This window comes from Echinicola sediminis (assembly GCF_054777495.1).
This window is the reverse complement of the sequence record NZ_BAAHAP010000005.1, coordinates 1-57,671: the sequence shown is the minus strand read 5'-3', so window position 1 is coordinate 57,671 and position 57,671 is coordinate 1. Positions and strand designations below refer to the sequence as shown.

The following is a 57,671-nucleotide window of genomic DNA, read 5'->3' as shown; positions in this document are numbered from 1 at the left end:
CTGAATTTTTATTTAACACATGCATTTAGTAGCTGTAAATAAGGCAATTACCTCTAAACAAAACCAATGAAGCAATCCCTTTTCATATTGCCCCTCATTTTTTTTGCCTTTATGCTCAGAATAAATGCGTTTTGCTTCCAAATCAGTTCTCCCCACTTTTCCTTGTCACAGGAAGGAAAAATTGACAGCTTGAACAATTGGTCTGCAAAGAACATTGAAAGTGACATCAACGATGCACTGTACAACTCCTTACGCGCCCTAGAACAATCCAAAAAGATCGATTATTCTTTAGGGGAAGCCGAAAGCATGATCAACTTGGGATGGATCTATTACCGGATGGACGATTATGTAAAAGCCATAGATTATGCTTTTAAAGGACATCAGAGTATTATCCACCTGAATAACCCCAGACTGACCGTCCGCTCCTTCTTTAATATAGGAGCCATCTACAGCCAGGGAGGAGGACAATTGGAGCTGGCCTTTGATTACTTTGAGGAAGCTTATAAAAAAAGCCTGGCCCTCGATGACAAATCCATGAGCGGAAGAGCCATCAATAACATGGCCTCCATATTATGTGAACTCCAAAATTATGACAAGGCCAAGGAATTGATCACTCCCTTTCTTTCCAACAACATGGACAATTTCCTCGAAGCTTTTGCCAGAAGGACTCTGGGAGACATCCATAAAGCTCAGGGAGACACTAGCTCTGCGATTTCCAATTACCTAAGGGCCTACAAAATACTGGAAAGGGACCGATCGTACTCCACACTGATCAGTTGCTCCATCAGGCTTGCCGATCTGTATCTCGCCCTGGGCGAAAACTATAAGGCCAAGCTATACCTTGACAAGTCTGCCGACATTACCAAAACCAATAATTATCGCGAACATCTTGTAGAAATAAATAAACTTTATTCTGAGTTTTATGAAAAGATGGACAATTGGAAAGAGGCGCTTTATTATCAAAAGCAATATGCTACTCTGAAGGACAGCCTCAATAACCAGATCAATTCCAAAAACATGGGCCGTCTGGAAGCGAAAATTGATTTTGACCAAAGGCTCAATGCCATCAATTCAGAGATGGAGCTCAATGAAAAATTGATCAATGAAAAGCTGGAACAGCAAATTTTTCGGCGCAATATTTTTCTGGCTGGCTTTATCATCATGTTGGTTCTCGTCACCATTGTACTCTTCAGTACTTACAGAATCCGAAAATCCAAACAGCAAGCAGAGGCCGCCAATAAAGCCAAATCAGACTTTATCTCCAGTATGAGTCATGAAATAAGAACCCCTTTAAACGGGGTGATTGGCTTCTCTGATCTGCTCAGTCAAACCCCTCTGGATGCAAGCCAAAAACAATACACCAAACTCATCAATCAATCTGCAAAATCCCTAATGGAGATTGTCAATGATATTTTGGACTTTTCAAAAATTGAAGCAGGTAAACTGGAAATCGAATTGTCTGAAACGGACATTTATAACTTGGGGATGGAAACCATTAACCTGGTAGCTTACCAAGCCCACAAAAAAAACCTGGAGCTGATATTGGACATTGATGAAAGCATCCCCAAGAAGGTGATGGCAGATCAGGTAAGGATAAAGCAAATCCTGATCAACCTGCTCAGCAATGCCGTCAAATTCACCTCCAAAGGGGAAATCACCTTAAAAATAGAATGTCTGAACAATGAACTTGACGGTTTTACAAAAATGAGGTTCAAGGTATCAGACACTGGAAACGGCATCAATCCCAAAAACCAGCAAAAAATATTCAGCGCCTTTACACAAGAAGACTCCTCCACCACCCGTAGATTTGGCGGAACCGGACTAGGCCTGACCATTTCCAAGAAACTGCTAAACATGATGGGAGGTGACATCTATGTGAAAAGTGAACCCGGTAAAGGAAGTGCCTTTTGGTTTGAGGTAAACTTTAAAACCCTCGAAGAACGAAAAGATCAAGAAGACAAACTACGATTTAATGATATCAAAATCCTGCTGATTGATAATAACCTCAGCCATGCATCGATTGTAGAGAAAAAACTGAACTACCTTGGAATAAAGTGCGACCATGCAACTGGAGAAAAACATGCCTATGAATTTCTTCTCACAGGAACCCAATATCAGTTTATTCTGGTCGATCAAGATTTAAAGGAAATTACAGGAAGCAAATTACTGCGTAAAATTTTGGTAAAAGACCGTTTGATAGACTCTTCTACCAAAATTATCTTGATGCACAATGCGGTCATACCGGAGTCCAAGACACCAAGCTTCATCAATGCCACATTAATCAAACCTTTTAAAAAGCCTGATTTCATCCAGGTAATGAATAAATTGATCAATGATCAGGAACCTTCCGCTACAATCGAGGAATACCTGAATCCTCAGGAAGACCTGGAAGAACTTAAGGCCATTTCACCAACCATTCTGGTGGCAGAGGACAATCAGGTCAACATGATCCTGACCAAAAAACTGTTGAAGTCCTTTATCCCTAATGCAAAAATCATAGAAGCGCATAATGGCAAACAGGCCATTGATGTCTACAAGGAACGCGCAATAGACCTCATTTTTATGGATATTCAGATGCCTGTATTAAACGGATACGAAGCCACCAAGTCTATCCGCAAAATGGAAAAGACTAGTGAAAGGCACACGCCTATCATAGCCCTTACCGCCGGAATTTTGAACAATGAAAGACAAAAATGTCTTAATGCAGGCCTGGATGATTACACCTCTAAACCCATGAACAAATCCACAATTGCCAAAATCCTGATTCACTGGCTCTCTCAAAAAGTAAGTCAATAGCACCCAACCTCCAGGATCAGGTGCCGCTGACCCCACATTATTTCACTTTTTCAATTATCAGGTTGTGGTTGGTGTAAATACATATATCCGCAGCGATGTTCAGGCTTTCTTTCACCATTTCCTCCGCCGATAACTGAGGCGCAAATTTCTTCAAAGCCCTGGCCGCAGATTGGGCATACATACTTCCGGAACCAATAGAGGCAATCTCCAGGTCAGGCTCGATCACATCCCCTGTCCCTGAGATGATCAACACATCCTCCGCGTCCGCAACGATCATCATGGCCTCCAGCTTACTCAACATCCGGTCAGTTCTCCATTCCTTGGCAAGCTCTACCGCTGCCCGCTTCATATTGTTGCCAAAGGCCCCCAATTTTTCTTCAAACTTTTCCAAAAGGGTAAAAGCGTCAGCGGTGGAGCCTGCAAAGCCAGTGACTATCCTTCCTCCTTGTAATTTCCTGATTTTATTGACGCTACTTTTGGCCACTGTATTTCCCAGTGTAGCCTGGCCATCGGCCCCGATGGCCACTTCCCCTTTATGCTTAATCGCCACGACCGTGGTTGATTTTAATTTCTCCATAATATTTCAAATGTTTAACAGCGAAGTTGACAAAAACCGTACAAAAAGAAAAAGTCCTGTCAGGAAAACACTGAACAGGACTTTTTGACATATGTTGACACCGTTTTATAAACTGGCTCTTATTTTCATTAAATAAGGATTCTTACCGGGTCTTCCAACAAACCTTTCAAGGTCTTCAGGAATGCGGAGCCCACGGCCCCATCCACTACTCTGTGGTCACAGGAAAGGGTTACTTTCATAACATTACCCACCTGCATTTGTCCGTTTTTCACCACCACAGTTTCTTTAATGCCTCCGACGGCAAGAATACAGGCATCCGGTGGATTTACAATAGCCGTAAATTCCTCGATACCGAACATTCCCAAATTGGAGATGGTAAACGTATTTCCTTCCCAGTCCTTAGGCTGCAATTCTTTGTTTTTGGCCTTGCCTCCCAGAGATTTTGCTTCCTGAGAGATCTGAGAAAGGCTCTTGCCATCAGCAAACCTGATCACCGGAACCAATAGCCCTTCTTCCACTGCCACTGCCATACCGATATGCACGTGGTCATTGTACCTGATCTTATCGCCCAACCAGCTTGAATTCACTTTGGGGTGCTGTCTCAGGGCGGCAGCAGTAGCCTTGATCACCATATCATTGAAGGAGATTTTTACTGGAGCAATCTCATTCATACTTTTTCTGGCCTCAATCGCTTTGTCCATGTTGATTTCCATGGTCAAGTAGAAATGAGGAGCAGAGAATTTACTTTCAGCCAATCGCTTAGCAATGGTCTTTCTCATCTGAGAGACTTTCTCCTCTCTATATGATTCCTGACCTATCGCAGCCGTAGCAGCTGGAGCAGAAGCCTGGGCTGCTGCTTGAACAGATGCAGGGTCAAAGCTTTCCACATCTCTTTTGATGATCCTTCCGCCTTCACCGGAACCTTTCACCAAGGCGATGTTTACCCCTTTTTCTTCTGCCAATTTTTTGGCCAAGGGAGAAGCTTTCACTCGTCCGTTGTCAGCAGTGCTGCTGGCAGCTGTCGAAGGTGCCGCATCTACCTTTTTGGGAGCTGGCTTTGATTCCGCCTTAGGAGCTTCAGCCTTTTTCTCTTCTTTTGCCTCTGTTTTTTCTGCAGGAGCTGACTTTTGCTTTTGGGCTTTTAGCAAAGTCTGGTAATCTGCGTCTTTCTCCCCTATCACAGCAATCACGCCATCCACAGGAACACTATCACCAGCCTGTACGCCAATATGCAATAATACACCGTCCTCGTAAGACTCCAGTTCCATGGTAGCCTTATCGGTTTCCACCTCTGCGATAATGTCACCGGACTTCACCTCGTCACCTTCTTTTTTCAACCAGGTAGCGATGGTTCCCTCCTGCATGGTATCACTCATCTTTGGCATGGTGATCACCGTTGCATTGATGTCTGAGGTATCAATTTTTTCAGCAGGCTCGCTGCTGCTTTCGGCTTTTTCTTCTTTCGCTTCTTCCTTTTCTTTCGCTTCTTCCTTTTCCGGTTCAGCAGAGGATGAATCTCCCCCATCGCTTACTTCCTTCAAGAGGTCGTCAATATTCTCTCCTTTTTCACCGATAATGGCAATAACTCCATTCACGGGCACAGCGTCTTTTTCTTCCACACCAATATGCAACAATATCCCCTCATCATAAGACTCCAGCTCCATGGTAGCTTTGTCGGTTTCTACTTCTGCCAGAATATCTCCGGCTTTTACTTCGTCTCCTACTTTCTTCAACCAAGCTGCGATCACCCCTTCTTCCATGGTGTCGCTCATTTTGGGCATTCTTATTACTTCGGCCATAAGTTTTCTATATCCTATTCAATTTTTAAGCATGTCAAAAATAGTTCTTAAAATATCTATATTCAAATTTAATAATGGTAATTTCAAAACTGGAAATCATGAATACGTTTCGAATTAACTCAAAATGCCTTTAATAAAAAACACAACTTACAGCGGACCAGCCATTTTATTCAATGGGCACCTTCAAACTATCATCCCGGCACTTTTCAGAAAAACCTTTTCATTACCCTTTGAGAGAGAACGTATTAACACACAGGATGGTGACTTTTTGGACCTGGATTTCCTGAAAGGCGACAATTCGAAAATAGTCATTATCTCCCATGGACTGGAAGGCGATAGCCGCCGACCCTATATGTGCGGGATGGCCAACCATTTTTTTTACCAAGGTTACGATGTCCTTGCCTGGAACTTTCGGGGATGCAGCGGGGAAATGAACAAAAAGCCTTTTTTCTACCACTCAGGAGCTACTTATGATTTGGACGATGTGGTCCGTCATGTAGAGAAAGATTACAGCGAGATTTACCTTATCGGCTTCAGCCTTGGTGGCAATATGACCCTGAAATATTTGGGTGAATCCATAGACCGCAGCAACAAGATCAAAAAAGCGGTGGCCATCTCGGTCCCCCTCCACCTAAAAAGCAGCTGCATTAAAATATCCACCGGGGAAAACATTATCTACTCTAGGCGGTTTTTAAGGACCCTGAAACAAAAAATCCGGCTTAAATCCCAGAGCTTTCCCGACCATATCTCCACCGATGGACTGGAAAAAATCAGCACTTTAAAAGAGTTCGACAATAGATACACCGGGCCCATGCACGGCTTCAACGATGCCAACCATTATTATGACAAGTGTTCCTCGCTCTATTTCCTGGAAGGTATCCAAATCCCTACCCTGGTCCTTAATGCCCAAAATGACCCTTTCCTCAGCCCCAAATGTTTTCCCCATGAACTGGGCCATTCGCTTGAAAACATCTATATGGAATTTCCTGAAATCGGGGGACATGTAGGTTTCAGTCCCAGAAAGAGCAAAGAAATCTATTGGTCTGAGAAAAGAGCATTTGAATTTATCGATTACGATGATTAATTTACATTAACCTATCAAAGTTTAATCATGTGTGAACGATACTCCTTAGGAAAGACCAAACAGGAACTGGAAAACCGGTTTGAAGCAGAGATGTTGGACGACTTCCATCCCAGGTACAATATAGCCCCTACACAGTTGCTGCCCATTATCACCTCCGATAGCCCGAAAGGCTTTTCCCTTTTTTACTGGGGGATCACACCTGATTTTGCCAAGAACAAACCCGTCTCACAAAAATTCATCAACGCAGCCGCCGAAACAGCTCATCTTAAAGCCTCTTCCAAATCCGCCTTTCAGAGAAGAAGATGCATTATCCCAGCCGACGGCTACTATGGATGGAAGAAAATAGGAAAAAAAACAAAAATTCCTTACCGATTCACCATGCGTGACAAGGGGATTTTTTCTTTCGCCGGAATCTGGGAGGAATACGAAAGTGATAATGGAGAAATCAACCATACTTTCTTGATCCTAACCACAGAATCAAATCCTATCAATAAAGAAATTGGAGAAAGAATGCCGGTCATGTTCAGCAAGGAACAGGAAAATATCTGGCTTAATAAGGTAAGTCCCATCAGCCAGCTGCAGGAAATTTTAATTCCTTTTGCCAGCGAAAAAATGACTTCCTACACCGTTTCCCCAATGGTCAACAAAACCAGTATCGACTCAGAATATATCATTCGGAGAACCAGTCCCATGGATCAGTTTGGAAACTATACCCTCTTTGGCTGAGCCCTATTCTTTTCAGATGAAATCGGACTTGACTGGCTTAGTTTGCCCAAATGGTGCATATTTGCATTTCTTTTCAACCTATCCGATTTAAAGAAGTCAGAATAAAAACCTGACAAAAAAAATACTCCCATGAAAACATCAAAAATAACCGGTGTCGGCCACTATGTCCCTGAAAACATCATTACCAATGAGGACCTCACTAAAATAATGGACACCAGCAACGAGTGGATTGTGGAGCGAACCGGAATAAGAGAAAGAAGATGGTTTACCCCCGGAGTGGACACTGTAGCCAACATGTCCACCAAAGCGACCAAAATGGCAGCAGAAAGAGCGGGGATCAACTTGAAAGACATTGATTTTATCATCTTCGCCACCAGCACTCCGGATTATTTTGCCCCTGGAAACGGTGTCCTTCTCCAAAGAGAATTAGGTCTTCAGGGAATTGGTGCACTCGACATCCGTAATGCCTGCTCAGGCTTTCTTTACGGACTTTCGGTAGCAGATCAATTCATCAAATCAGGAATGTATAACACCATCTTATTAGTGGGTGCTGAAATTCAATCCAGTGCCTTGGATAAGAGCACTGAAGGACGTTCCAATGCAGTGATTTTTGCTGATGGTGCCGGAGCCGCCATCATCCAGGCAAATGAAGATCCTGAATCGGGCATACTTTCCACCCACCTTCATGCCGACGGGGACTATGCTGAAGAACTCTACCTCAAAGACCCAGGCAGCAGCAGAGAGGTGAGGCTCTCTCAGGACATTATCGACAATCCCAGCTTTAGAATGCAGATGAACGGCAATGTCGTTTTCAAACATGCCGTGGTCAGGTTCCAGGAAGTGATCCAAGAAGCCCTGGAAGCAAATGGAAAAACCAAAGACGACCTGGACCTTTTGGTTCCACATCAAGCCAACCTTAGAATCAGCCAGTACATTCAGCAAAAGTTTGAACTGCCTGACGAAAAAGTTTTCAATAACATCATGCATTATGGCAACACCACCGCGGCGACCATTCCCTTGGCCCTGAGTGAAGCTTGGGAACAGGGAAAGATCAAAGAAGGAGACTTGATTTGCCTTGCCGCCTTTGGAAGTGGCTTTTCCTGGGCCTCGGCATTGTTAAGATGGTAATCATTTATGAAAGAAATCAACACAGGCTTATTGTTAAACAACGCGCTTTTTCAGGAAATCCATCAGCTTAAAGATGAATTCATCTCGCTCTTTTCTGATATTGCCAACCAAATCTCTGACCAAGAACTTGCTGGTTTTGACACGAAACACAAAGGAAAGAAAATCAGTAAGGGCAATGAATTGCAACATTGCCCTTACCAGGTTTTGGACCTGGTCCGTAATTTTGACAAGGAAACAGGCTTCAATATCCGGATACTCAACTGGTGGGGACACGGTCTATACATCATGGTATATCATGGCGCTTCCAAACTCCCTTCCCAATCCTGCTATCAAGACTACCTGAAAGCAGAATACCAGCTTTGCCTTACTGGCTCCCCTTGGGACTATAAAAGCATCATCATTCATAACCAGCAAACTTCAGAACATTCCTTTGAACAGCTCTCCTCCCATTTAAGAAAAGTAAAACACCTACAAATGATCAAAAGCCTTAGGGTCCCCTCATCGGCCGAACAGCTTAGAAACACCCTGTTGGAAGAATGGAGGCTTCTAAAGAAGTTTCACCACAACCAATGATTTTTTCAAGAATAAATTATAATTTAGAAACAAGAATGGCGTGGCATCGTTTACCACTCCTGTATCCTTTATAGAATGTAAATAACCCATGAAGTACCTTTTAGCATTGTTTTTTATTTCCTCCAGCACTCTCTTTGCTTTCGGACAAGGACAAACAACAAAAATCTTTAATGCCGACTCAAGCATCGTTGGCACCGGGGTAATTATTGACGGCAAAATGAACGGCTTGTGGAAACTTACTGATCCCAACAACAACCGCTTGTTAGAAGAGGGCTACCTAAAAGACAGCAAAAAAGACGGGAAATGGATCACCTATCACAGCAATTCAGAACCCCACATTATTGCCGATTACAAGGACCACAAACTCAACGGTTCCCTGAAGGAGTATGATAAGGAGGGCTACCTTATTTTGGAAGCTATATATAAAGACAGTGTGGCCGTTGGAGAATACAAGGAGTATTACGGAAGTTCAATTGCCGTTTATGGATTCAACCCTGGTAAAAAAGTAAAAAGAGAAGGCACCTTCAAAGACGGCAAGCTGGATGGAGAGTGGCTTTCCTACTATGAAAATGGTCAATTGGCCATTAAAAGCCATTATAAAGACGGTAACCTGCACGGAGCCTACCTGGAATACTCCAGAGAAGGGCAGTTGATCGTCGAAGTAAACTATGTCGACGGGCAACCCGATGGTACTTTCAAACGATATTCCTACAATAATACAGTAGAACAGACGGGACAATATAAAAATGGGATCAAAATAGGAAATTGGACTACCTACTTCCCCGAAACTAAAATCATCGCATCAGAAAAGGAATACGATGATCGAGGAAACAAGTCAGGTACTTGGCGGTATTTCTATGAAAACAGGAGATTGGCCAGAATGGAGCGGTATGAAAATGATATTCCCGTAGGAACTTGGGAAGAGTACTTCCCCAATAAAAACCTCTCCAAGAGAAAAACCTATGAACTGGGAGTTCCTGTAGGGGAATACATCGAAAACCATGAAGATGGAACACCCTCTGTCAGGGGCCAATACAGCGGAGGCTCAAAATCCGGACTTTGGAAAAGCTACTACACCGACGGCCAGCTTTACTCCATCGGCGAATACAAAAACGGTGTAAAATCCGGTCTTTGGAAATACTTTAATAAAATCGGAATCCTCATTGCAGAAGGCGAATACCAACTGGGGTCTGAACATGGGCAGTGGTTTTACTATTATGATGGAGGACAACTGAAATCTGTGGGCAGTTATTTTTACGGTTTTGAAAACGGCACTTGGGGCCTTTTTTATGACAATAAGCAACTGACCCAGGAAGAACACTGGAACAACGGCAGGCTGATGAACATCAGTGAATACCATACCTATGACGGTACAGCCACATTGGATAAAGGAAGCCTAAAAGATGGTGAAGGCAGTAGAATCACTTATTATATTGATGGAACAAAAGAATCCGAGGGCGACTATCACTTTGGCAAACCGCACGGACAATGGAAGTATTATCATGATAACGGAAAAATAGCCTCTCAAGGAACCATGGAGAATGGCGAAAAGGAAGGTCGTTGGAATTACTACTCCCGTTCGGGCAAGCTGACAGAGATCATCACCTACAAGGATGATGAAATCGTCCCTGACAAACTTCCCCAATCAGATCTTCCCTTTCAAAACTTTGAATAATGAAAGAACTCAAAGGCAGACTAATCACCTGCCTTTGTTTTTTTATGTAAGCCCTCGACCACATCATTTTTATGGTATAACTCCGGTATTTATTAAAATACTTTCATAAAAGCGGACACAATTTGCCAATTTCTGCCGATCAGCATCAAAATCTTTCACTTTAACGTATTGAATGACTGCATTTATTTTTGATTCGCAGTGGTCTACGCTGACCCTCTTCAAATAATTTATCAAAAACGGATTTATCTTTTTTAATTTTTTTATAAAAGTATTTTTTATATTGAACTTTATTTCGTTTATTTGAATACCCTAATAAATAAAACAAAATGAATTTAATTGATCCTAAAAAAAGCTTGGATGAAAAAGAGGGGGTAGTAGAGATAAAAAACTACCTCAACAAGATCAAAATCATCAAGAACCTTTATACCAACGGCAGCAACACTGCCAGTGAGATCTGCAACGAGGTAGGCATCAGTTTACCTACGGTAAACTCTCTTTTGACGGACCTAATCAAAGGCGGACAGCTTGTCAAACAAGGAAGAGCGGAATCACAGGGAGGAAGAAAACCGGATCTGTATCGACTGGCTTCGGACTCATTTTATGTACTTTCTGTCGATGTAAGCAAATTTGTGGTCAGGGCGGCCATTTACGACAGTTCAAACACCGCGGTTACAGAAACAGGCACGTTCAAGATCACCTTAAATAACGAAAAGGCCACTTTTGACAGGATCGCCGACTTCATGGATACTTACATGAACGAGTCGGGAATCGAGAATGACAAAATCATTGCTATCGGTATATCCATGCCTGGATTGGTGGATTCGGTGAACGGCATTAACCATACTTACCTAAAATTCGGCAAAAAAACACTGGTAGAAAACCTTGAAACCAGGTTCAATAAAAAAGTATTTATAGAAAATGATGCCAGGGCTATGACCTTGGCAGAATTCAAATTCAGTCAAGAACAAAAGTTCAACAATGTACTGGGCATCTTTGTGGGCTGGGGCATTGGACTGGGCATTATCATCGATGGTAAACTGTACAGAGGCGGAGCAGGTTTTGCAGGTGAATTCAGCCACTCCCCTATCTTCGAGTCCAGGGACATTTCCTGCACTTGTGGAAAAAAGGGATGCCTGGAAGCAGTAGCATCCGGTACCGCCATGGTAAGAATGGCAGAAGAAGCCATTTTGAAGGACAGTGACTCCATTCTCAGCAGGCTGGCAAAGGAAAAAGGAGACGGCATAGAACCTTCTCTGATCGTGGAAGCCGCATTGGCCGGTGACCAAAGGGCCATCACCATCCTATCAGATGTTGGGCTTGACCTGGGCAGGGGGATTTCTATCCTAATCCAGCTCCTTAACCCTGACCTGATTATCGTAGGTGGTTCGGTGGCAGAAGCACAGCAATACCTGATCACACCAATTCAGCAAGCGCTGAATATCTTCAGCATGGCCAAGTCCAGGGAAAAGTCCGAGCTGGCCCTTTACAAACTGGGCAAAGAAGTGGGACTGCTTGGCGGTGTGGCGGTCGTCATCGAAAATATATTTGAAGACATTATCAATTGATTTGTAGCGGTTGCTCCAAAAGAAACATGCCCTGCAGATCAAAAACAGGAAAAGCATTAACATTAAAACAATTCTAAATATGCTAAGTAACTATCCTTTATCGGAAGTAGAAGAATGTTTCTTAAAAGAATCAGGTGTTAAAGAGATCAGTACTTTGATCCCTTACCTGACTGTAGACAATTTCCCTAAATTAGGGTTATTGACAGCATGTAGATTTTTGGAGTGGGCAGCAAACAACCCTGACGGGGTGATCAGCTTGCCAACGGGAAAAACTCCTGAGTTTTTCATCAAATGGACCCAATTTCTACTTGAGAATTGGGATAGTAAAAAAGGCAAAGAAATCCGTGAAAAATACGGGCTGATTAATACCAAAAAGCCTGTATTGAGCAACCTGCATTTCGTGCAGATTGATGAGTTTTATCCGATTACTTCTTCTCAGCACAACAGCTTTTACCATTATGTAAACAAGTTTTACATTGATGGCTTCGGACTCGATCCTAAAAAGGCCCTGTTGATCAACTCTGACGATATTACCTTGGCAGAAGGAAAGCATTTCTCTGAAATCTTCCCTGATTACAAAGTAGACCTGTCCCTGAGATACAGAGAACCTGTCAACAAACTGGAAAAACTGCAGCAAGAGTCCATCTTTTTGATTGACAAATGGTGCGGAGAGTACGAACAAAAAATACGCGAAAAAGGAGGCATCGGCTTCTTCTTGGGAGGTATCGGCCCTGACGGGCACATTGCCTTCAATACCAGAGGATCCGATATATTCTCTACTACCCGTCTTACAGAAACCAACTTTGAAACGCAGGCAGTAGCTGCCGGAGACTTGGGAGGGATCGAAGTTTCTGCCAACCGCTTGGTGATCACCATTGGACTGGATACCATCGTTTACAATCCTGAAGCTGTAGGCATCATCATTGCAGCAGGTGAGGCAAAAGCCCAAATCGTCAAGGATTCCCTTGAAACCCCATTGGACAATGTATACCCGGCCACAGTACTTCAAAAACTGAAAAACGGTCGTTTTTACCTTACCAAAGGCGCGGCTTCAAAGCTGACAGACAGCGTAAATACTTATTACAAAACAGGAGAGTGGACTCAAGCAAAGACTGAAAAAGCTATTCTTGACCTTTGTAAAAAACTAAAAAAATATGCCAACAGGTTGAAAATCGAAGACCTCAAGGCTGACCCTTATACCTCTTTGATTCCAGGCTTGTCGGAAGAAACGGTTCCTTCAGTCATTGAAAGCACCATTAATAAGCTGAACAATGGCCTGGTGAAAGAGGAAAACCAACGTTTGCTTCATACTGGCCCTCACCACGATGACATTTCTTTGGGGATTCTTCCTCATATCACCAACCAGTTGAGTGAAAAAACCAACGAGGCACATTTCTCGGTACTTACTTCCGGCTTTACTGCCGTGACCAATACTTTTGTGATCGACACGCTTCTCCATACCAAAAAACTATTGGATGAGAACCAGATCCAAATGGTGAACTATGAAGACTTCTTTGATGCAGGTTATAAGTTAAAGACTGACAAAGACGTATACCACTACCTTACCAACGTGGCATCTGAGGATCCGGAGCAGCAGCAAAGAGGACTTTGTCACCGAGTGGTCAGAGCGGTTGTAGATGTCTTCAAAGTTCCGAACACAGAAAAACTAAGGGAAACCATCAACGATGTGTTGAGCATCCTTAAAAACTCTTATGACGGAGAGAAAAACCCACCAAAAATCCAAAAACTAAAAGGAATGATCCGGGAGTTTGAGGAAGAATTGGTATGGGCCCACTTTGGCGTAAAAGTAAAGAATGTCCACCACTTGAGACTTGGCTTCTATACCGGTGATATCTTCACAGAACAGCCGGATAAGAAAAGAGACGTAGAACCGATTGTAGAGCTGTTCAGAAAGGTAAACCCTACCAAGATCAGCTTGACGCTCGATCCTGAAGGAAGTGGTCCTGACACCCACTACAAAGTTCTTCAGGCCACTGCCGAGGCAGTAAGACAATGGAGCAAAGAGAAAGACTTAAGTGAACTGCGTATCATCGGATACCGAAACGTATGGTTTAAGTTTGATGCCGCTGAGTCCAATGTCATTGTACCCGTATCGTTGGGAGACCTTTCCGTAATGGAGGACTCTTTTGCCAACTGTTACCTTAGCCAGGTAAATGCATCCTTCCCAAGCTATGCCCATAACGGCAAGTTCAGCACTATTGCTAAGCGCACTTGGGTGGACCAGCTTAACGATGTTCAGTTATTGCTAGGAAAAGACTATTTCTATCAACATGATATGGCCAAAGTAAGGGCCAGCCACGGCTTGATATTCTTCAAAGACATGAATGTGGAAGAATTTATTGCCCATGCAAGAGAGCTTGAAAAGTCCATTGAAGGCATGCTTTAAGCTTTTCTATCAAACTTGACGCCTATTAGTTAGTTAGATATCCGAAGGCGTAATGCTTTCGGATATCTTTGGTTTTATAATGAAAGATCTATGAAAAAAAGTCGGCTTATATTGGGATTGGATATTGGAGGGACGACGATCAATGCCGGGCTGATGAAAGACGGTGAGCTGATAGAGAAGAAAGAAATCCCAACTCCTTCTCATGCATCTCAAGAAGTGATTTTATCTACCATTGCCGAATTCATCACATCCTATTTCACCTATGACATCGATGGTATCGGCATAGGGATTCCAGGATTGGTAGATTCTGAAAATGGCATTGTCTATAATTTGGAAAACATCCCTGCTTTCACCAAAGTCGCCCTTAAAAAGTACTTGGAAGAAAAGCTCAACAAACCCGTGTTCATCAACAATGACGCAAATTGTTTTGCCCTGGGCGAGTACAAATTTGGCGCTGCGGGAAAATACAACCATATCGTTGGTATCACCCTGGGAACCGGAATAGGTACCGGGATTATTACCAACAAGGAGCTTTATACCGGCTATATCTGTGGTGCAGGTGAATGGGGCGGTGTACCTTATTTGGATGCGAATTTTGAAAACTATTGCAGCAGTAAGTTTTTCCGCCTGCTCCATCATACCACCGCAAAAAAACTTTCGCAGGAAGCTGCAAAAGGAGATGAACGGGCATTGGAGCTGTTCAAGGAATATGGAAAGCACATCGGCAACCTGATCAAATACATCCTTTTCACCTATGCGCCCGAGGCCATTGTGATCGGAGGATCTATCAGTAAGGCCTATCCCCATTTTTCTGAAAGCATGCTGGAAACAGTCAATACTTTCCCTTACAAATCCATCAGTGAGCACCTCACCATTTATACCTCTACCTTGGAAGACTCGGCCATTATTGGAGCCTCCGCCTTGGTAAAAACAAGTGAAACTCCTGAAGTAAAATATGTAAAATAAAATCCCCCTGATGATTTTCATCAGGGGTTTCCCTTTACTTTTTTAGCAGGCTATTCTGTTGTTATTCATGAATTATCCTAGTATATTATTGTTTGAATGACTGCTTGAATCAACCCTAATTAAAGTAAAATGTATGTAAAAAAAACTACCCCAAAAGTAACCCTATCCTACGCTTATTTTTTCCTTTTCACTTTCCTTTTTCCTTTTATCAGCTTAGGACAAGGCAATACTCATTTTGAATCCTTAGCCTCCAAAAAAACCGGCGTAAAGTTTAAAAATAAACTCACTGAGGATGAAAAGCACAACATCCTTACCTATGAATATTTTTATAATGGAGGGGGAATTGCCATTGGTGACCTGGACAACGACGGCCTTGATGATATCTTTCTGACCGGCAACATGGTCCCCAACAAACTCTATCATAACCAAGGAAATTTCCGGTTCAAGGACATCAGTAAAACGGCCGGCATATCGGGCAAAGACAGCTGGACTACCGGGGTCTCCATGACCGACATCAATGCTGACGGTTTACTGGACATTTACGTTTGCTTTTCCGGTGAAGGAGATGCTCCCAGCAGGAAAAATGAACTTTATATCAATCAAGGCAATTTGGTTTTTGAGGAACAAGCCGCTCAATACGGGCTGGACGATGCCTCCAACAGCACCCAAGCTTTATTCTTTGATTTTGACAAGGACGGTGACCTTGACATGTACCTGCTCAACCACCATATCAAGGTCATTCATGAATTGGAATTTGATGAAGCTAGAAGCATCAGGCATGAATCTGCCGGAGACAAACTTTTCCGCAATGACAATGGACGCTTTGTGGACATCAGCGAAGCAGCTGGTATCAAAGGGAATGCTTTGGGCTTTGGTCTTGGCGTGGTGGCTTCCGACGTCAACAATGATGGCTGGCAGGACCTTTACGTCTGCAATGACTACATCGAACAGGATTATCTTTACATCAATAATCAGGACGGCACCTTTACCGAACAGTTAACCAGCCAACTGCAGCATATCAGTCATTTTTCCATGGGCCTGGACATCGCTGATATCAATAACGACGGCCTTAAGGACATCTTCACCTTGGACATGCTGCCGGAAGATAACCAGCGCCAAAAGCTACTTTATGGACCTGAAAATTATGAACAATACGCACTGATGGTCATGGAAGGTTTTTACCATCAAAATATGCGGAATATGTTGCACCTCAATCAGGGCAACAATACTTTCAGTGAGATCGGCCAATTGGCCGGGGTTTCAAATACCGACTGGAGTTGGTCTTCCCTATTTTTTGATATCGACAACGATGGCTTCAAGGACCTTTTTATCACCAATGGTTATTACAGGGATTATACCAACCGTGATTTTTTGAAATATAAAGGCGACTATTACTTCAAAAAGGCCATTTCCAGAGAACAAGCAGATACCCTTTCTCTGGTGACCTCAATGACCTCCACCCCTATTCCCAATTATGCCTTTCAAAACAATGGTGACCTGACGTTTACCAACAGGTCAAAAGAATGGGGCATTGATCAACCGGGTTTTTCCAATGGAGCAGCATATGCCGACCTGGACAATGACGGCTTTCTGGACTTGGTAGTCAACAACCTCAATGAAGTGGTTTCTCTTTACCGCAATACTCCTTCCGGCAAGGAAAAGAGCCATTACTTAAAAATTAATCTCCGGGGTGAAGGAAAAAACACCTTTGGAACGGGAGCCAAAATCACTATTTATACCCAAAGCGGGCAGCAGACATTAGAGCAAATGCCCACGAGAGGTTTTCAGTCATCAGTAAGCCATCAGCTCCATTTTGGAATTGGAAAGGATACCGAAATTGACTCTTTAAAAATTGATTGGTTGTCCGGAAAATCGCAAACACTTAGGTCTATCTCTGCTGACCAGACCTTGACATTAAAAGAAAGCGATGCCAAGGGCAAACCAATGCACCACTCCCCAAATCACCAGCCCCTATACCAAACGAGCGCTTCCCCTATACCCTATGAATACAAAGAAAGCGGTTTCAACGATTTCAAAAGACAACCCCTGCTGATGGAAATGCCCAGTTATTTGGGGCCAATAATGGCACTGGACAGTTCTCCTGACGGGGACCTGCTCTTTGTCGGAGGCACCAAAGGCAAACCGGGCATGCTTTACAAATCAGGTACAGACAATGCTTGGGTAACTTCCCGTAATATTCATTTGGAAGATGACTATTCAGATGCGGACGCCTTGTTTTTGGACGCCAACCTGGACGGACATGCTGACCTATACATCGCCAGCGGTGGTTACCACAACTATACCTCAGAAGACGAAAATCTCCAGGACCGTCTTTACCTAAATGACGGAAAAGGTAATTTTACCCGTGACCTCACCGCCCTCCCAGTAATGCCCACAAGTACATCGGTCGTTTGCTCAGCGGATTTCAATAAAGACGGTTATCCTGATGTGTTTTCAGGAGGAAGGATCGTTCCCGGCAAATACCCTGAAATACCCAAAAGCTATTTGCTGCTAAATGACGGAAAAGGAAAGTTTCAAAATGCTTCAGATAACCTATTGCCGGAATTGAACCACCTGGGAATGGTCACCGATGCCAGCTGCCCAGATATCAATGGTGATGGCTATGAAGATTTAATTATTGTGGGAGAATGCCTTCCCATACAGGTGTATATCAACCAGTCAGGGAAAGGGTTCAAAAATGAAACCAGCCAATGGCTAAAAAACTCCCCGCATGGACTATGGAGTAGCCTGGCCATGGGAGATTTTGATCAGGACGGTGATATCGACTTTATAGTAGGCAATTTTGGGTTGAATTCCCAACTAAGGGCAAGTACAGAGGAGCCCATGACCATGTACTATGGGGATTTTGATGAAAATGGATCCATAGATCCCTTGATGGTCCGGTACATACAGGGAGAAGCCTATCCTTTTGCCAGCAGGGATGAGCTCCTTGATCAGATGTACGGTTTGAGAAGCAAATTCACGGATTACGCTTCATATTCAACCGCAAAAATTGAGGATATCCTCAGCAAGAGCCAGTTGAATGCCGCAAAAACGCTTACCGTAAACGAGCTAAAGACCATGTATTTGGAAAACACGGGCAACAGTTTTACCCCCCATGACCTTCCAGTGGAAGCCCAGTTTGCCCCGGTATACAGTATCGGTGTGTTGGATTTTGATGATGACGGCCATCTTGATTTCATATTGGGAGGCAACCAGACTTATACCAGACTGAGGATCGGAGTAATGGACGCCAATTATGGGCAGGTATTTTTAGGAAACGGGAAAGGCCAATTCAGCTACCTTCCCCAACAGCAATCCGGACTTTCCATCAAGGGAGACGTTAAATCCATATTGCCTTTACAACACAACAATACCAAGTTGCTCTTATTCGGACTGAGCAACCAGGGAATAATTGCCTATCAAAAAAATATCCAGCCATGATGGTAGTATTTACTCATATGATCTCATTAAAACGAGTTGCCCTATGTCTTTTAATCGTTGCATGTTTTAGCAGCCACTTTCCCTCCCAAGCCCAAACTCGGGAGCAACAGGTCAACCTGTACATTGACAACCTGTTTTCAATAACTGAAATCATGGTGACTGACGTTACCCCCCCAACCGGTGCGGCGCGTTTTTATGCCTACAGCACTTTGGGGGCCTATACCGCTCTGAATAAGCCCATTAAAATCCAGCATCCCATCACTCAAGGTTTTATCGATCCGCTTACTATCAATTATCCAGATCCAGCCGATATCGATAGTACCTTTGCTGCAGTTTATGCCATGCTGGAGGTAGGCAAAGGAATTATGCCTTCGGGGAAGCAGCTGAACAAAACCCAGGAAGAATTGATCCAAAAGTTCAAAACAAACAAATGGATCAATAAGAAAACCTTATCCAGCAGCATTGCCTATGCCGAACAAATTGCCCAGCAAGTATTGGCCTACAGCAAAACGGATGGATATTCCAAATTAAGTGCCTTGCCTAGGTATACACCTTCGAATAAGCCGGGAACATGGTACCCCACTCCTCCTGCTTACTTGATGGCCATAGATCCTGAATGGAGAACCATTCGGCCGTTTTATATCAAGGACCTGAGTAAATTCAAGCCCGAGCCACCTGCGCCTTTTGAAATGGATAGCAGCAGTGTCTTTCATCAACTGGTCAAAGAAGTCTATGACACCACCAAGGTACTGAACAGCGAAAAAGTACTGATTGCCAATTTCTGGGATTGTAACCCCTTTATGGTTTCCTACAGCGGACACATGGCAATAGGTTTAAAAAAAATATCCCCAGGTGGCCATTGGGTTAACATTACGGGTATTGCAAGCAAAAAAGCTAAGCTTACATTTCAAGAAACCGTGGAAGTGCATGCCTTCGTCAGTACAGGACTTCATGACGCCTTTATCAGCTGCTGGGAAGAAAAATATGATAGTGACCGTATCCGACCGGAAACGGTCATCAACAGGCACATTGATCAAAAATGGAGACCTATCCTGCAGACGCCTCCTTTTCCCGAATATACCAGTGGACACAGCGTTATCTCCCGTACAAGTGCCGTGTTGCTAACGCATTATTTCGGAGATCATTTTTCTTATATAGACACCTCGGAGGAATACTTTGGGTTGCCGCCCAGAAAATTCAAATCCTTCCTACAGGCCTCCGATGAAGCGGCTGTTTCAAGACTTTATGGCGGTATTCATTACAGGGATGCCATCAATGAAGGCGTCAAACAGGGAGAGAAAATCGCGGGGCATATTATAAAACGCACCGTCCCACAGCCAACCCTCTCCAAACAATAAGAATTTCCAACTGGATCAGAAAGTGTCAACTGTCACCTTCATACCTCGTACTTGATACTATTACTTGCTACTCTAAAAAAACACCAAATCCCTTCCGGCATATTACCTGAAGGGATTTTTTTATTCAAAAACAAATAATAATTTTTATTCTGATTGCTATCCTCCGATAGCCTCAAACGATTATTTTCTTTGGAAATCATCCTGTACCCGGACGATGTCCTCTTCGTTGGAAGGATTGGAAGGATCCGTATGCATCCAAATTTCGGCCACTACGCCCCAGTTATCCATTCCTACCAAGCGGTGTCTCTCTCCTTTGGCCAATTCCACTACCTCACCCAACACCAATGCTTCCAATGGGCCTTCGTCGTCCGTAGGGCTGGTCACTATTCCCCCTTCACCGCCAACGAGCTTCCATATCTCTGCTCTTCGATGGTGATATTGCCAGGAAAGCCTTTTCTCTGGTGCCACAATCAAGATCTTAGGGCTTAACTTTTGCTTCAACTGTTCCTCTGAAAACTCCACGCTAGCAAAAAACTGGGCCCGGAATTTTCCGATCTGGCTTTCATCAATAACAAAAAAACCTCCCCAAGGGCGTTTTCTGTCTTCATCAGCAACTTTGTATCCGTTAAAGTCCAACCAGTCTTTGATCTGTTCAAAAATGGCTTCCTTGGAAGCGTTTTTTTCTATCTTCATTTTCTCTTCGGTTAATAGATTCAATTATAAAATTAATTATAGAAATAAATTATTCCTCGAAAAAAAGCGTTTAATTGAACGCCCTCTTCAAATACGGAAAGCTCTCCTCCGAGAATAATACGACAAACCTTTATAAAGGATCTATTTATTGCCAGCTAATAGGACAAAGCCCTTCTTCCCTCTTGTATTCTCCTGACAGCTAAACTGCCTCTACCTGTTTGGACTGGTAGCCACTGACTCCATAATAAACAATATACACATAACATACCAAAGGGACCAAAAACGAAAGCTGGACACTTCCGGTCAAATCCGCCATCAGGCCCTGAACAAGTGGAACGATAGCTCCTCCCACAATGGCCATCACCAAGAGTGAAGAAGCCTGGGCCGTGTATTTCCCCAGACCTTTGATGGCCAAAGAAAATATGGTTGGAAACATGATGGAATTGAACAAACCCAAAGCTACAATGGACCATAAAGCCAAATGGCCATCAGTCACTAAACCAGCCACCAATAATCCAATCGCCGTGATCCCAAATAGCCACAAAGTACGGTTAGGGATAAATTTCCCGATGATGATCACGATGATATTCAATGCTATAAACGCCAAAGCATACAGGGCCATCTCCGTACCATACACATTAAGAATGCTGACAAAAGACAATAATGCGATGCCACCAATAATCAGGAAACGGTTGATATTATTCTTGAATTCAGCCAGGGCCACTGCACCAAAAAAACGCCCTACCATGGCCCCTCCCCAGAACAAGGCCAGGTAATGGCTGGCCTCTGCTTCATCCAGGCCTGCTATTTCGGGAAGTCTTGCAAAATTGATCAAATTGCTACCAACGGTCACCTCTCCCCCTACATAAGCAAAGATGGCCCCAATTCCCAAAAAGAGATGTCTGTGCTTCATGGCTCCACTATCTGAGACCACCACACCTTGCGAACCTACTTCCGGAAGTTTGAACAGTTTAAAGATCAAGGCTATAAAAAGCAAGGTAAGCGCCAGGGCGACATAAGGCATTTTCACCGAATCGGCACTGATCTCCACCTCACCGATAGCTCCAAAGATAAGATATCCACCGATCAATGGAGCAATTGTAGTCCCTAAGGAATTAAAGGCCTGTGTCATATTCAAGCGACTGGAGGCACCTGCTGGTTTTCCCAAAATGGTCACATAGGGATTTGCTGCGATCTGAAGGATAGTAATCCCCGAAGCCAGCACAAACAATGCAAACAGAAAAAAACCAAAACTCGCCAAAACAGCTGCCGGATAGAAAAACAAACATCCTGCTGCTGATATCACCAAGCCTAATATAATCCCGTTCTTATAGCCTATTTTACTGATCGGGTCACCCTTCGTAATTGATAGCAGGTAATATCCCAGGGAGATAATAAAATAGGCTCCAAAGAAAGCTGTCTGGATCAACATGGCCTGCCAATTTTGAAGGGTAAACACCTGCTGTAGGTGGGGTATCAAAATATCATTCATGCAGGTGATAAATCCCCACATAAAAAACAGCATGGTGACCAAAAACAGCGGTCCGAAATACTTTTGACTGGAGTCAAATTCTACGTTTTCTCCAGTTTCCTGCTTAATATTGATTGATGCCATGGGTTTATTGAATTAAGGTTTAAGTTAGGTTTATAATAGGGCTTCTTTATTTCTTTTCCAGCTACACGCCGCACCGATGAGGGCAGCCTGTTCCCCTAGTTCTGTGATCCTGATAGGGGTTTCCAAACCAGAAGAGGCCAGTTGATCGATTATGCCTGGCAAGAAAAGATCCTTTGCCTTGGTAATGTTTCCTCCCAGTACAATTACTTCTGGATGGACTTTTTGGATAAACTCCTTTAGAAACATTGCCAGATTGTTCCCAAACTCTTTGAAAATCTCTTTGGAAACCACTTCATTTTGAGGGTTTTGGGTCAGCTCACGGACTTCTTTGATAGCTTTCCCGGTTTTTTTATGGTATAACTCCACAAACCAACGGGTGGACACAAACTCCTCTACAATGCTCCCTTTGAAAGGACTGCACCAAAGGGCAGCATCCTGAGCAAAACCTCCTTGGTACTTGGAGCTTCCAAGACCTGTGCCCAAGGTCAATCCTATGGCACACTTGGCAGATCTGGCCGCTCCTGCTTCCACCTCTCCTTGGAGAAAACAGGCTGCATCATTTTCAAAATGGATATTCTCAGGTGAAATCCCCAGCGATTCAGCCAGTAGCTCCTTAACCGAAAGCTTGTAAAGTGAAGCATACTTGCCCTGTTCTTTGATCAAAGAAACTCCCCGCTCATAGTCAAAGGGCCCCGGCATGGCTATCCCTATTTTAGGGATCACTTCATCAAATCCAGGAACAGATTTTATGGCTTCCTTCCATGCTTCAATAATTGTGTTGGCATTGGCCGCACTGTCTACTTTCCTTCTGATCAGTGATGATTCATCCAGTCGGTTGGTTTTCATATCCACCCATCCGGCCGTAATATGCGAACCACCAATATCCACTCCTAGTACTTTTGTTTTACTCATAGGCTTTTTCGGACCAACACACAACCTCCTCTTTTCCTTTTAATCATTCATTTGAAAGAGAAAAAGGGAAATCACTTTTCTTGGTACCTTTGTTTTTATTTGGGCTTGAAGACATTTCAAAGTCTAGCTTAGCCCCTTTCATCAATTCTTTATGACTCAACCAATTTTTGGTATAATCCTTACCATTAATTTTCAAGCGCTTCACATACCTGTTTTCATTGCTGTTGTCAGGTGCAGTGATGACCACTTCTTTTCCGTTTTGTAGTTTCAATGACACCTTTTTGAACAATGGTGCTCCCATTACATACTCGTCTGTCCCGGGACATACCGGGTAGAAGCCCAAGGCTGAAAAAACATACCAAGCGGAAGTTTGCCCGTTGTCTTCATCACCACAGTATCCATCAGGAGTAGGCCTGTACATGCGGTTCATGGTTTCACGTACCCAATGCTGGGTTTTCCATGGCTCACCGGCATAGTTGTAGAGATAAATCATATGCTGAATGGGCTGGTTTCCGTGGGCATATTGCCCCATATTGGCCACCTGCATTTCCCTGATTTCATGGATAACACCACCATAATAGCTTTCATCAAAAACCGGAGGAAGTGAGAAAACCTTATCCAGCTGTCCTACGAAATCCTCTCTGCCGCCCATCAGGTCAATTAGTCCCTGGACATCATGAAAGACAGACCAGGTATAGTGCCAGCTATTTCCTTCGGTAAAGGCATCTCCCCATTTAAACGGGTTAAAAGGGGCCATAAATTGCCCGTCTTTGTTTTTTCCCCGCATCAGCTTAGTTTCCGGATCAAAGAGCTTTTTATAATTTAGGCTCCTCTCCTTGTATAGCTCCACCTCTTTCTTGGGCCGGTCCATGGCCTTTGCCAATTGATAAATTGTAAAATCATCATAAGCATATTCCAAAGTCCTCGCAGCGTTTTCGTTGATACCCACATCGTAAGGCACATAACCAAGCTCTTTGTAATACTCGGCCCCTGCCCTGCCAACAGCCGTCAATGGCCCCGCATTATTGGCTCCATGGATAACCGCTTCATAGAGGGTTTCGATATCGTACTCATAATCCCCTTCATACTTTAGATAAGCATCCGCCACCACCGAGGCCGAATTGTTGCCCACCATCACATTTCTCAAGCCTGGACTTGCCCACTCCGGCAACCAGCCGCTTTCCTTATAGGCATTGGCCAAGCCTTCCTGCATCTGGGCATTTAGCTCTGGATACATCAGGTTTAAAAAAGGGAACAAAGACCTGAAAGTATCCCAAAAACCTGTATCGGTAAACATATAGCCGGGAAGCACTTCCCCATTATAGGGACTGTAATGCACTACATTACCCTCAGCATCATATTCAAAAAACTTCCTTGGAAATAGCAGGGACCGGTATAAACAGGAATAAAATGTCTCTATCTGATCTTCCGTACCTCCCTGGACCTTGATCCTGCCCAGCTCACTGTCCCAAGCTTCACGGCCTTTTTCCTTGACCGTTTCGAAATCATCCTGACCAATTTCATTTAAATTTAACTCAGCCTGCTCAAAGCTGATAAAAGACGAGGCCACTCTTGCATTGACCACCTCCCCTTTTTCTGTTTTAAAACCAACCACGGCTCCTACATGATTGGCATTCGCCTCCTCAGCATCCTGAAGCCCTCCATCTTTGAAGGTCTTGGAAAGGGTAAATGCTTTATCAAATTCAATGACAAAATAGTTCTTGAAGTTATCAGGAACTCCCCCACTGTTTTTGGTGGTATAACCTATGATTTTGTTTTCACCTGGAAAGACCTTCACATAAGAACCATTATCCAAGGCATCCAGCACCACATAGGCCTGATCTGTTTCAGGAAAAGTAAACCGAAACCTTGCAGCCCTCTCGGTGGGAGCGATCTCCGTGGTCACATCGTGGTCCGCCAGGTATACACTGTAATAGTAAGGCTTCACTGTTTCCGCTTTATGGGAATACCAGCTGGCCCGATCATCTTCCTTAAATCGCAATTCACCTGTAACCGGCATTAGGGCAAATTGACCATAATCATTCATCCAAGGTGAAGGCTGGTGCGTTTGTTTGAAGCCCCTGATTTTGTCGGCATTATAGGTATAGGCCCAGCCATCCCCCATCTTTCCTGTCTGAGGAGTCCAAAAATTCATCCCCCAAGGCAAGGCAATGGCCGGATAAACATTTCCGTTCGACATACTGGGTTTAGAATCCGTCCCCATGAGGGGTTTTACATAATCCACCGGATGGGCTACCTCATTGATAAGGGTAGACTGACCATAAGATGATAGGGCTAGGGTCATCAAAGCGATGACTTTTGTCCAAAGGTTTAGCATATTGTTTATTGTTAATTAGGGTAAATAAGGAGCGGAATCACTCCCTTTCTTACGAACGTATTCAACTACATCCATGACTTTTTCCTCACATTCGTACCTGCAAATATAAAATCAAAAACTAAAAATGCTAAATCCTTTTAGTTTTATTTTTTAAGAAATTATCCAGTTGCACAAAAAATCATAAAAGACAGGTAGTCAAACCGTAAAAAGTAGGACAAAAAAAATCCCACTCTAAAATGAGAGTGGGATTAAAGTACTATTCGTTATAGCCTGTATTCTGATTCAGGCTGGGGTTTCTTTGAAGCTCTGTTCTCGGAATTGGGAACAGCAAATGCTTCTCCTGGAAAGTTTTACCTAAGTTATTCTTTGCCCCTACAAGATCGACAAACGTAATCTCTCCTTTATCCGCTTCAGAGGTCTGAGGTAGTTGCCGGGTTCTTTGAACATCATTCCAGATTTCAAATTCAAACACCAGCTCCCTGTACCTTTCTTTCCAAACTTCCTCTGTAAAAGCTGTGTTAGACATCGCCGTCAACTCCAGCTCAATGGCTGCCATTGGCGTATTCCAAAAAGCCCTGCCCCTTACCTGAGCAAGGTAGTCCACCGCTTCAGCGGTTACCCCCTCGCTTTGGGCGATGGCCTCGGCAGCGATCAAAAGGATATTGGCGTAGCCCAATACAGGGATATCCTTGCCCGATGAAGCCGTTTCTGACAGCGCCAAATCATCATGCCAATAATAAGGAGCAGTTGCAAACGATACGGTGCTTCCATCGGCCTTCTTAAGCTGTGAATGATAATACTGTTTCTCCTGGATTCTCAGATCTTTGTCCGGATCATACCCCCAAAGGAACTCTTCCATTGGCAGGTATCCGCCATTGGTGATACTGTAAGCAGCCTCTGAAGTCACCGTTGTAGGATAGCAATATACGGGATAGGAAGAGGTACTGATCCCCTCCATATACTCCACGAAATAAATAAACTCATTGGCCTGGATATCTGCTTTTCTGATCTTGTTGTAAGCACTTGATTCCTCCACAAGGTTATTATTTCCATCAAAATCATGCTGGGTCAGGGAGTAGGCACCGCTATTGATCACCTGTCTGGCCATATCAGCAGCATCGGCATAATGGTCCTCTTGAAGCGGGTAGCCACTCATGGTCAGGTAAACTTCTGATAAAAGTGCCGCAGCGGTACTTTGTGAAATTCTCTTTCCATTGTTCCCCATAGCTTCCCAGCCCAGGCCGCTTTGGTTTACGGTAAATTCAAGGTCCTCAACGATCAGATTGTAAACCTCCTTAACCGTGCCTCTTTCTATGTAAAGGTCATCCAAAGACTCATATGGCTCAGTAATTACGGGTACACCACCGAACATCCTAACCAGGTAAAAGTAGGCGTAGGCCCTGAAGAACCTGGCCTCTCCCATAAGCTGGCCTGCTTCCTCCTCGGACAAGCCTGGAGTTTCAGGAATATACTTGATCGCATTATTGGCCCTGGAGATCCCTCTGTACATGTCCGCCCAAAGACCGGTGAGATAGGTAGACATATTGTCGCCATCCATGGTCAACTGCAAGGAATGCTGCACATGAGGCTCCTGCCCTTTGTACTCATTATCAAAATAACCGGTCATATAAGCTCCCAGCATCACGCGAGCCCCACCATAAGTAGAAGCAGAGCCTACAATCTGCGATGCCCCGTTTCGGTAAAGGGAGTTTACCGCGGAATAAGCATGTTCAGGAACAGAAAAAAACTGTCCGGAAGACATTTCATCTCTAGGTTCCTCCTTCAGGAAATCTGAACAGGAAACCAGGAGAAAGGCATTTATTATTATTAAAGCTATTTTTTTCATCTTCTATCAATCTTAGCGTTTAAAATTGTACACTCAAACCCATAGTAAAGGTTCTTGGCTTAGGATATTGGAAGAAGAAAATATTCTGTCCCCACTGGTTTCCTCCCCAAGAAGAACCTTCCGGATCGTACCCTTTGAAATCCTTAGAGCTGATTAAGAATGCATTTTGCACACTGGTATAAATTCTAAGATTTCTAAGGTGCAATCTTTCCAATGCTTCATTATCAAATGTATATCCAAGAGAAATCAGGTTACCTCTCAGGTAAGAGCCATCAGCTACCCAATGATCATCCACCTGGCTGTTCTGGCCACTGTATGACTGATTTCTGATCTGCTGGACAAAAGTGTCCTGGTTGGTTTCAGTCCATCCATCATAAAGGATGCTTCTCAAACCGTTGGCTATGCCGGACCTATCTTCGATGGAATGGAAATACTGCTGAAGGATGTCAACACCGTAGACAAACTGAAGGTCCAAGGTAAAATCAAAGTTTTTATACCTTAGGCTGTTGGTAAAACTACCGGTCCAGTCAGGAAGTCCATTACCGATGATATGTCGCTGCTCAGATCGTTTAGCCTCACCAGGCACTGCTCCTACAGCCGCAGCTTCATCTACTTCGTCAGAACCCCAAGTTCCCAATCTTTTGTAACCCCAGAATGAGCTAAGAGGCTCACCTACTCTCAAGATGGTCTGGCTACCAGACACCCAGTTTGGCCCAGGAAAGATATCCTCGTCATTTTCACCCAAGGACTCAATTCTGTTTTTGTTATAGTTGAAATTCAAGGAAGTTTCCCAAGAAAGGTCCTGAGAACTTACCGGAAAGGCCCTTACCAAGGCTTCAATACCCCTATTGGAAACAGATCCGATATTATCCCTTACTGCAGAGAAACCTGAAGAATACGGTACAGGTCTATCCAATAACAAGTCGGTAGTTAATCGATAGTAGTAATCAAATGCAAAGGAAACTTTGCCATCCAAAATCCCCAGATCTATACCTGCATCGAATTGCTTGGTTTTTTCCCAGCCCAGATCAGGATTGGGAAGGCGGTTCACATAGCTTTCAGATACACGGCTCCCATTGATCAAAACAGTACCTGCAGAGACGGTACCCAAAGATTGATACATCGGAATCTCCGTATTACCGGTGATTCCAAAACTACTTCTCAATTTCAATTCATTGATACTTTGAACACTTTCCATAAAGTCTTCATTGCTCAGTACCCAGCCCAACCCTACAGAAGGGAAGACGCCGTACTTGTTATTTTCCCCAAATCGGGAAGAACCATCCACCCTTGTGGTCAAAGTCACCAGGTATTTGTCATCATAAGTATAGCTTCCTCTCAAAAAGTAGGAATTCATGCTCCATTTATTGTAACCGGAAGTTGGGGCTCCCGGTTGGCTGGCAGCCTGTATACGGTTATACTTGAAGAAATCATCCGAAAAACCTCTCGCATCCATGTAATTCCCCTCATAGGTCCTTTCCTGCCAGCTAAGTCCCAAGACGGCATTGATTCTATGACGTCCCAATTCCTTGATATAAGTCAAGTAGGTCTCTTCCTGCCAATAGCTGGTTCTTTGGTCTTCAATAGAAGCAAATCCCAACGGACTGGATATATTCATCAAATCAGTAGGATAATAATTTCTATAATTGTTGTCATGAAGATCGAAACCAAACTGGGTCCTCAAATCCAAACCTTCCATAAGGTGAAAAGTAGTGAAGACATTACCAAACAACTGGGTTCTGTCCCGAAGCCTTTCCTGCGTCTTTAACACGTGCACCGGATTGGCCATTGGCTCTAGATTATAGGGATCCGAAATCATCGAGGAGTTGCTCCAGGTTCCGTCAGGGAATTTTACGGGAAAGAACGAAGGCATTTCCAGCATAGTTCTCCGGGGAACCTGACTACCTCCTCCTTCTTCCACACTGTTTTCAGAGGTTTTATTGACCATCAGGTTGAAGCCCAAAGAAACCCAATCCTTCGGCTTGGTATCATATGCGATCTTTGCATTCAACCGGTTTAACCAACTTTCCAACATGACACCTTCCATCCTGGCATAATTTACAAAAGCCCCCAAAGAGGATTTCTCACCCTTGGACTGGATAGATAGCTGATGGTTCTGGGAGAAAGCCGTCCTCGTGGCTTCCTTCTGCCAATCCGTATTATAAAGCGGGTTACCATTGGCATCAAACAGATCAGGATCATTCGCTGTAAACACAGGAGGAGTACCGTCGTTGTACTTCGGGTAGTTTTCAAACCCTGTCCTAATGACCTCCAAAAGCTCGGAAGAATTCATGACATCCATTTTTCGGGCCATCACTCCAGCACTTACGAATCCATCGTATCCAATGGTTACCCCTTCTGTTTTGGAACCTCTTTTGGTGGTGATCAAGATCACCCCATTGGCCCCTCTAGACCCATAGATGGCTGTGGAAGAGGCATCTTTAAGCACCTCCATGCTTTGGATATCATTGGGGTTTACAAAACTGATGTTTTCCATCACCACTCCATCCACTACATAAAGCGGCGAAGAATCAGAGTTGATGGTACCTAAGCCCCTAATGACTACTCTAGGGCTACTATTAGGAGCGCCGGAGTTCAAAAACACGTTCACACCGGCTACTTTTCCCTTAAGTCCCTGAAGGGCATTGCCCACCGGCTCCCTAAGCAGATCTTCTCCACTTACCACACCGACAGAACCTGTCAAGTCGGATTTTTTCTGAATACCGTAGCCGACGACAACTACCTCATCCAATGCTTCCGAATCAGAAACCAAGGTTACGCCTATATCAGACTGGCTACCGACCAAAACCTCCTGTGTAGCCATTCCTATAAAACTGAACACAAGCACCGATTGATCGGAATTCACATTGATTCGGAATTTTCCGTCCAGATCAGTGACAGTCCCATTGGTGGTGCCTTTCTCGAGGATGGATACCCCCGGCAACGGCTCCCCAGACTCGTCTATCACCGTTCCGGTCACTTCCTTGGCTATGCTTTGAATAACTTTACTTGTACCGGGGGCAAGATGCTCCTTGGGAACAAGTTCCTTTCCTTCCGCATAGGAGAAGGATCCGATCACTCCAGAGAGCAACATCAGCAAAATGCCGCCCCTTGATCCATTAAAACTTGGTTTTGTCCTACTATCAGGCCCGATAGTAGCAAACAGCTTTTTGTTCATGCAATTTTGGGTTTGGGTTTTATAATAGTTTGAAAATGGTAGATGGGCAGTCCCTGGCCTATCCTAAAAATGGCCTTCCTCAGCTCATCAACCGAGGACCAAAGCTAAATGCATTTAGCCAAAATGCAAAACCGAGTTATAAAAAACTGATTTCCTAAAACAGGCCAGCGAATTATTCAAAAACTAAACACACAACCAAAAATGTAATTCATATCGCCAATAAAACAACTGGAAAAATCAGTCTATTTTATCTTAAAAAAATAATACTCTCATTCTTATAAAAAATCTATTCACACCAGTCACATTATTTAAAAAATCTTCAACTATTGATCCTATTTGTTAGAAATTATAAAAATTAGACATTCAAAAACTGAAAAACGTAAAATTGGTGCTGCTAAAATAGTTCAGCTTTATAATTATGATAAATACGGTGGAAATATTCATGGTAGTGGATAACATACATAAACACCACGCTTCAACTTACATCCGTCCCGCGTGGTGTTGTACCATTTCCAAGAAGACTCCCCTATTATTTACTGACCTTTAAGCTCTTATTTGAAGATTCCCTTTCTTTCAGTGAAGCCTGAAGCACCACTTTGCTTGGCTTTCTTTTTTCTAAATCGGTATTAATTTCCCTAAACATCAATTGAATCAGATTTTGGGCGATTTCCTCTTTGGGCTGCACCACACTGGTGACGGATGGGGTATTAAATTTAAAAAACTCATTGTCATCAAAAGCTATCACCGCCAAATCTTCGGGGATTCGGATCTTCAGTTGCTTCATGACCTGCATCCCTTTCATGGCAAGGTAGTTGGTAGCAAAAAACACGGCTTCCAGCTCTTTGTTTTCCAGAAAATACTTTTCCAGAACCTTCTCCGTTTCCAGGGAAGAATAGGTATCAAAAGGGATCTTCAGAATCCTTTCTTTGATTCCTCGGGCCTGACACATTTGCTGGTAGGCCTCATGCCTGTCATGCATTTGCGATTGATCACTGTCCAACGTAACAAATCCTATTTGTTTCAGGCCATTTTCCAAGAACAGATCAAGTCCCAGTTTAGCACCTTGAAAGTTATCGATCACCACATAGCTACAATCCACATCATTCAAATACCTATCAAACAGAATCAATGGATTTTTTTCTTTTGAAAGCTCGTCGATCAGTTTGGGATTCATTCCTACCGGAGGAGTAAGGATATAGCCATCGACTTGCAGGTCTTTAAACATCCTGATCAGTCCCATGGTTTTTTCGGGATCATTATTGGTACTACAATAAATGATTTTGTATCCATCCTTAAAGGCCCTGTCCTCAATTAGCTTGGCAATCGTAGCAAAAAAGGGATTGGATATATCCTCCACCATAAACACAATAATATTGGATTTTCCTGTTCTTAAGCTCTTTGCCAATTGGCTGGGATAATAACCTATTTCCTTTACATAGGCCTGGACCCTGTCTATCAATTTCTGACTGATCCTGTTTTCTTCTGCTTTACCGTTTAGCACGAAAGAAACCGTTGTAACAGAAACATTAAGCTCTTTCGCAATGGCTTTTATTGAGTGTTTTTTCTTTTGCATTCCAATTAATTAAGCTCTGAACAACAGCTTTTTTTCATTTCACATAAATTCCGCTAATTATCAAATATAGCCATTTTTTGTAAAGACTTCACCTTAAAAGGGATAATATAAGCCTTGCTGATTTGATTTAGCAAGGTGATAGAAAAGCCTTGTAAAACCTGCTAATCCTTTGAAGCTAGGAGATTTGAACAAAAAAAGGGTTGCCAAATGGCAACCCTTTTTTTCTATATAGGATATTGACTACTCAGCATCCCACCAAACCTTGATCAACCAATTATCACCGCCCATGTTGGCGATTGCATCGGCTAAACTGTTTGGATTGGTTGTACTTTCAGAAGCCGGATAGGGCTGTCTTCTCGGAATCTGACCCTGAGAAAAGTTACCTGAATAATTTACAGGTGTCAGCTCAGGATAGCCAGACCTTTTCCAGTTGTTCCAAGATTCCACAAAATTGGCCAGCATCCCTGTAGTGGCCCAAATCTGCTCATTGATCATTTGCAATGCGTTATCCTCACTGCTCATATCCAATGGATTGTTCGCCACATAATCGGCTGCCTCACCGCTGGTGACCATATCTCCACCAAATTTACCGATGGTTGTCATTGCTCCTGCTAAGCCCGCAGCATAATAATCCGCAGCATTTCCGGGGACATTATAGTCCCTAACAGCTGCTTCTGCCAACAAAAACTGGATCTCAGCATAGGTCAAAATGAACACCGGTGCGTCCCTATCCCTGTAAATAGCCGTCGGCCTAGAGTAGGCTCCTATTGGAGCAACATCATCTCCAGAACCCGTAGCGCCTGGATAATTAGGCTCATTGGTAATATCCGTTTCACCACCTTTAAGATCATATCCATTGGGCATTCCAACCTGGACGGCAGGATCATTATTACCCACCACTGTTCCGCTTTTATTGGCAGTCAATCCTGCAGGCGGTACTTCGGCAATGATAGACAACCTTGGATCATCAGTGGATTTCAAATAATCAATCAAATTTTTGGACCATCTCACCTCATATACATCATCTGTCACATTTAAGGCATTCGCGCTGGAATTTGAATAGCCATTTGCTTGGTCTGAAACCAAAACCGCTTCATCATTCGCAGAGGTAAAAACTCCACCGGCCACTGCCTTTTCCACATAGCTTTGGGCTGTTGCTGGATCTACATCCACTAACCTCATGGCCATTCTCAGCATCAGAGAATACCCAAACTTTCTCCATTTATTCAAATCACCTCCATATAGCACATCGTTCTTTATCTCATCTCCTCCATCACTCAGTGCTCCAAGAGCAATATCCAAGTCGGACAACATAGCCATATAAAGTGCTGATTGGCTGTCGTACTTCGGCTGGGTAATCCCTGCTTCCGCCTGCAATGCCTCGGAATATGGAATGTCTCCGTACACATCGGACACAAAAGAAAGACAAAGCACCTTCCAGATTTCCCCAACAGCATTCAGGTTGGTAAGGCCTTTCTCCAGGGCAAGGCTTTGCATCTGATGAACCCTTGATGCAGCTGAATAACCGTTGGTCCAAACATTCTGGATATAACTGTTCGTACTTCCTGAAGGAACATATTTGTCTGCATTGGAATAATAATTGGCTCCCCCCGTAGAAGTAGAGGCCATTACCTGCACCCACATACTTTGAAACAATATGGCTCCGGTATAGCCCGTCATCATGTTCCCGTAGTCAAAGGATACGGTAGGCAAAATCAGGTTGGGGTCAAATACATTCCCATCCGCTCGGTTGGGGTCTGTATTGATTTCGTTAAAGTTGCTATCACAGGCAGAAACTGCCAAAAATAGGCCGGTTAGAAATATGCTTATATATCTTTTCATGATCAATTCAATTTGAAGTTAAGATTAAACCCAAAAGATCTGGTGCTAGGCAAACTGGTTCCCTCTATACCTGTATAGTTGATATTGGAACCAAAACTAGCTTCTGGGTCTATGTTCTCTGCATGACGCATCAGGATAGCCAGGTTTCTGGCCACCAATGAAACATCCAGCCCTTTAAGCACTGGCGTACTTGCAAACCATCTCTCTGGCAATGAATATCCCAAAGTAAGTTGTCTCAATTTGACAAAATCCCCATCTACTACGCTGGTCTTGGTTATATTTTGCGCAAGGGCCCTATAGTAGTCTTCTGCTGATGCCGTAACACCATCAGTCACCACTCCGCCATCACGGCCTACCAAAGTGTTTTTATGCAACCCTCTAAAATGGGAGTAAAACTCAGTGGCAGAAAGCACCTTATTTCCAAAGCTGTAGTCAATCAGGAAGCCAAAAGAAATCCCTTTATAATTGAACTCGTTATTCCAGCCCCCATAAACGGTTGGCAATACCGAACCCCACTCTTTAAGTTCTCCTCTGACAGGAAGACCGGCTTCGTCCACCATGATGTTTCCTTCACTATCATAGGCATAGTCGTATGCCCTGATCTGAGGACCTGCTTTGCCTACCACAAAGGCCGTCACAGCATTGCCCAAAGTGGCCCTGTTTTGACCTAGGTTAACCGGATTGTCATTATTATCTGTGCTCAACACTTCATTTTGCACATTGGTAAAGTTAATGGAGGTCTTCCAATTAAAGCTTGGTGTCTGAACAGGGGTACCTGATACAAGAACCTCTAGCCCCTTGTTATTAGTGGAACCGGTCGCTACCACCGCACTGGTAAAACCAGAGGTCACACTAAGGTCAGCTCTCATGATTTCATTATGGGTAGTCTTGTTGAAATAAGCAATATCAAAGGCCAGACGGTTTTTGAAGAAGCTCAGATCCAATCCAAATTCCACTTCATCTGTAGTAAACGGCTTCAGAGACAAATTGGGCAGGGACAATGGAGAAGAACCTGCAGGCACGCCATTGTAAGCATTGGCGGAATTATAATAGAAATTGGTCAGATAAGCTTCAAATGGTTCCCCACTCGTCACAGCATACGAAGACCTCAATTTACCAAAATCCAAAGCAGGAATATCCAAAAGACGATCAAACACAAAGGCAGCTGTAACTGATGGTGAGAAAATACCGGTATCCTCCATTGGATACAAGGTACTATAGTTGTCATAACGGCCTGTAGTAGTTAAAGTCAAGAAGTCCTTATATCCAAAATCCAAAGAGTAGTAAGCCGAGTGGACTTCTCTTTCGTCATAATCATAGGATCTGGAGAAGGTTTCCACATTGAAGGGCGAATAAAGGTAAGGAAGTACAAACCTGCTGCCACCTACTCCCACTGTCTCGTACTTATTGTTTCTCATACTTACACCGGCAAGCGCGTCGAGTTCGAAATTATCGGACAAATCCACCCTTGCTCCCAAGATACCGTCCAAGTTCAATTCAGACCTTTCTGATTGTCCCCTAGCACTCAAGTTACCTTTGAGGTCCCCTGAATAAGCCAACCCATAAGGGTCTACTCCAAAGAACTTGTCATTGGAAACATCATTTCCTAACCTTACCAAAGCATAAATATCCTTTGTAAAACTGTATTTAGCCGACAAGGCAGAAATGGTACGGCGTCTGCCCAAATCATTTTCACCCTGGTTGACGATAAAGTGAGGGTTGGTCACATAAATATCATCACTGAAGACCACCTCTGCTCCTGTTACAGGATCAAAACCAGGCGCAAAAATATTATGGTTAATATTTGGAGCCAAGAACAAAAAGTTGTTCGGGTTTTTAGGACCATCACTTAGGAAAGGAATATTGTTGGACTGTTGATCGATATAATTGATCATGGCCGTAACATTCAATTTTTCCGTAATATTTTGGTCTACGCTTAAGTTGATGCTCAAACGCTCCACATCACTGTTGGGAACAATTGATTTTGCATTTAAGTTGGACAAGGACAATCTAAAAGAACCGTCCTCCCCTAACCCTTTGGACACTGCCACGGTATTGGTGAAGTTAGATCCAGTTCTATAAAAATCAATGTATCCTTCGCTAGCAGGGGAATATGGATATTGGTTACCGTCATATCCTACCACCTGGCTTCCGTCCATTCTCGCTCCCCAAGCTAATCGGCCTGTGGTTCTGGCATCAGAAGCAGTAGTTGGCTTTTGTCCTCCTGTTCCCTGTCCATATACGTTCTGGAAATCGGTAAAGTCCACCGCTTTCTCCGCCATATAGTTCATGGTATAGTTTAGAGACCAGTCTCCTCCTTTTTTACCTTTTTTGGTGGTAATCATAATTACCCCATTGGAAGCTCTTGTACCATAGAGGGCCGAGGCAGCCTGGCCTTTCAGTACCGTCATGGATTCAATATCGTCAGGGCTGAGGTTACCAATACCATCTCCGTTATCACTTCCGCCCCATTGGCCGGCAGATCCTCTTTGGGAGTTATCCATAGGAATTCCGTTGATCACATACAATGGCGATCCTGTACCGCTGATACTGGGAAGTCCTCTCAGGGTGATTTTAGAAGTTCCTCCCGGTCCACTGTTGGTGCCTTTTACCACCAGCCCGGCCACTCGACCTGCTAGGGAGTTGGCCACATTGGTCTCCCGGGCCTTATTCAGAGACTCACTTCCTACCTCCGTTACGGAATAGCCCAATCTTTCTTTTTCTTTACTGATACCGAGAGCCGTTACGACTACTTCTCCCAGCTCCTCTCCATCTTGAGCCAGCGCAATGTCTATAACGCTCTTTCCTGCTACTGAAACTTCCTGTGAAGAATATCCTATAAAGGAATAAACCAGGGTCGCCTCCTGCGGAATGTTGGATAAGGTATATTGACCATCAAGATCTGTAGATGTTCCGGTGGTGGTACCTTTAATAAAAACATTTACTCCTGGGATGGGCTCGCTGTTACTTGCGTCGGTAACTGTCCCTTTAATTGTCTTGGTTTGGGCCATAAGTGCATGGCCAGCCCACAGCACCATGCAAAACATGGTTAGTAGATACTTTTTCATAAATTTTACGGGTTTTAGTTAAGGTTTACTCATTAAAAAACTTGAAAAATCAAGTTCAAAATACACGATGTATTTATCCGGGCGCTAAGTCTTAAGGGGATCCACAAAACATTCCCCTAATTCAAAATCAAAACCATTAAATGACAAAAGGTAAATGATTCATTTATCACCTTCACTTAATTGTTTTAGCGGTAACACTGTTAGGTTTTTAAAGATATTAAATCGTTTGAAAACTAAAAAAGATAATCCTTTTTTTTTATTAACTTAACATGATAAAATAATTATTTTAATTAAACTCGGATTTTATTAAACAATATTTCGCAACTCTTGTTAACTAGTTTATTTTTATTGTAAACTACTGTTCCTCACCTCCAAAAAAAATTACAATAAAAAAGTCGCAGATGGTTTTCTGCGACTTTTTGAACGTTAGTTTTACTTCAGTGGAATTTCATCAACAAGTGGCTTAATCTACATCCCACCACACCTTCACCAGCCAAGTGTCTCCTCCCATCCTTGAGATAGCATCAGCTAAGCTACTTGGATTGGTGGTACTTTCGGATGCGGGATAAACCTGTCTCCGTGGTATCTGGCCCTGCGAAAAGTTCCCTGTATAATTAACAGGGGTAAGCTCTGGATACCCGGACCTTTTCCAGTTGTTCCATGCCTCCACAAAATTGGCAAGTAAACCAGTGGTCGCCCATATTTGTTCATTGATCATCCTCAAGGCGTTCTCTGTACTGGATACATCCAGAGGATTGGCTGCGATATAGGCTTGGGCATCACTGTTTGCGACGGATGCTCCTCCAAATTTTCCGATTGTGGTCATTGCCCCCATCACCCCATTGGCATAATATTCACTGGCGGTCAAAGGTGCACTGTAGCCCCGCACTTTGGCATCTGCCAATAGCAGCTGGATCTCCGCATAGGTAAGGATAAAAATCGGAGCATTTCTATCCCTATAAATGGCCGTTGGACGGGAATATCCTCCAATAGGCGCCACATCAGCTCCTGCCCCGGTTGGGCCCGGATAGTTGGGCTCATTGGAAATGTCGGTTTCCTCCCCTTTGAGGTCATAGCCATTGGGCATCCCTATCTGATCATCAGGGTCATTATTCCCCACCAGTGTACCACTTCTATTGGCAGCTAAACCAGCTGGAGGAATCTCTGCAATTATGGGCAATCTAGGATCATTGTGAGCTTGCAAATAATCTATCAGCACTTTGGACCAACGCACTTCATATACATCATCCGCTACATTTAAGGCATTCGCACTGGAATTGGAATATCCGTTTGCTTGATCAGAAACAAGAACTGCCTCGTCAGCCGGGGAACTAAAAAGCCCTCCTGCAATAGCTTTTTGCACGTAGGTCTGGGCCATGGTCGGATCTACATCCACTAAACGCATTGCCATTCTCAGCATAATGGAATAGCCCAGCTTTCTCCACTTATCGATATCACCCCCATAAAGCACATCATTTTTTATGGGATCGTTGGCGGCATTGAGCGCCAAAATAGAAGCCTCCAAATCCTCCAGCATCATGGGATATAAATTCTCCTGGGCATCGTATCTTGGCTGAGTAATCCCCGATTCCGCCATGAGTGCTTCTGAATAAGGAATATCCCCATAGATATCAGACACATAGGAAAGCGTCAACACTTTCCAAATCCCCCCAACTGCCTCCAAATTTGTCAAGCCCTTTTCCATGGCTAAACTTTGCATTTGAAAAACCCTGGAAGCAGCCGAATAGCCTTCATTCCAAGCCCCTTGGATATAACTGTTGGTATTTACAGAAGGCACATATTTATCGGCATTGGAATAATAGTTCGCTCCTCCGGTCGTGGTGGATGCCATTACTTGAACCCACATACTCTGGAACAGTATGGCTCCGGTATAACCGGTCATCATATTGCCATAATTAAAAGACACCGTCGGCAGTATCAGATTGGGATCAAACAAATTGCCATCTGCTTGGTTAGGGTCAGTATTGATATCCTCGAAATCATCATCGCAGGCAGAAACCATTAACAACATGCCTGTTAGAAATATACTGATGTATTTTTTCATGACTAGTTCAATTTAAAGTTAAGGTTAAAGCCATAAGATCGGGTACTGGGCAAACTGGTTCCCTCTATACCGGTATAATTAATATTGGAGCCAAAGCTTGCTTCAGGATCAATATTGTCGGCATTTCGCATCAGAATCGCCAAGTTTCTTGCGACCAATGAAATGTCCAGCCCTTTAAACACCGGTGTATTGGCAAACCATCTCGCGGGCAAGGAATAGCCCAATGTGACCTGCCTTAACTTAATAAAGTCCCCATCCACTACACTGGTTCTTGTCACATTTTGCACCAAGCTCCTGTAGTAATTTTCAGCAGAGGCAACCACTCCGTCCGTCACGACCCCTTCCTCTCTGCCCACAAGGGTATTTTTATGCAATCCCCTGAAATGAGAATAAAACTCTGTGGCTGAAAGGACATTGTTTCCGAAGTTATAATCTATCAGAAAGGACAATGAAGCCCCCTTGAAGTTGAATTCATTATTCCATCCGCCAAATACAGTCGGCAAAACTGATCCCCAGTCTTTTAGCGCCCCTCGGATAGGCAAACCCGATTCATCCACCATGATATTTCCGTTATTATCGTACGCATAGTCATAAGCCCTGATCTGAGGACCTGACTTACCTACCACATAAGCAGTTACGGCATTACCAAGTGTTGCCCTGTTTTGCCCCAAATTGACCGGATTGTTGTTATTATCGGTACTCAACACTTCATTCTTTACATGGGTAAAGTTCAACGAAGTTCGCCAGCTAAAACTTGGGGATTGGATAGGTGTTCCCGAAACCAAAACTTCTATCCCCTTATTGCTCGTCGACCCGGTTGCTACTACGGCACTGTTGAAACCAGAAGCGATACTGTAATTGGCATTCATGATCTCATCATGGGTTGTCTTATCAAAGTAAGCAACATCAAAGGTCAACCTATTCTCAAAGAAACTTAGATCCAGACCAAACTCCCATTCATCGGTGGTGAAAGGCTTGAGCGACAAATTGGGCAAGGACAATGGAGAAGATCCCGCAGGTATACCGTCATAGGCATTTGCTGAGCTATAGTAGAAAGTAGTTTGATAGGCATCAAACGGCTCTCCACTGGTCACCGCATAGGATGCTCTCAACTTGGCAAATTCCAAAACATCAATATCCAGCAATCTGTCAAACACAAATGCCAATGTCACTGAGGGCGAGAAGATGTCATTGTTGTCGATGGGCAAGGTACTGTAGATATCATACCGGCCGGTCGTGGTCAAGGTAAGAAACTCCTTGTACCCAAATCCCAAGGAATAATAAGCAGAATGAACTTCCCGCTCATCATAATCATAGGACCTGGAGAAATTTTCTACGTTGAAGGGTGAATACAAATAAGGAAGCACAAAGCGGCTTCCACCAACCCCAACGGTTTCAAACTTGTTATTTCTCAAGCTCACACCCGCCAAGGCATCCAGCTCAATCAGTTCGGTAAGGTCCACTCTGGCGCCAAAAACACCATCCAGGTTAAACTCAGCTCGCTCTGATTGTCCTCTTGCGCTCAATCCACCTTGTAGGCCGCCGGTATAGGCCAGTCCGTATGGATCCACTCCAAAAAACTTATCATTGGAAACATCATTCCCCATCCGCAACATGGCATAAATATCCTTGGTAAAGCTGTACTTGGCAGAGAGGGCCGAAATAGTACGGCGCCTTCCCAGGTCATTCACCCCTTGGTTAACGATAAAATACGGGTTGGTCACGAAGATATCATCACTGAAAACAATCTCAGCGCCAGTATCCGGGTCAAAGCCTGGTGAGAATATGTTATGATCTATATTTGGAGCCAGGAACAGGAAATTATTGGGGTTCTTGGGACCGTCACTTAGAAAAGGAATATTTTTTGAATCCTGATCAATATAATTGATCATGGCGGTCACATTTAGCTTATCGGTGATGTTTTGATCCACATTGAGGTTAATTGTCAAACGTTCCACTTCGCTGTTAGGAACGATTGACCTGGCATCTAGATTGGAAAGTGACAACCTAAATGACCCTTCATCTCCCAATCCCTTGGATACCGAAACGGTATTGGTGAAGTTGGTACCTGTCCGGTAAAAATCAATATAACTTTCACTGGCAGGTGAATAAGGGTACTGGTTGCCATCAAAGCCAATCACCTGACTGCCATCCATCATTGCCCCCCAGGCAAGCCTGCCTGTGGTCTTGGCATCATCTGCCGTGGCTGGCTTGGAGCCTCCTGTGCCCTGCCCGTAGACATTCTGGAAGTCGGTTAAATCCATTGGATCCTCGGCCATAAAATTCATGGTATAATTCAATGACCAATCTCCTCCCTTCTTGCCTTTTTTCGTAGTAATTAAAATCACCCCATTTGAGGCCCTTGATCCATAAAGTGCGGATGCAGCTTGCCCCTTCAGTACGGTCATGGTTTCTATATCATCCGGACTGAGGTTTCCTATTCCGTCACCATTATCACTACCTCCCCACTGACCGGCAGACCCCCTTTGGGAATTGTCCATGGGAACACCATTAATAACATAAAGAGGTGAACCTGTACCACTGATACTTGGCAAACCTCTCAAGGTAATTTTAGAGGTACCGCCTGGACCACTGCTGGTGCCTTTTACCACTAAACCGGCCACACGCCCCGCCAGGGAATTGGCAATATTGGTTTCGCGCGCTTTGTTCAAGGATTCGCTTCCAACCTCCGTCACGGAATAGCCAAGTTTCTCTTTTTCTTTACTGATACCTAAAGCAGTTACCACTACCTCCCCCAATTCCTCGGCATCTTGAGCAAGAGCGACATCTAAGGTACTTCTGCCCTCCACTGAAATCTCCTGGGAGGTATAACCAATAAATGAAAACACCAACAAAGCATTCTCCGGGACATTGGAAAGGCTGTAATTACCATCCAAGTCCGTAGAAGTACCCGTGCCGGTACCTTTGATAAAAACGTTCACTCCTGGAATCGGCTCTCCATTACCTGACTCAGTAACGGTTCCCGTTATCGTCTTGGTTTGGGCCATCAGGGACGGCCCTGCCAAGATTACCATGAATAACATGGTAAGTAAAACTTTTTTCATAGAATTTAGGGTTTTAGTTAAGATTTGGATTTATAAAACTCGGTTCCAGACCCAATTCAAAGAATTACCATCTCCCAGTATAAAAGGCTATGAACAAGTACATTACTCGGGTTTTTGATCGCCAACCCTTTAGTGTTGGGGCGATTTGAAAGGTAGCTGTTTGATTAGGCCTCTATCGGTTACCGACTTTTCTACTGTGTAATTGATTCACTGAGATGAGGTTTCGAACCAAATTAGAAGCATTTTTGCTTCACCCTGCGCTTATCAAGAGTTGTTACTTTCTACCATTCAGTCGTCACAAAGAATGTCCCTGATCAAGCAGTATTGAAACCTGTTGAAATACGACCTGATCTGGACTTTTCCGACTGAAAATACATTAAATAAAGTTAGGGATTTACCTTGAAATACCAAATATTTTACTTATTATTTTTACTTTGACGAAATTATAAACTAAAAAATAACAATAATACCACTTATATTATCAAAAATTTATATTCAATTATCCTGTACTTTGAATTAAATATCACATAACCGACAGTCTTTCAAAAATTATCTTGCCAAACATTAAACCATAAAGCAATAATACCTTAATAAAGTACTGATAATGAATAATTTTGTAAAAACACCCGTACTTATTCATGAGGTCCCTAATAGAAGGTCATTTGGCGAACACTTATCCCTTCAAAGGGTAACCATACCATACATGACATCAATGAAAGAGCCCCAGCACAATAAACTGAGGCTCTTTTGTAATAAAATAAGGATGACCTTAATTGAATAAATAGACTTATTTACCTTTACTCAGCATCCCACCACATCCTTGTTGTGTAAGTATCCGGTCCCTGTCTTGCGATGGCAGCAGAATACCCTTCGGGGTTATTGGCTCCTTCAGCTGCGGGGTACCTCAATCGTCTTGGAATCGTTCCGTTGGTTTCATTGCCGGGATAGTTGACCGGGGTCAATTCAGGATACCCAGTCCTTCTCCAATTGGCATAGGCCTCATACTCATTGAGCAAGGTTGCTGCCCAATATTGCTCACCTAAAACCCTGTCCCATTCAGAAGGGATATAGGGGTTTAAGGCCAAGTATAAAGTGATTTCCAAATCTGAAATTTCCAAACTTGGATCATACACGGCATACTGCTTCATCGCAGCGGTTACCCCTGCCGCATAATGGTCAGCCGCATTTCCGGAGACCCAACCTCGTTCAATAGCCTCTGCATACAGGAACTCCACCTCTGCATAGGTCTGGAAAACCATTGGGGCCTCTCTAAGTACAAAGAGCGGGTTGATCCTGCTATAATCATCCCTTCTAGCGGAAGTAGTATACAATGGATCAAAGTTCTGAATAGTGTTTCCATCGTACCCGTTTGGCAAGCCCATGGGAGCCCCTCCGTTTTTCACCCAACTCAGTTTTTCCACTCTTGGGTCCCCGTGTGCCACTAACCAATCAATGAACGTCTTGCTCAAGACCCCTTGGTCATCATTGGTGTAGCTGTTACTACTGGCATCGTAATTAAACACTTCACCGATACCGTTTCTGTTGATTCCTGCCGGTCCATCTGTGTGCTGGATGAAACAAATATCGTCATTGCTTGTCATCACCCCGCCCGCAATGGCTTTGGCAACATATTCCTGGGCCATATTTGGCGCCACTTTGGTCAACCGCATTCCTATCCTCAGCATAAGGGAGTGGGCGAATTTTCGCCATTTTTCGATATCACCTCCGTAGATAAGGTCCTGGTTTCCCGGGTTGGGCTGGGAAGCATCCAGCAAGCCCGCTGCTACTTCCAGCTCATTCAACAGGTCAGGGTAAATCTCCTCTTGAGGATCGTAAGCCGGGAAGAAGTCCTGCTCGATAAAGCCTTTTCCCGCATTAAAGTAGGGCACATCTCCGTAGATATCAGTTATTCTTTGAAAAGCAAAGGCTTTCCAAATCCTCGCAATAGCATGGTAATTGATTTCCGCAGGATCACTCCCTTCCTTGTTAGGATCTGTAATGTCCGCTAGGTTTACAAGGTCTTTGATGTAATTCACATAGGCCCTATCCCACAGAGCGGCGGAGTACTGATCATTGTGCAGGTACTTATCCCCTACCCAGTAGGTGGCCAGGGCGGCAAAATGCTGGATCATCACCGATTGGAAAATCATGACCGTCCTCCAGTTTTCAAAGCGTTCTCCAGAAGTCTGAAGTTGCGTATAAGCCAGGATAAAACCAGGATCGATCTCACTGGCCACCCGAGGATCTATGTTGCGCTCCGCTAAATTATCCGTATTACAGGCATTCATGGTCACCAAGAGCATTATGCTCAGCGCGACTATCTTTATATAGATTGTTTTTATCGTTTTCATAGTTTTGGAGATTCCTGTTAGAATTTGACACTTAGGTTAAAACCGTAACTTCGGGTCTGCGGAACACCGTACCATTCAAGCCCTTGTCCATTTGATGAACTGTAGGTGGACTCTGGATCAATATTATCCACATCGCTGTGAATCAACCATAAGTTTCTACCAATAAGGGACAAACTAGCCGAGGTAAATGGAGTGTTTCTCAACAGACTGCTGGGGAAAACATACCCTACCGAAACCTGTCTCAACTTCACGTAATCCGAACTATACACAAAGTATTCAGTAATGGAAGCATACCTGCTGTAATAATTCTGCACGGTCGTTATGCCTTGGTTATTGGGGTCACTGGCAGCGATATTCCATGTTTTGGTACCACCGTCCAGATCGTTTACATCCAAGCCGGTGACAGTCAAACCATTTTCTCTTCCTTCCAAGGTAGCCTTATGCATACCATTGGAATAGGAATTGGAATTGGTTCCGGAATAAAGTGCCCCGCCAAACTTAAAGTCCAACAGGAAGCCCAAAGTAAAGCCCTTGAAAGCAAAGTTATTATTCCATCCCCCGGACCATGGTGACACACCATCTCCAAGGTAAAAAGAACCACTTTCCTGAACGGGAAGGCCATTGGCATCATATACTTTTTGTCCATCTACCGTCATGTGCTTTAAGCCGACAATCACACCATAGCCACCTTCCATAAACATTCCGGTCTCCTCATCGGTATAAGGAATCCTGTGCTGGATATTTGCTCCTCCACCTCTGGCAGACTCAACAGAAAGCACCTTGGAATCCCCAAACAGCTGATCCACTTCGTTTTGATTATAAGAGAAGTTCAAGCTGGAATTCCATCTCATCTGGCTGTTTTCCAGAATCGATCCGGTTATCAAAAATTCATGCCCGGAATTGGAAACTTTTCCGACGTTTACTGTCGCATTCCCATATCCCGATGTCTGCGAAATGGTTGCCTGAATGATATCGTCTTTGGTTTCCCTGTTATAATAGGCGTAATCTATACCCAATCGGTCCTCAAAAAACCTTATATCCAAGCCGATTTCAAATTCATCGGTTCTCAAAGGCTTCAATTGGCTGTTAGGCACACTCGTCTGATCAATCCTACCCAATGCAGCCCCCAAATGACCTTGACCAAAAAGGCTATAGTTAAGAATCAACTGATAAGGATCCGTACCTCCACCTACACTGGCAAAAGACCCTCTTATTTTACCGAATGAAATCCATGAGGGAAGCTCAAAGGCATCAGAGAAGACAAAACTACCCCCGACACTAGGGAACAACAAGTCATTAGAGTCCACCGGCAGGGTAGAATACCAGTCATTCCTCGCCGTAGCATTGATGAACAAAAAGTTCTTATAGGAAAATTCAGCTGATCCGTACAAGGAATTGATTCCCTCTTCTGAAATATTGTAAACAATGGACTGTTGCCCTCCATTGGGCAGGGTATGTAGAAACGGCACATTGAAATTAGTGGCACGGCCTCCCAACACTTCATACTTTCTGCTCATGGCATTGCCACCCACAAATGCGCTGATCCCGAAATCCCCCCATTTGTAATCTGATCCGAGCATCCAGTCCATATTGGTTTCCCTTACCCTATGCTCTTCTTCATTCAGGGCACCCAATTGAATATAGGCTGTACCATAAGGTTCCAGACTTCTTCTTCGGGAGGTATAGAAGTCGGAGCCAATTCTACCTTGAAGATAGAGCCAGTCCGTAAAATCATACCTGACCATGGCCGAACCTAGAATCCTGTCTCGGATGTTGGAGTTTTCAAATTGATAAGCCGCCCAGTAAGGATTCTGCGTAAACACGTTGTCTACATATTGCAATTCAAAGCCATCAGCCCTTGCTCCCAGTTTATTCGGATCTCCCCTGAGGTCGTTCACATTGATACTTGGCGGCAAAACAGAAAGCGTGGCATTACCATTTCCGGGCGCATCCGATAGCCTTGCCCTGTTTTGAACGTCCTCTCTGGAATATTGAATCTTAGCGGAAAGTGTAAGACGGTCTATATAATTGGCGTTCGTTGACAAGGTTGCCGTCTGACGGTTCATACCCGAATTGGGAGTAATGGCTTCATTTCTAAGATCCGACATGGAAAAACGGAAAGTTTGTTTGTCATTTCCCCCGCTCAAAGCCACTGTATTCGTCCAAGTGGTACCTGTCCTGTAGTAGCGGTCAAAATTATCCCCTGCATACACATAGGGTCTTTGCTCCCCATCAAACTGATGAACCATGGAACCATCCAGTCTTCCTCCCCAAGCAGAAGAACCGTAGAGGAATCCCTGTCCGGCATTGGCCGGTTTTACACCGGCGTTTCCATGTCCATACTGATCTTGGAAATCAAATCGATTGATGATCCTATCCGCGGTAAACTGGGAATTCACCTCCACACCTATTCCTTTTCGGTTAACCCCTTTCTTGGTAGTAATCAAAACCACCCCGTTGGAGGCCCTGGAACCGTATAGAGCCGCTGCAGTATTCCCTTTCAGTACACTCATGGATTCTATATCATCCGGGTTAAGGCTGGTAAGGCCATCCCCCCAGTCTACTCCACCCCACATACCCGCATTACCTAACTGGGAATTGTCCATGGGAATACCATCGATCACAAAAAGAGGCTGGTTTTGACCACTTAAGGAAGAGTTTCCGCGAATTACAATCCTACTGGAACCAGCCACACCAGAACCAATATTACTCACATTCACACCAGCTATACGGCCTTGAATCTGATCCCCAAGGCTGATTTCTCGCGCTTCGATCAGATCATCTCCCTTCACCTCTGTCACTGAATAGGCAAGTGCACGCTTCTCTTTGGCAATCCCCAAAGCTGTAACCACGACCTCACCAAGTTCGGCTAGGTCTTCTGCCAGCGTCACATCCAATGTGGACCGGTTACCAACGGTAAATTGCTGGGCAACATATCCTACAAAGGAAAATTCAAGGACCGTTTCATTGGAAACACTTATGGAGTAATTGCCATCCAAATCAGTCACCGTACCTGTATTGGTAGCAGGATTCCGTACATTGACTCCTGGAATAGGTTCACCGTCTGAGGCACCAATCACGGTGCCGGTCAGCACTCTCGTCTGTGCCTGCAAATCCAGGCTAAATAGTAATGCCATGCAAAACACGGCAAGTAGAATTTGTTTCATAGAATTTAGGGTTTTTATTAAGGTTCCGACAAATTATAATTGACCTAAAGCCAAATTCGAAACAGCGAGGTTTCTAAGGGTGCTTCTCTACAGGTTGGGGTTTTCTATAGAGTTCAATATGGAGTGATTACTAGGCTTTAAGCGAAATCTGAAACATTGCTGTTTCACCGACTGCTGTTCGATAGACTGAATTTTTTCTATCCAATTGGATTTTATCCCAATAATTGTAACTTTTCTATCAATATTGTTTTCAATTTACACAAAATTACTTTTGATTAGAAGGAAAACACCTGACTATAAACTAATTAAAGTTAACAAATTTATTCAAATAACAAAATAGTTAATTTATTTTATTTGATTAAACCAAACAATAAATAAATTATTTATTAATACACCCTTTATATAGTTAATTTTTTCACATCAACTAATAACATCTTTCGATATAAACCCTATAATTATAGTACAAGCTTAAAAACTGCTCCATCAAGTAGATCTTTTGCTGTAGAAGAAAGTATGCATAAAACAAAGTAATGGCCTGATTTTCAACCTACATCTCTAAAAGGGACTTCTTAAGGACTCCTTTATGGAAAGAGGTAATTTTAAAGGCCCCAGAAAATCTTAGCCAATTTCGTTTAGAGCAATTTGTCATAAGACTTGGTGAATTTGGTCGGACGCTAGTTATTTTTAGTGCTAATCCTTAATCACACCAGTAATAGGCTGTCTCACAGCCTGTCCGTCGAAGATGGGATTTCACAGATCTATTTGGTTTCAGACAGGTTTACATCGAGTTAAACATCCTATTTGTAGATTACTTGACATTTTCCGCTAAAGCGGACAAGTTGAAAGAGGTGGTTTTACAATTTATGGCCGCTGGGGTCTTTTCAGCTATACCAATATTTTTTTAGCAAAATTCTGCTATCCCTACCAAGGGCCTGATTTGAGGACAAAGACTAAGAAAGGGAGTTCATCAAGTGATTTTTTTCTATAAATCATGCCCATTTACATTCCTTTTAAATCATTTTAGCTCAAAATTTTATTCACCAAAGCATCAGTGTCCCAAAAAACGGAACGGTTTTAGCTTATTTTCTTGTAAAATCCAAGTTTGCTACAAAAAAATTTAAGAAACCGTAAACTTTGGCTCTTAATTACCAGTACATTAAAAAACACCGCTACCACAACGGAAACCAATTCCAACCTTAACAACTACTACTTCAGTTTACCTACAAAACTAAACCACAGTAATTATGAATGAGAAGAAAATAAAAAGATGGTTGGGGGCCACATTGATTATGTTAATGGCCTTTACAGTATTAAATCCCAAAGCAGCCAAAGCTGATCAAGGCTTTGGCGTATCCTTCCAAGTATTTTACGATGAACTTACTCCCTACGGTGATTGGGTAAATGACCCAAGGTACGGCTACATATGGCTTCCCTATGTGGACCGCGGCTTCCATCCCTATGGCACCAATGGCCATTGGGTAATGACAGAATTTGGCAATACCTGGGTATCCAATTACGATTGGGGATGGGCTCCATTTCATTATGGCAGATGGTTCTATGACAATCATTATGGATGGGCCTGGGTACCAGGTTATGAATGGGGACCCGCTTGGGTAAACTGGAGAACCGGCGGAGGATATTATGGCTGGGCGCCATTGGCCCCGGGGCTTTCCATCAGTGTCGGTATCAATATTCCTAGCTTTCATTGGGTTTTTGTTCCTAGAAGAAGGTTTACCCATCGTCATGTTTACAGGTATTACGCACCCAGAAGAAACATTGTAAATATCTATAACCATACTACCGTAATCAATAATACGGTGGTTTATAACAATAATAGATACGTTGCTGGCCCTGGAAGAAGGGAAATTGAAAGGTACAGCAGAAGCAGGGTTCCAGTTTACAAGGTCAATAACAGTAGAAGACCCGGTCGGGCCCAAGTAAGCAGAGAGTCACTTTCCGTTTACAGGCCACAGGTAAGGGCTACTTCCAGTAGACAAAATCAACAAGCCAGACCTAGCAGAATACTTTCTCCGGAAAGAGCCAGAACATCAAGATCGGAGGCAGTCAGGGGCAATAACAGCACTACTGGGCGATCTTACAGTACCAACGGCAGGTCAGCCGCAGAAAGAGGAACCTCTTCGCGTACCCCCCGTGTGGCACAACCCAACAGAAGCAGCAATCCAAGCAGAGCAAATTCAAGCGTCAGGTCTTCTGGCAGCAATAATAATCCGGTAAAAGCTGTGCCCTACCAAAGAAACAGCAACTCCCGTTATTCAGGCAGTAGACAACAGACAAAGTCTGACCAACCTGCTTACAGAACACGATCTACGCAAAAAAGCAGTACTCCCAATGTTCGTCAGTCAAACAGAAACAGTACGAACCGTGTAACGACTCCTTCTAGAAGCAGGGTGAATACAAAGTCAAGCCAGCCCAATGTAAGAAGCAGGCCTGCCGTAAGCAATAGAAACACCAGCTCTAGGGTAAGCAAATCAAGCCCTGCTGTAAAAAGCAGAAGCCAGAGTGCTTCTTCTTCCAGAAGATCTGGAAGTAGCAGATCCAGGGGAAATAATTAAAGTAATATCATTCAACTCAAGAGGCATGACAGAAACTATTGTCATGCCTTATTTTATAATAAACTGGTATTCAAACACATTTTATTACCAAGGTCTCCCTATTTCAACCAGGCATTTTAAAAGTCCTTAATTAGTGATAAGAGGTAAGCACTGCCAAAAAACATGTATAAAAACATAGATTAATAAAACTACCGACCAAAAAACATTGAAAACTAAATAATCTCCCTATATTCACGTTTTTAACACCATTAAAATTAAAAATTTAATATTATGAGCAGATTCACAGAAGTTAAGGATTTGATCCATTCTTTAGAAGATGATTTCGAAAAGTTCTACGAAAAAGGCAACAAAGCAGCTGGTACACGAGTAAGAAACGGTATGCAGACTATCAAAAATTTAGCACAGGATATCAGAAAAGAAGTTACTGAGATCAAGAACTCAAGCAAATAACATCTTCTTTTACCTGAGACAAGGTGTGTAATCAATAAAGGGCCGCTTACATTTGGTAAGTGGCCCCTTTATTTTAAGACGATTGCCCCTTCTTAGGGAAAACCATTTACAATTCCCTGATCCAAATATTTTTGAATTTAACGACATCCCCATGCCCCAAAAAACCAATATGGCCTTTTTCCCTGGTTAAACCTGGATGATCTTTGCCATCTGCAGTTCCATTTTGACTGGCTTTTTTAATGTCCCCATTCAAAATCGTATGACCATTCAATATCACTTTGATCTTATCCCCTTTTGCAATCACCTCTTGACTGTTCCATTCCCCTACAGGCTTCAAAAAACCCTTTTTGGCAGGGAGAACACCATATACCGAGCCATGGTATTGGTATTCCTTTAAGTTGGCATATTTCTCGGCAGTATTGTCCAATATCTGTAATTCCATCCCCATATAGGCCGCATCCCCCTTTAGTGGGGCACGGATGCCCAAACCATTGTTAGCTCCTGGAGTCAGCAAAAAGTCAAACTTAAAGTGAAAGTCGCCGTACTCCTTTTCGGTATATAGGTTTCCACTCCCTCCTCTGTCCGGCCTTATCACCAATACCCCATCTTCCACTACATAGTCCGTCTTGTTTCCTACCCATCCGCTCAGGTCTTGCCCGTTGAAAAGCTGAACAAAAGAAGGTTTAGCCATCAATCCATCAGAAAACAGCCCTACCCCTAACACGCCCAGGATTCCTCTTTTTAGAAAAGTTCTTCTTGAATTTTGAATGATTTCGGTTTCAATTTCCATAGTTTATTTTTGTCTGATTTATTAAATACTAAAGCAATACCATTTCTGGATATCATTAGGGCCAAACTTCCTTTGAGGTCGTCACAAAACAATCCGACTATATTATGAAATTAATTTTCATTTTTAACTATTACTAAATCAAAATCACCTCTTTACCCCACTTTTTAATCCAGAAAACAGCCAGGAACGATGTGTCATGAACTATATCTACACTTTAACCGCAGAACATTTCGGCGGCAGTGGTGAATAGATCGTACCTGTTCTATTCAATTTGAGAATGGCGGCTTAATTTCATGACCTTAAGGGTAATTTTCTTAAATACCTGTTTTGATCCGTCCTTTTGTTATAAATTGGATATACAAACCATTTTGGTCCTTTTTCACGTAACTATCTAGTGTAAACCTATTGAGTACCTATTTAACAATTCAGTCCCATAAAATCATGAAAAATCTATTGCTGGTGGTTTTAATCCTAGTCACCACCGCTTTCACCACAAATGCCGAAGTTGCTGAAAACAAGTCAAAACTAGACACTGCTACTTTCGCCGCTGGTTGCTTCTGGTGCGTAGAAGCCCAATTTCTCCAGTTGCAGGGAGTTTCAAAAGTAGTGTCGGGATATACAGGGGGTACTGTCCGAAACCCTAGCTACAAGCAGGTGGTCACGGGTAATACGGGCCATGCCGAAGCAGTGTCCATAACCTATGATCCTGATGTCATTTCTTATGATGAGCTCTTGGAAGCCTTTTTTGTCTCCCATGACCCTACCCAGCTCAACCGACAGGGAAATGATGTAGGCACACAATACAGAAGTGCCATCTTCTACCATTCCAAGGAACAGAAGGATAAAGCCAGCTATTATATCAAGAAATTAAATGAAGAAAAAGTGTATCCCAAGAAGATTGTTACCGAAGTAACACCTCTTAAGGACTTCTATGTGGCGGAAGATTATCACCAAAACTACTATAACCTGAACAAAGACCAAGCTTATTGCAGGTATGTGATTACCCCTAAGCTGGACAAATTCAAAAAAGTCTTCAAAGAAAAACTCAAGTAAGGCGGTCAACCTTATCTTGATTCTAAAAACAGCTACCATGAAAAGATTACTCATCATAAGCTTATTTCTCACCGCATTATATGGCTGCAGCCTGGGACAGAACAGCCAGGGAGAAAAAGACAATCCCTATTATTCCAGAACGGACACCACCAAACTGGAAGTTTCCGATGCTGAGTGGAAAGAAATCCTCCCCCCCTTCCTTTACGCTGTCGCTCGCGAAGCAGCCACTGAAAGGGCATTCACGGGAAAATATTGGGACAGCAATGCCAAAGGAACCTATTATTGTGCAGTGTGCGGCAATAAACTCTTCCTCTCAGAAGCAAAATTTGAAAGTGACTGCGGCTGGCCTAGTTTCTTCGAGTCAGTCCGCAAAAACAGTGTTATTTATAAGGAAGACCTTTCCCATGGCATGGAGAGAATCGAGGTGCTATGCGGAAGATGTGACTCCCATCTCGGACACATTTTCGATGATGGGCCTGCCCCGACCTACAAAAGATTCTGCATGAATTCGGTATCCCTGGATTTTGAGCCATTTGGAACCTTGGGACATAAATGATTGGCCTAGCCGCTTTCACCAATCATTAATTCATCCCAATATTTTTTATTTTCAGACAATATCTCCTTATAATAGATGCAGATTTATCAAAGGCGGATGGAACTAAACCGTCCGCCTTTAATTTTACCCAAATAATCCAACGTCCTTCTTAGCTACTATGAAACCCCTTGTGTGGACACTGCTACTTTTACTGGCCGGCCTTTTCTCCTCCTGTGGACCGCGTCAAGAGACAGCCCAATATAAAATCGGCTTCTCCCAATGCGTCAGTGCTGATGCCTGGCGAAAGGCCATGCACGAGGAAATGTTCCGGGAACTCAGTTTTTATCCCGAGCTGTCACTCGAAATCAAAGATGCCAAAGGGAACAACGAAACGCAGATCAGACAGATCAGGGAGTTCATGGAATCGGACATTGATTTATTGATTGTTTCCCCGAATGAATCTGCCCCTATCACCCCCATTGTGGAAGAAGCTTTCCAGAAAGGCATCCCTGTGGTCGTTATTGACAGAAAAATCAACTCGAACCTTTATACGGCTTATGTAGGCGGCAACAACTATGAGGTAGGCTATACAGCTGGCCAATACATCAGAAATGTATTAAAGGGAAAAGGTCAACTTTTGGAGATTTGGGGGCTTCGTGGCAGCTCTCCGGCCATTGAACGCCACCGGGGCTTATTGAATGCCTTAAGCGGATCCGAGGTAAACATCGTAACTGAAATCAATGGGGAGTGGGAAAAAGATACCGCAAAAAACAGGCTCAAAGCCCACCTGATGCTGGAAAGCCGGCCTGATTTTGACCTGGTCTTCGGACATAACGATGTCATGGCCATCGGTGCTCATGAAATCTGGAAAACAATGGGCGTGGAAAACAAAAAATTCATGGGGGTAGATGCACTCCCCGGTCCCTATGGAGGTATCCAGGCCGTTACTGACGGTGTACTCGACGCTACCTTTTTCTACCCTACTGGAGGGGACAAAGCCATTGAGGTAGCTTACAATATCCTCTCGGGGAAGCAGGTTCAAAAGGAAAACATCCTCCAAACGGCTGTGGTGGACTCCTCCAATGTCCGAATCATCAAACAACAAACGGACAAGATCATTGACCAGCAGGACAATATCACCCGTCAAAAAGAGCGCATCAATGTCCAAATGGAGATTTACCAAAGCCAAAGAACGTTCCTTTTTGGCTTTGGACTGACGCTTTTTGTCGCCATCATTTCCCTGGCCTATGTTTTTAAATCCCTGAAAGAAAAACAGGAAATCAACCTGGAGCTTCAAAGCAAAAACAAGGAAATCCTCCAGCAAAAGGACAAGGTATTGGAATTCTCCAAAAAAGCCGAAGAGGCCACGCAGCAGAAATTTGAGTTCTTCACCAATATTTCGCATGAATTCAGGACCCCCTTGACCCTCATTCAGGCTCCAGTGGAAGACCTTTTGCAGCATAAAGAGGCCGCTCCCTTTAAAAATGACCTCAACTTGATCCGTAACAATACCATGCGACTCTTGCGCCTGGTCAACCAGCTGATGGACCTAAGAAAGATCGACCATGCCAAAATGAAGATCAAAGCCACCGAGCAGGAGCTGATCCCTTTTCTGGAGGATATTCTTTCATCCTTTCAAAAAACAGCAAAGGATCATGGGATTACCCTTAGGTTACTGGCTGATGACAGAAGCATCAAAGCATGGTTTGACCCTATGATGCTGGACAAGGTCATGTTTAACCTCCTTTCCAATGCCTTCAAGTTTACGCCGGACAAAGGAAGCATCATGGTGAAAGTAAAAAGGGACGAACTGGAAAACACTGTAAGAATACAGGTTGAGGATACCGGATCTGGCATGAAACCCGAAAGTGTTGGCCACATTTTTGACCGGTTTTATCAGGGGGAATCTTTCTCCAAAAACAGTACAGGTATCGGCCTGGCCCTTTCCAAAGAACTCATCGACCTCCACCACGGAAGTATTACGGTAGAAAGCCAAATTGGTGAGGGCACTAGGTTTGAAGTTGGCCTCAAACTTGGTCGAAGCCACTTTGAGGATTCGGAGATTTTAGAAGGTGCCGCCCAAAAATACTTCTCTGAAGAAAATATTGGCTTCATGGAAGAGGTTTCCTTTCCCCTCAGCACCACCTCTGCCCAAACAGACAAAGAGCAAACCCTCCTTATCATTGAAGATGAGGAGCAAATCAGAAAGTACTTATCAGCCCAATTGGGCAAATACTATCATGTGCTGGAAGCAGAAGATATTGAAACCGGTATCGCCAAAGCCATTGATCAAGTCCCGGACCTGATCACCTGCGACCTGATGCTGCATAATAAAGACGGCTTTGAAATCATCCGAAAATTGAAAAGCGATATGCGGACTTCCCACATCCCCATCATCGTAATTACCGCCAAGGGAGGGCTGGAAGAACGTATTGAAGGAATCCGTTTGGGCGTGGATGACTATATTTCCAAGCCCTTCAGCTTCACCCTGGTACTGGAAAGAATAAAAATGCTGCTTGAAAACCGTCAAAAACTGAGGGAACACTATGTGCATGAACTCCCAGTGGATAAGCCAAAAGCCGGCAAAGTTTCCCTGGACAAAAAATTTGTCAGTGAGTTTACCGCTGTTGTGGAAAAGAACATCTCCAAACCTCAGTTTGGCGTAAATGAAATCTGTGAGGAAATAGGGCTTTCCAGAGGACAGCTCTACCGTAAAGTAAAAGCCCTGCTTGGTTACAGCGTCAATGATTACATCAACAAGGTCCGGCTCAAAAAAGCCCAGCACCTACTTATCAATGAGGACCTGCCGATTGCGGATATTGCCTTTAAGGTGGGCTTTACCACATCCGCCTATTTTTCTACCGCTTTCAAAAACCATTTTGGCCAAACTCCTTCTGACTTCAGGGAGCAGCAAAAGGCGGGGTAATTCCTAGGAGCAGACGCTGCACCTGTTGCTTAGGCAAACCATACTTACTTTGTTAATACACGACCTCAGCCCTGAAAAGGGCCTCATCTGGATATCTCCAAGTAGACATCCATCGCTGGGGTTTACCAAACTGCTCCATAAACTTCAAAGGGGATTTCTTTGCTACACAAACTTTTCTTAAAAACCTGAAAACTTCTTGTATGACCAACTTGGAACTTCAGAAGAGATATGGTTTGTTCCAGTTTCACCTTTGCTCAGAGCACGCGGTTGTCCAAGTCCCGCCCTAAGGGTAAGCAATATTTAGGATCAAGCGGAAAAGTTGGGGAGACAGGAATATTTTAGCTTTGTTATACCTTCTTTATTGTTCTTTTTTATTAACCACAGATGGATAAAAATAAACACAGATGCGGTTATCAGTCCATTAAAAATCTGTGTGCATCCTTTTTATCCGTGGTTTATAATAACTTTATACTGATAGGAAAAGGGAAGTTTTATATCAGATTGATCTGTCATTCAGGAATATTGCCTGATCCCCTTTTTCCTGTACAGACTATCTAAAATTTACGCTTGAAATTCCTCGCCCTCAGAAATATTGCTTGATCCAATATTTACTATATTGAGACAATACCTCAGCCCTGAAATGGGCCTCATCTGGATATCCCCCGGTGACAACCGGGGGGTACCGTGAGCCTACCCCACCCTGAACCCCGAAAGGGGTGAAACCTCGCAATTAACCAAGCATATACTTCTCATCAAAAAAAAACCGTTCTCCATCAAAAACCTTTTATATTCATTATAAAAGGATTCCGAAAGATGATGGTCCTTTTGCCGTTTAATATATTGAATTACATCATTCCTTTCCCTAATTGAGTATGATTAAATTATCAAAAAAAACAGAATAATCTTTCATGACAGAACCATTTTGTGTCGCCCCTTTGGGGCTCTAGGGTTGGTATATATACTCCACCCCGGGCTTGCACCCGGGGTTATCCAAATCCTGCCCTATGGGCAGAGGGCTCTATCTGGATATCTCCAAGTAGACATCCACTGCTGCGGTTTACCAAACTGTCCATAAATTTCAAAAGAGTTTTTTTTGCTACACAAACTCTTCTTAAAAATCTCAAAACTTCTTCTATAGCCAACTTGGAATTTCAGAATAGAGATATGGTTTGTAGCAGTTTCACCTTTGCTCAGAACGCGCGGTTGTCCATGTCCCGTCTTAAGAGCAAACCCTATTTACTTTGTTAATACAATACCTTAGCCCTGAAAAGGGTATCATCTAGATATCTCCAAGTAGACATCCACCGCTGCAGTTTTCCAAACTGCTCCATAAACTTCAGAGGGGATTTTTTTGCTACACAAACCCTTCTTAAAAATCTCAAAACTTCTTCTATAGCCAACTTGGAACTTCAGAATAGAGATATGGTTTGTTCCAGTTTCACCTTTGCTCAGAACACGCGGTTGTCAATGTCCCGTCTTAAGGGCAAACCATACTTACTTTATTATAACAATACCTCTGCCCTGAAAAGGGCC

At 43.5% G+C, this 57,671-nt stretch carries 32 protein-coding genes; 16 read left to right on the top strand and 16 right to left on the bottom strand.

All coding sequences use genetic code 11. The features are described from left to right. The first annotated feature begins 66 nt into the window (after positions 1 to 66). On the top strand, positions 67 to 2,796 hold the full coding sequence (locus ACYVAA_RS02355; RefSeq protein ID WP_460538425.1) for a tetratricopeptide repeat-containing hybrid sensor histidine kinase/response regulator: 2,730 nt from the start codon (positions 67 to 69) through the stop codon (positions 2,794 to 2,796). Positions 2,797 to 2,833: 37 nt separating this feature from the next. Here ACYVAA_RS02355 and hslV read toward each other — a convergent pair whose 3' ends face one another. Beyond that, positions 2,834 to 3,373 carry an ATP-dependent protease subunit HslV gene (hslV, locus tag ACYVAA_RS02350; RefSeq protein ID WP_460538424.1) on the bottom strand — a complete coding sequence of 180 codons (540 nt, stop codon included), beginning with the start codon at positions 3,371 to 3,373 and terminating at the stop codon, positions 2,834 to 2,836. 128 nt (positions 3,374 to 3,501) lie between these two features. Then, entirely contained in the window at positions 3,502 to 5,172 is a 1,671-nt protein-coding gene (locus tag ACYVAA_RS02345; protein WP_460538423.1) for a pyruvate dehydrogenase complex dihydrolipoamide acetyltransferase, read from the bottom strand. Positions 5,173 to 5,296: 124 nt separating this feature from the next. On the opposite strand from ACYVAA_RS02345, the gene ACYVAA_RS02340 reads away from it, so the two are divergent. The 10 genes from ACYVAA_RS02340 (at position 5,297) to ACYVAA_RS02295 (ending at position 20,098) form a co-directional block, all read left to right on the top strand. Continuing rightward, on the top strand, positions 5,297 to 6,256 hold the full coding sequence (locus ACYVAA_RS02340; RefSeq protein WP_460538422.1) for a YheT family hydrolase: 960 nt from the start codon (positions 5,297 to 5,299) through the stop codon (positions 6,254 to 6,256). Between the two features lie 27 nt (positions 6,257 to 6,283). Then, positions 6,284 to 6,982 (top strand): SOS response-associated peptidase, encoded by a 699-nt coding sequence (locus tag ACYVAA_RS02335; RefSeq protein WP_460538421.1) that lies wholly within the window; start codon positions 6,284 to 6,286, stop codon positions 6,980 to 6,982. A 129-nt stretch (positions 6,983 to 7,111) separates the two neighbouring features. Then, positions 7,112 to 8,110: a 3-oxoacyl-ACP synthase III family protein gene (locus ACYVAA_RS02330; protein ID WP_460538420.1), complete on the top strand. Its 999-nt coding sequence runs from the start codon at positions 7,112 to 7,114 to the stop codon at positions 8,108 to 8,110. A gap of 6 nt (positions 8,111 to 8,116) precedes the next feature. Continuing rightward, complete coding sequence (locus tag ACYVAA_RS02325) at positions 8,117 to 8,683, top strand: hypothetical protein (RefSeq protein ID WP_460538419.1); 567 nt, start codon at positions 8,117 to 8,119, stop codon at positions 8,681 to 8,683. Positions 8,684 to 8,771: 88 nt separating this feature from the next. Next, entirely contained in the window at positions 8,772 to 10,358 is a 1,587-nt protein-coding gene (locus ACYVAA_RS02320) for a toxin-antitoxin system YwqK family antitoxin (protein ID WP_460538418.1), read from the top strand. 326 nt (positions 10,359 to 10,684) lie between these two features. Next, the gene (locus ACYVAA_RS02315; protein ID WP_460538417.1) at positions 10,685 to 11,923 is read left to right on the top strand and encodes an ROK family transcriptional regulator; all 1,239 of its coding nucleotides are present in this window, start codon (positions 10,685 to 10,687) and stop codon (positions 11,921 to 11,923) included. A gap of 79 nt (positions 11,924 to 12,002) precedes the next feature. Beyond that, positions 12,003 to 14,330, top strand: a complete 2,328-nt coding sequence (locus tag ACYVAA_RS02310; RefSeq protein WP_460538416.1) for a glucosamine-6-phosphate isomerase — start codon at positions 12,003 to 12,005, stop codon at positions 14,328 to 14,330. Between the two features lie 90 nt (positions 14,331 to 14,420). Then, positions 14,421 to 15,296, top strand: a complete 876-nt coding sequence (locus ACYVAA_RS02305) for an ROK family protein (protein WP_460538415.1) — start codon at positions 14,421 to 14,423, stop codon at positions 15,294 to 15,296. Positions 15,297 to 15,425: 129 nt separating this feature from the next. Beyond that, positions 15,426 to 18,740: a VCBS repeat-containing protein gene (locus ACYVAA_RS02300; protein WP_460538414.1), complete on the top strand. Its 3,315-nt coding sequence runs from the start codon at positions 15,426 to 15,428 to the stop codon at positions 18,738 to 18,740. After that, a complete protein-coding gene (locus tag ACYVAA_RS02295; RefSeq protein ID WP_460538413.1) occupies positions 18,737 to 20,098 on the top strand; it encodes a vanadium-dependent haloperoxidase in 1,362 nt (453 codons plus the stop codon). The genes ACYVAA_RS02300 and ACYVAA_RS02295 overlap by 4 nt, the downstream gene beginning before the upstream one ends. Before the next feature lie 180 nt (positions 20,099 to 20,278). Here the strand turns inward: ACYVAA_RS02295 and ACYVAA_RS02290 are convergent, their stop codons facing one another. The 13 genes from ACYVAA_RS02290 to ACYVAA_RS02230 all read right to left on the bottom strand — a co-directional run bounded on the left by ACYVAA_RS02290 (position 20,279) and on the right by ACYVAA_RS02230 (position 47,811). Further along, on the bottom strand, positions 20,279 to 20,791 hold the full coding sequence (locus tag ACYVAA_RS02290; RefSeq protein WP_460538412.1) for a cupin domain-containing protein: 513 nt from the start codon (positions 20,789 to 20,791) through the stop codon (positions 20,279 to 20,281). Positions 20,792 to 20,990: 199 nt separating this feature from the next. Then, complete coding sequence (locus ACYVAA_RS02285; RefSeq protein WP_460538411.1) at positions 20,991 to 22,406, bottom strand: sugar MFS transporter; 1,416 nt, start codon at positions 22,404 to 22,406, stop codon at positions 20,991 to 20,993. A gap of 30 nt (positions 22,407 to 22,436) precedes the next feature. Continuing rightward, positions 22,437 to 23,318, bottom strand: coding sequence for an ROK family protein (locus ACYVAA_RS02280; RefSeq protein WP_460538410.1), 882 nt, complete (start codon positions 23,316 to 23,318; stop codon positions 22,437 to 22,439). A gap of 43 nt (positions 23,319 to 23,361) precedes the next feature. Continuing rightward, positions 23,362 to 25,623: a GH92 family glycosyl hydrolase gene (locus tag ACYVAA_RS02275; RefSeq protein WP_460538468.1), complete on the bottom strand. Its 2,262-nt coding sequence runs from the start codon at positions 25,621 to 25,623 to the stop codon at positions 23,362 to 23,364. Between the two features lie 289 nt (positions 25,624 to 25,912). After that, the gene (locus ACYVAA_RS02270) at positions 25,913 to 27,502 is read right to left on the bottom strand and encodes a RagB/SusD family nutrient uptake outer membrane protein (RefSeq protein WP_460538409.1); all 1,590 of its coding nucleotides are present in this window, start codon (positions 27,500 to 27,502) and stop codon (positions 25,913 to 25,915) included. 19 nt (positions 27,503 to 27,521) lie between these two features. After that, positions 27,522 to 30,680 carry a SusC/RagA family TonB-linked outer membrane protein gene (locus ACYVAA_RS02265; RefSeq protein ID WP_460538408.1) on the bottom strand — a complete coding sequence of 1,053 codons (3,159 nt, stop codon included), beginning with the start codon at positions 30,678 to 30,680 and terminating at the stop codon, positions 27,522 to 27,524. Between the two features lie 529 nt (positions 30,681 to 31,209). Further along, positions 31,210 to 32,253: a LacI family DNA-binding transcriptional regulator gene (locus ACYVAA_RS02260; protein WP_460538407.1), complete on the bottom strand. Its 1,044-nt coding sequence runs from the start codon at positions 32,251 to 32,253 to the stop codon at positions 31,210 to 31,212. A gap of 240 nt (positions 32,254 to 32,493) precedes the next feature. Continuing rightward, entirely contained in the window at positions 32,494 to 34,095 is a 1,602-nt protein-coding gene (locus tag ACYVAA_RS02255; protein WP_460538406.1) for a RagB/SusD family nutrient uptake outer membrane protein, read from the bottom strand. A gap of 2 nt (positions 34,096 to 34,097) precedes the next feature. Next, positions 34,098 to 37,163 (bottom strand): SusC/RagA family TonB-linked outer membrane protein, encoded by a 3,066-nt coding sequence (locus ACYVAA_RS02250; protein WP_460538405.1) that lies wholly within the window; start codon positions 37,161 to 37,163, stop codon positions 34,098 to 34,100. 463 nt (positions 37,164 to 37,626) lie between these two features. Then, positions 37,627 to 39,228, bottom strand: a complete 1,602-nt coding sequence (locus ACYVAA_RS02245; protein WP_460538404.1) for a RagB/SusD family nutrient uptake outer membrane protein — start codon at positions 39,226 to 39,228, stop codon at positions 37,627 to 37,629. A 2-nt stretch (positions 39,229 to 39,230) separates the two neighbouring features. Continuing rightward, positions 39,231 to 42,293 carry a SusC/RagA family TonB-linked outer membrane protein gene (locus tag ACYVAA_RS02240; RefSeq protein WP_460538403.1) on the bottom strand — a complete coding sequence of 1,021 codons (3,063 nt, stop codon included), beginning with the start codon at positions 42,291 to 42,293 and terminating at the stop codon, positions 39,231 to 39,233. Between the two features lie 797 nt (positions 42,294 to 43,090). Then, the gene (locus tag ACYVAA_RS02235; protein WP_460538402.1) at positions 43,091 to 44,644 is read right to left on the bottom strand and encodes a RagB/SusD family nutrient uptake outer membrane protein; all 1,554 of its coding nucleotides are present in this window, start codon (positions 44,642 to 44,644) and stop codon (positions 43,091 to 43,093) included. A 17-nt stretch (positions 44,645 to 44,661) separates the two neighbouring features. Beyond that, positions 44,662 to 47,811, bottom strand: coding sequence for a SusC/RagA family TonB-linked outer membrane protein (locus ACYVAA_RS02230; RefSeq protein WP_460538401.1), 3,150 nt, complete (start codon positions 47,809 to 47,811; stop codon positions 44,662 to 44,664). Between the two features lie 1,244 nt (positions 47,812 to 49,055). Here ACYVAA_RS02230 and ACYVAA_RS02225 point away from each other — a divergent pair. Beyond that, entirely contained in the window at positions 49,056 to 50,384 is a 1,329-nt protein-coding gene (locus tag ACYVAA_RS02225) for a DUF6600 domain-containing protein (protein WP_460538399.1), read from the top strand. A 270-nt stretch (positions 50,385 to 50,654) separates the two neighbouring features. Further along, positions 50,655 to 50,834: a histone H1 gene (locus ACYVAA_RS02220; RefSeq protein WP_460538398.1), complete on the top strand. Its 180-nt coding sequence runs from the start codon at positions 50,655 to 50,657 to the stop codon at positions 50,832 to 50,834. Positions 50,835 to 50,940: 106 nt separating this feature from the next. Here the strand turns inward: ACYVAA_RS02220 and ACYVAA_RS02215 are convergent, their stop codons facing one another. After that, on the bottom strand, positions 50,941 to 51,624 hold the full coding sequence (locus ACYVAA_RS02215; protein WP_460538397.1) for a 3-keto-disaccharide hydrolase: 684 nt from the start codon (positions 51,622 to 51,624) through the stop codon (positions 50,941 to 50,943). A 441-nt stretch (positions 51,625 to 52,065) separates the two neighbouring features. On the opposite strand from ACYVAA_RS02215, the gene msrA reads away from it, so the two are divergent. The 3 genes from msrA (at position 52,066) to ACYVAA_RS02200 (ending at position 56,138) form a co-directional block, all read left to right on the top strand. Next, positions 52,066 to 52,677 carry a peptide-methionine (S)-S-oxide reductase MsrA gene (gene msrA / locus ACYVAA_RS02210; RefSeq protein ID WP_460538396.1) on the top strand — a complete coding sequence of 204 codons (612 nt, stop codon included), beginning with the start codon at positions 52,066 to 52,068 and terminating at the stop codon, positions 52,675 to 52,677. Positions 52,678 to 52,714: 37 nt separating this feature from the next. After that, positions 52,715 to 53,233, top strand: coding sequence for a peptide-methionine (R)-S-oxide reductase MsrB (gene msrB, locus ACYVAA_RS02205; RefSeq protein ID WP_460538395.1), 519 nt, complete (start codon positions 52,715 to 52,717; stop codon positions 53,231 to 53,233). A gap of 157 nt (positions 53,234 to 53,390) precedes the next feature. Next, complete coding sequence (locus tag ACYVAA_RS02200; protein ID WP_460538394.1) at positions 53,391 to 56,138, top strand: hybrid sensor histidine kinase/response regulator transcription factor; 2,748 nt, start codon at positions 53,391 to 53,393, stop codon at positions 56,136 to 56,138. The last annotated feature ends 1,533 nt before the right edge of the window (positions 56,139 to 57,671 follow it).

What these genes read in the sequence shown, in the direction of transcription:
- ACYVAA_RS02355 (WP_460538425.1), top strand. Translation starts at nt 67, where the DNA reads ATGAAGCAATCCCTTTTCATATTGCCCCTCATTTTTTTTGCCTTTATG.
- hslV (WP_460538424.1), bottom strand. Translation starts at nt 3,373, where the DNA reads ATGGAGAAATTAAAATCAACCACGGTCGTGGCGATTAAGCATAAAGGG.
- ACYVAA_RS02345 (WP_460538423.1), bottom strand. Translation starts at nt 5,172, where the DNA reads ATGGCCGAAGTAATAAGAATGCCCAAAATGAGCGACACCATGGAAGAA.
- ACYVAA_RS02340 (WP_460538422.1), top strand. Translation starts at nt 5,297, where the DNA reads ATGCCTTTAATAAAAAACACAACTTACAGCGGACCAGCCATTTTATTC.
- ACYVAA_RS02335 (WP_460538421.1), top strand. Translation starts at nt 6,284, where the DNA reads ATGTGTGAACGATACTCCTTAGGAAAGACCAAACAGGAACTGGAAAAC.
- ACYVAA_RS02330 (WP_460538420.1), top strand. Translation starts at nt 7,112, where the DNA reads ATGAAAACATCAAAAATAACCGGTGTCGGCCACTATGTCCCTGAAAAC.
- ACYVAA_RS02325 (WP_460538419.1), top strand. Translation starts at nt 8,117, where the DNA reads ATGAAAGAAATCAACACAGGCTTATTGTTAAACAACGCGCTTTTTCAG.
- ACYVAA_RS02320 (WP_460538418.1), top strand. Translation starts at nt 8,772, where the DNA reads ATGAAGTACCTTTTAGCATTGTTTTTTATTTCCTCCAGCACTCTCTTT.
- ACYVAA_RS02315 (WP_460538417.1), top strand. Translation starts at nt 10,685, where the DNA reads ATGAATTTAATTGATCCTAAAAAAAGCTTGGATGAAAAAGAGGGGGTA.
- ACYVAA_RS02310 (WP_460538416.1), top strand. Translation starts at nt 12,003, where the DNA reads ATGCTAAGTAACTATCCTTTATCGGAAGTAGAAGAATGTTTCTTAAAA.
- ACYVAA_RS02305 (WP_460538415.1), top strand. Translation starts at nt 14,421, where the DNA reads ATGAAAAAAAGTCGGCTTATATTGGGATTGGATATTGGAGGGACGACG.
- ACYVAA_RS02300 (WP_460538414.1), top strand. Translation starts at nt 15,426, where the DNA reads ATGTATGTAAAAAAAACTACCCCAAAAGTAACCCTATCCTACGCTTAT.
- ACYVAA_RS02295 (WP_460538413.1), top strand. Translation starts at nt 18,737, where the DNA reads ATGATGGTAGTATTTACTCATATGATCTCATTAAAACGAGTTGCCCTA.
- ACYVAA_RS02290 (WP_460538412.1), bottom strand. Translation starts at nt 20,791, where the DNA reads ATGAAGATAGAAAAAAACGCTTCCAAGGAAGCCATTTTTGAACAGATC.
- ACYVAA_RS02285 (WP_460538411.1), bottom strand. Translation starts at nt 22,406, where the DNA reads ATGGCATCAATCAATATTAAGCAGGAAACTGGAGAAAACGTAGAATTT.
- ACYVAA_RS02280 (WP_460538410.1), bottom strand. Translation starts at nt 23,318, where the DNA reads ATGAGTAAAACAAAAGTACTAGGAGTGGATATTGGTGGTTCGCATATT.
- ACYVAA_RS02275 (WP_460538468.1), bottom strand. Translation starts at nt 25,623, where the DNA reads ATGACCCTAGCCCTATCATCTTATGGTCAGTCTACCCTTATCAATGAG.
- ACYVAA_RS02270 (WP_460538409.1), bottom strand. Translation starts at nt 27,502, where the DNA reads ATGAAAAAAATAGCTTTAATAATAATAAATGCCTTTCTCCTGGTTTCC.
- ACYVAA_RS02265 (WP_460538408.1), bottom strand. Translation starts at nt 30,680, where the DNA reads ATGAACAAAAAGCTGTTTGCTACTATCGGGCCTGATAGTAGGACAAAA.
- ACYVAA_RS02260 (WP_460538407.1), bottom strand. Translation starts at nt 32,253, where the DNA reads ATGCAAAAGAAAAAACACTCAATAAAAGCCATTGCGAAAGAGCTTAAT.
- ACYVAA_RS02255 (WP_460538406.1), bottom strand. Translation starts at nt 34,095, where the DNA reads ATGAAAAGATATATAAGCATATTTCTAACCGGCCTATTTTTGGCAGTT.
- ACYVAA_RS02250 (WP_460538405.1), bottom strand. Translation starts at nt 37,163, where the DNA reads ATGAAAAAGTATCTACTAACCATGTTTTGCATGGTGCTGTGGGCTGGC.
- ACYVAA_RS02245 (WP_460538404.1), bottom strand. Translation starts at nt 39,228, where the DNA reads ATGAAAAAATACATCAGTATATTTCTAACAGGCATGTTGTTAATGGTT.
- ACYVAA_RS02240 (WP_460538403.1), bottom strand. Translation starts at nt 42,293, where the DNA reads ATGAAAAAAGTTTTACTTACCATGTTATTCATGGTAATCTTGGCAGGG.
- ACYVAA_RS02235 (WP_460538402.1), bottom strand. Translation starts at nt 44,644, where the DNA reads ATGAAAACGATAAAAACAATCTATATAAAGATAGTCGCGCTGAGCATA.
- ACYVAA_RS02230 (WP_460538401.1), bottom strand. Translation starts at nt 47,811, where the DNA reads ATGAAACAAATTCTACTTGCCGTGTTTTGCATGGCATTACTATTTAGC.
- ACYVAA_RS02225 (WP_460538399.1), top strand. Translation starts at nt 49,056, where the DNA reads ATGAATGAGAAGAAAATAAAAAGATGGTTGGGGGCCACATTGATTATG.
- ACYVAA_RS02220 (WP_460538398.1), top strand. Translation starts at nt 50,655, where the DNA reads ATGAGCAGATTCACAGAAGTTAAGGATTTGATCCATTCTTTAGAAGAT.
- ACYVAA_RS02215 (WP_460538397.1), bottom strand. Translation starts at nt 51,624, where the DNA reads ATGGAAATTGAAACCGAAATCATTCAAAATTCAAGAAGAACTTTTCTA.
- msrA (WP_460538396.1), top strand. Translation starts at nt 52,066, where the DNA reads ATGAAAAATCTATTGCTGGTGGTTTTAATCCTAGTCACCACCGCTTTC.
- msrB (WP_460538395.1), top strand. Translation starts at nt 52,715, where the DNA reads ATGAAAAGATTACTCATCATAAGCTTATTTCTCACCGCATTATATGGC.
- ACYVAA_RS02200 (WP_460538394.1), top strand. Translation starts at nt 53,391, where the DNA reads ATGAAACCCCTTGTGTGGACACTGCTACTTTTACTGGCCGGCCTTTTC.